Source organism: Azohydromonas lata (assembly GCF_034427735.1).
Lineage (GTDB): Bacteria > Pseudomonadota > Gammaproteobacteria > Burkholderiales > Burkholderiaceae_C > Azohydromonas > Azohydromonas lata.
In genome coordinates this window covers 1-45,944 of sequence record NZ_JAXOJX010000055.1, presented here as the reverse complement: position 1 = coordinate 45,944, position 45,944 = coordinate 1, and the positions used below count along the sequence as shown (strand labels likewise).

Sequence of the window (45,944 nt, the reverse complement as noted above, 5' to 3'; positions counted from 1 at the left end):
GGCCGCGCCCGCGGCGCCCTGAGCGGCGCCCGGCCGGGCCGCGGGCGGGAGCGCGCCCGCGCTCAGCGGCCTATGTCGGCGTCTTCGCCCTGCCCGCCCGGTGCGCGGTCGCGGCCCAGGCTGTAGAGCTCATAGCCCCGGCCCACCGTGCCCTGGAAGCGGTAGGCGAAGGGCGCGCCCCAGGGGTCCAGCACTTGGGCGTCGGGGTAGTAGGGGCCGCGCCAGCGTTCGCCGTCCGCGTCCGAGGGCCGCTGCAGCAGCGCCTGCAGGCCCTGGGCGTCGCTGGGGTAGTGGCCCACGTCCATGCGGTAGGACTGCAGCGCCTTGTTCAGCGCTTCGAGCTGCACCCGCGCCACGGAGGCTTCCGGGTGCTGCTGGCGCTGCAGCAGCCGCGGCGCGGCCACGCCCAGCAGCAGCGCCACCACGCCCAGCGTCAGCAGCAGGTCACGCCGCGCCAGGCCGCGCGGTCGCCGTCTCGTCGATGAATTCATGTCGGCCATGCAAAAGCTTTGTTCATGCGGGCGCTTGCCCACAGCAAAATAGTATGCCCGGCAATTGCAGAACCATTGCCTGTCCATAGGCCGAAAAGCTCACGCCATAATGCACCGGCGACCCACGCGTAGGCATTCTTCAACGCCTAAAATAGGAAAAACGGCGCCTGCCGCGTGCGCACCTGGAAATTGCCATGGAAAAACACCATGAATCAGCAAGCGACTGTCTATAGTTTTGCCGGCCCTGCGCCCAGCGCGGCCCAATGCGTTCAGGCCTGCATGCAATGAGAGTTTTTGCATTGTCCGATATTCACGTCGATTACGACGCGAACCTTCAATGGGTACGGCAATTGTCGCGCACCGATCATGTGGACGACGTGCTGATACTGGCCGGCGACGTCAGCCACCGGCCAGCCCTGCTGCTGGAATGCCTGGACACCCTGGCGCGGCGCTTTCGCCAGGTGTTCTTCGTCCCGGGCAACCATGATTTATGGGTGCTGGGTGACGCGCAGGGCGGCGACTCGCTGCTGAAATTCGCCCGCGTCCGCGAGGCCGTGGCCTCCTGCGGTGCCGGCATGGAGCCGCAGCAGTTGGGGCCCTGGTTTTTCATGCCGCTGCTGGGCTGGTATGACTATTCCTTCGGCGAGCCGGACCCGCAACTGCAACAGGCTTGGGCGGATTTTCGCGCCTGCCGCTGGCCGGCGCACATGCAGCCCGCGGACGTGGCGGCCCACTTCGAGGCCCTCAACCCCCAGGTGCAGCCGCCGGCGGGCAGCCGCGTGATCACGTTTTCCCATTTCATGCCGCGGCTGGATCTGATTCCCGCCATCGTGCCCAAGCAGCACCGCATGCTGGACCCGGTTTTGGGCAGCACGCGAATTGAAACCGCGCTGCGCGGCTTCAAGGCCGAGATTCACGTGTATGGGCACAGCCATATCAACCGGAATGTCGTGCTGGACGGCGTCCGGTATGTCAACAGCGCCTTTGGTTATCCGCATGAGACCCGAATCTCAGCCCGCCAATTGCTGTGCGTGGCCCAGGGCTGAGGTATTTTTTACGATCCATTTGAGACCGCAATGAATTGCAGCCCAACGATGGCCATGGACGCGGGCCAAATACACCTCTGGCTGGTGCGTGACGACCAGGTCACGGACGAGCGGCTGCTGGCGCCGATGCGTGCGCTGCTGTCGACGGCCGAGCGCGCGCAGGAGGTCCGGTTTCACTTTCCGCACGACCAGAAGCGCTACCTGCTCACGCGCGCGCTGGTGCGCACCGTGCTGTCGCGCTATGCGCCCGTGGCGCCGGCCGATTGGCAATTCGCCGCCAACGCCCAGGGCCGCCCCCGCATTGCCCAAGCCGGCGACGGCTGCCAGGGGCTGGACTTCAACGTCTCCCACACCCGCGGCCTCATCGCCCTGGCCGTGTCGCGCCACCGCAACTTGGGCGTGGACGTGGAGCAGGTCAGCGCACGGCGGGGATCGCTGGACATTGCGCAGCGCTTCTTTTCGCCGCCGGAGGCGGCCGACCTGGCCAGCATGCCGGAATGGGCGCTGCAGGAGCGCTTCTACGCGTACTGGACCCTCAAGGAGTCCTACATCAAGGCGCGTGGCCTGGGGCTGTCGCTGCCGCTGGAGCAGTTCGGCTTTGCATTCCCCGGCGAGAGCGAGGTGCGCTTGAGCGTGGACCCCACCCTGGGCGACGACGCCGCGCGCTGGAGCTTCTGGCAGATGCGGCCCACCCCCGAGCACCTGCTGGCCCTGTGCGCCGAGCGCTGCACGCCACAGCCGCCGCTGTTGACGGTGCGCGAGGCGGTGCCGCTGCAGGGCGAGCGCATCGTGCAACTGCCCGTGCTCAGGCGCAGCGAGGCGGGCACGGCGCCGGCCGCCCTGCCCTGAACGGCCCGCGCAGGCGTCATCGGCAAGACGGAAAACTCCTGTTTGGCGGCGTACTGCACGGCTGCATTAACCCCGGCCGTTGCCGGGCCAAGCAGGCTTATTCGCGAAACCACCGCCTTTTCATTGTCAAGGCGAAAAAGGCTTGCATAAAAACGAACGGTATGGATGCACCCATACTGTCGTCCTGGCGCGCAACGGCCTTATCTACTGAAAATAATCACTCCAGCCTCGAAAACCCAAGCGCAGATTTCCAATAAAAATCAAGTGGCACCAGACCTCCGTACCCTTGCAATCCTTGGCTTGTTGGACATCAACTATTTTCTGAGTGCAAATAAAATCGGACTATCGACTGATAGCGCACAAGGCGCATGGGCGCCTTATCATTGCGGCCATCCCTATCAGGACGACAAAGGAGACAGCAATGACACCACCCGAACAGGCTGCAGTGAGCCGTTTTCCGGTGCCGGCACTTGATGAGTTGCCGCAGGATATTCGGCAGCGGATTCTGGCCGTGCAGGAAAAATCCGGGTTCATTCCCAATGTCTTCCTGGCGCTGGCCCACAGGCCGGAAGAATTTCGCGCATTCTTCGCTTACCACGACGCGTTGATGGAAAAGCCCGGCAACCTGTCCAAGGCGGAGCGGGAAATGATTGTCGTGGCCACCAGCAGCGTCAACCAGTGCCAATATTGCGTGATTGCCCATGGCGCCATATTGCGCATTCGGGCTAAAAACCCGCTGATTGCGGACCAGGTCGCCGCCAACTACCGCAAAGCCGACATTACCGAGCGGCAACAGACCATGCTGGATTTTGCCCTCAAGGTTTCCCAAGCTGCCCATTTGGTTGGCGAGGCGGACTTTGAAGCGCTGAAAATACATGGCTTCGTGGAAGAGGACATTTGGGATATGACTGCCATTGCCGGATTTTTCGGCATGTCCAATCGCTTGGCCAATGTGGCCAATATTCGGCCCAATGCGGAGTTTTATTCCTTGGGCCGGTAAGGCCAGGCGCTGCTGAAGGGCAGCGGCCCCAGGGCAGCGGCCTCAGGAGGGCCGGCGCGCGTCGGGATACCAGTCGAGAAGCAGGGCCGACGCAGTTGTGAACCGCAGTGCGTCCAGGGCCTGGGCGAGCAGGCCCACCTTGTCGCGGCCGTGCCTGTCCTGCAGTTGCGCGCGCAACCCGTTGAAAAGCTCCAGCGCCGCCATGTCGTTGCTCTGCAGCGCGTCCAGCAGCGCCAGGATGCGCTCCATCGGCAGGCTGCCGACCTGATCCGCCTGATCGCCACGCGCCCCGGATGCCGGCGCGTCGTCCTCGCTGTCCGTCGGCATGGCCGCCAGGACTTCGCCCAAGGCCTGCTCCAGGTTGTCGAGCAGCTCCACCAGGGAGCCGACGCGTAGCTCCCGCAGCGCCAGCTCCAGCCGCTTGGCCTGGTGGACGACGCGGGCCGCCGAGAGATTGCCGGCCAGGCCCACCAGCCTGTGGACCCGCCCGGCGGCGGCCTCGAAGTCGCCTTGATGGATGTCGGCCCGCCATTGCCGCGGCGCATCGGCGTATTCGTCACGCAAGGTGCACAGCATGCGCAGGAACAGCCGCCGGTCGCCCATGAACCGGCCCTGGACCTGCGCACGGTCAATGCCGGCGATGACGGGGAAATCGCCGCCGTCACTCGCGACCGTGGGTGCCACCTCCAGCTTGGGCCGCAGCAGCTGCGCCGTGCAGCGCAGGATGCACGCCACCAGGTCCTCCAGCTCCAAGGGCTTGGCCAGGAAGTCGTTCATGCCGGCCTGCAGCGCGCGTTCACGCTGGGGCGGCAGCGCGCCCGCGGTGAGCGCGATCACCGGCACGTCGATCGCCAGCGGTTCGGCGCGAAGCCTTCTCGTGGCTTCTATCCCGTCGAGCCCAGGCATCTGCACATCCATGAGCACCACGTCGAACGCGGCCGGCGCGGCGCTCAGCCGCTGCAGCGCCTCCTGCCCATGGCTGGCGGTGGCGCAAGAGGCGCCTTCGAACGCCAACAGGTGCCGTGCAATGTCGAGGTTGGCCGGCATGTCGTCCACCAGCAGCACGTGCAGGCCTGCCAGGCGAGCCCCCTTCGGCGCCAGGGCCGCGGTGGCGGGCAGGGGCTCGGCGCTGAGCTGGAACGGCAGATGCAGCCAGAACTCGCTGCCCTCGCCCTGCCGGCTGTGCACACCGATCTCGCCGCCCATGAGCAGGATGATTTGCCGGCTGATCGCCAAGCCCAGGCCCGTGCCGCCATGGCGGCGGTCGGCAGCGCCGTCGGCCTGCTCGAAAGCGTCGAAGATCCTGTCCGTCTCGTCTGCCGCGATGCCGATGCCGGTATCGCGCACCCACAGGCGCAACTCCACGCGCCGTTCGTTTTCGCGAAGGCTCTGGACACCCAGGCAGACCTGGCCCTGGTCGGTGAACTTGAGGGCGTTGCCCACCAGGTTGTAGATGACCTGTCCCAGGCGCCGCGCATCGCCCCGCAACGGCCGCAGCAAGCCCGCGGGCAGCGGCTCCAGGGTGAGCTGCAGCCCCTTTTCCTGCGCCGTGGGCATGAGGGCATCGACGGCGTCGCCCAGCACCTTGGACAGCAGGAAGCTGCCGAGCTCCAGCTCCACCTTGCCGGACTCGATGCGCGCCAGGTCCAGCACGTCGTTGATCTGCGCCAGAAGCGACTGCCCCGCCACGCGCAGCGAGCCGACCAATTGCAACTGGCTGCCGTCCTGGACCGTGCGCTCCAGGATCTGCGCCGTGCCCAGGATGGCATGCAGCGGCGTGCGCATCTCGTGGCTCATGGTGGCCAGGAACTGCGACTTTCTCGTGCTGGCGTGTTCGGACTGCTGGGCATGGAGCTCCAGGCGGTGCTGGCGCGCCGCCGCTTGGGCGAGTTCCATGGCGTGGCGCTCGCCCTCCTGCGCACGCGAGCGCGCCACGGCGGCGGCGGCCATGTCCTCGCTGGCTTGGGCCAGCGTCCGGTACAGATGGTTGATCTCCTGCACCGCCGTGTCCGGCAGCGCAGGCAGGCGCTCGAACCGGCCCAACGCCGAGGACGAGCGCATCAGCTCCGTGATGGGCCGAACGATGCGCCGGGCGTACAGCAGTGCCAGGACGCCGGCCACCGTCACGAAGCCCAGCCCGCACAGCAGCGTGAGCCGCAGCGACTGGCGCAGGGGCTGCTCAAACACCTCGGTAGGCGCCGCGAACGCGACGGTCCAACCGCTGACCGCCGAGCGGTGGAACACGAGCGACAGGGGCTGGCCTTCGAAGGACGGGCCCGCAAGCTGGCCGAAATCGGCAGTGCGCGCGCCGTCCCGCACCCACGCCGGGGCCGGCTTGCCGACGTACCGCTCCGCGGCACGCGAGCGGGCGATCACGATGCCCTCGCCATCGATGATGCCGGCCACCCAGCCCGCCGGAATCAGGCGCTCCTGGAGGAAGCGCACCCAATGCGCACCGGGGATCACGGCGGCCAGCGAGGCGCCCGGATGGCGTGCACCCACGGGCACGTGGATCGCCGTCGCATCGGTGCCCGGCAGCTTGCTGGCGTAGGGCTCGGACACGGCGGGCCGGCCACCGTCCAGCGCGTGGGCGGCGCTGCGCCATGCGTCATCCGCTATGGCTGGCCCGGACGAACGCGACAACGGGATGACGGTGCTTCCGTCGTCCTTGGCCAGCACCACGGACGCCCAGCCGGGATGCCGGCTGCAAACGGCCTCCACGCGGGCTTGCAAGGCCTGCGCGGTGAGGCCGGCCTCCTCGGCGTCCACCGTCAAGGCCTGCAGCGCCGCGATCGTGACCTGGAGCTCTTCGTCCAGGGCATAGGCCATGGCCGCGACGGTCTGCTGCATGCCGCGCTCCACGGACTGGCGCTGGATGCGGGCGTTCCAATAGATCAGTCCCGTCGTGAGCGCAAGCATGGGCAGCATCGTCAGCAGTACCAGCACGATGACGTGCGAGCGCAACTTCATGGCGTTCAACTACTTCGCTGTTCTCGCAGCCGTCGCTGCAATCTCTTTGGCCTGAACGATACATGCGCGCTCCTTGCGCTTTGCTGACCACCGCGTCCTGGATGCAGACGCGGACGGGCCGCCGCGAAACCGGCGCAGCGGCTGCGAAGACCGGCGCGCCTGCAAGGCTCAGACTGGATATATGCAACAGGTAATCGTAATAATCTGATATTCAAAAATTTTTATAGAAATTGGCATTCAAGCGTTTGGCGCTCGTTTTCGTTTTCGCATCAACGGCTTACGAGAACAAGCCAGCGCGCTGCTCCAAGAGTTCGCCCGCTGCAGGCTTGCGGCGGCAGCATGGATGGCGTTTGCAGTCGCCCGCCTTGTCGCTTGCGACTGCGTGGCGACGTGTGTCGAGCGGTCAGTACAGCGTGCGGCAGCGGATGGTGCCTTCCACGCTGCACATCTGCTCCAGGGCCACCTGGCTGGCGTCGGCTTCCACGTCGATGACGACGTAGCCCACCTCGTCGTTGGTGCGCAGGTACTGGGCGGCGATGTTGATGCCCGCCAGCGAGAAGCGCTCGTTGACGGCAGCCATCACGCCGGGGACGTTGCGGTGGATGTGCAGCAGCCGGCAGCGGCCGGTGTGCTCGGGCAGCGTCACCTCGGGGAAGTTCACCGCCGTCGCCGTGGAGCCGTTGTTGCTGTAGCGCAGCAGCTTGGAGGCGACTTCCAGGCCTATGCTGGCCTGCGCCTCGGCCGTGGAGCCGCCGATGTGCGGCGTGAGCAGCACGTTGTCGAAATGCGTGAGCGGCGAGCGGAAAGAGGTGTCGTTGCCCTTGGGCTCCTGCGGAAAGACGTCCACCGCGGCGCCGTGCAGGTGGCCGGACTCCAGCGCGGCGGCCAGCGCCTCGATGTCCACCACCGTGCCGCGCGAGGCATTGATGAGGTGGGCTCCCGGCCTCATCGCCGCGATCTGCGCCTGCCCCACCATCCACTGTGTGGCCGGCGTTTCCGGCACGTGCAGCGTGACGACGTCGCTTTCCGCCAGCACGGCGGAGAGGGAGGCCAACTGCCGCGCGTTGCCCAGCGACAGTTTGGCCTCGATGTCGTGGAACACCACGCGCATGCCCAAGTGCTCGGCCAGCACGCCGACCTGCGTGCCGATATGGCCGTAGCCCACGATGCCCAGCGTCTTGCCCCGCACCTCGAAGGACCGCTCCGCGCTCTTGAGCCATTCGTTGCGGTGCAGCGCCGCGTTCTTGTGCGGTATGCCCCGCAGGAGCATGACCACTTCGGCAATGACCAGCTCGGCCACGCTGCGCGTGTTGGAAAACGGCGCATTGAACACCGGGATGCCGCGACGCATCGCCGCGCGCAGGTCGATCTGGTTGGTGCCTATGCAGAAGGCGCCGATGGCCGCGAGCTTGGGCGCCCGGGCCAGCACCTCGTCGGTGAGCAGCGTGCGCGAACGAATGCCCAGGAAATGCGCATCGGCAATGGCGGCGACCAGCTCATCGCCCGCGAGTGCCTTGGGAGACGTGACGACCTGCGTGTAGCCGTCATCCTTCAGCAGCTCGACGGCACCGCGATGTATGCCCTCCAGCAAAACGAATTTCAACTTGTCCCTGGGCATGGAGTGGCGCGGGGAGGCGGATGAGGTGGCGGACATGGCTGGCTGCTCGGAGTGGGTGGCCCAGGGAAGCGGCAAAACGTGTTCCAAGGCACATTGGGATTCCGCGTGGGCATGCCGCACGCCCGGCATGATCCAGCGTCGCGAGCACCCCATCCGTCTCTCATGTCCTGCCCGTTTCTGGCCCCGCGTCGTCTTGCCGCCTGCATGCGGACCGCGAAGCGCGCTCTGCACAATGCCCTCGCCAAGCTGCATCGCCTGCTTTTTCGGGGCTGGGCACCGTGGGCCGGTGCACTGGCGGCGACGGGGGCAGCCGCGGCGTTTTCTCCGGCTTGGGCGCTGCCCGCTTACGCCCTGGGCGCACTGGGCAGCCGGGTGTGGGTTCGCCATCGCGACCTGGAGCCGCAGGAAATGGCCCTGGCACAGGCCGTCTTCGGCAAGGCTTTTCCGTTTGGGCGGCGCATCGTCGTCACAGACCTGTGCGGGCTGGGCGGCACTTGCTTCGTTTGCCCGGGACTGGGCAGGCAAATCCTGGTGAACCTGGGGGGACGCGCATTTGCGCAGCCCACACGCTGCTGCAACAGCACTTACCACGCGCCGGGCAAATTGCTGGTGCATGAGTTGGCCCACGCCTGGCAGATCGCCCATGGCCATTACTACCCTCGCGTGTGGCGCAGGCTGCTGGCCGGCCCAAACGCCGGCGATGCCTTCTACCGGCCACCGCCGTCACTGTCGCCGCCATGGGCCGCGCTCAACCTGGAGCAGCAGGCCACCGTGGTGGACGAATGGTTTGCGCCGGGGCGGCTTGGACCTGACGGCTGGGCAGGATCGCCGGGCATGTCGCCACACCATCCGTACTGGGACTACGTGTGCGCCGTTATCCAGGACGAGCACGGTGGAGTCAGCGATGACCTGGGATGAACAGCCTTGGTCGCGCACTCGATGGCATCTGAGCGTTGAACAGCGGCTTGGACGCCGTCCCTACTAGGGACGACGAGCAGGCAGCGCCCACCACGAGTGCGGCGCAGAAGCGCGTGCCACCGCCGACACCATTCGTCCCTAGTAGGGACGAGAGGCGGGTTCGGCATATTTGGCGTTGGAGACGAATCGTCCCTAGTAGGGACGGTGTGCCGAACAGACCGGAACCTATAGGGGAAATAAAAAAGCCCCGGTCCAAGGAACCGGGGCTCTTCGTGGCGAAGTGGCTGCCGCTTATTGCGACTCGGTACGCAAGCGCAGGTAATTCATGATGGCGTTGACGGCGCCTTCGGCCTCGCTCTCGTCGCTGAGCTTGATGGCCACGCGCGAACCTTTCACGGAGACCATGGCAAACACGCGGTCCTGGTGCATGACGCGCAGTTTTTGCGTGCCCACCACGGCGGCACGCGATGCGGCGGACGGCTTGTCCTGCGTCGCAACCTCGGCACTGGCGGCCAGCGCGCCAAGCTGCCTGATGGCCTCGTCCTGTGTGGTGCGCTCTTCCACCAGTGCCTTGACCACCTCAGTGACTTGCCCGGGATGCTGCTTTGCAAAACCAACCAGCTTTTCCGCTGCGTTGGCGCCCAGCGCGGCAGGGCGCGTCTTGAGCAGGTCGACGGCTTCAGCCGGCAGCTTGGCGAAGGAGAAGAAGCGCGCGACCTGCGACTTGCTCCAACCGGACTCCTTGGCGAGGTCGGCATAGGAGCTGTCGCGGGACTTCTGGCGCTGGGCAAAACCAAGGTACTTCTCGTAGTCGCTCAGCGCGGGAGCAAGCAGGTTGTCGAAAAAGACCAGGCGCTCGGCCTCGTCATCGGTGAGGGCGATGACGGTGGCGGCGATCTCCTGGCGCTGCAGTTGCGCGAAGGCGGCCTTGCGGTGGCGGCCGGCGATGAGCTCGTAGCGCCCATCGGCCTTCTTGCGCACCACCACCGGCGAACTTTGCGGGTTGTGGCGCAGGTTCTCGGTGAGCGCGTCCACGCGCAGCGCGTCCAGCGCACCGACGTGGTAGGGGCCCTCGTCGATCTGGTCCAGGCGCAATTGCAGCGGGGTGCCGCGCTCGGCGCGCTCCTCCACTTCGCGCAGCAGCGCGATGGGTGCGGAGACAGAACGGTTGCGGCGTGGGCCCGGCTCGGCCGGGGTGGAAAGGATTTGCGAGGTCAGCTCGCTCAGCAGTGACTTGCCGGATGCCATGTGCGGTCTCCTGCCTTCAGGCCGGGTTGGCGTTGCGCCACAGGGTGCTGCGCGTCATGTGCTCCACCAGGTCCACCGCCTTGTCGTAGGCGTCGCGCGCGCGCAGCAGCGTCTTTCGGCTGCCCACGTACTTGGAGATGTCGTAGACCGTGTTGAGGCTCATGCCGCCCACGCGCACCGCGGCGGTTTCGGGGATTTCGAGGTTGAGCAGGTGGCGGCCGAAGCCGTCCTGCATCCACTTGAGGATCTCCTTGGTGTGCAGCTTGGTGTTGTCCACCTTGCTGGGCACCACGCCAATCCACGAATACACCTTGCTGGCCAGGCCGCGGTCGGTGCCGGCGAGCTCGGCCATCATGGAAAAGAACTGGCCGGAGCTGGTGAAGTCCAGCCCTTCCGGCGGCAGCGGCACCAGCAAGGCGTCAGCGGCCCAGTAGGTGGTCATGGTCAGGTAGGACAGGGCCGGCGGCGTGTCGATGATGATGAAGTCGTACTCGTCACGCGGGCCCAGGCGCAGGGCGTTCTCCAGCACCTCCAGGAACAGGAAGTTGGGCTCGGCCGAGTTCTTCATCAGTGCCGCCTGCTGGCGTATGGGCAGGAAGAACTCACCGGCAAACAGCGAGGAGTTGCCCGGCACCAGGTCGATGCCGTCCCAGTAGCTGGCCTTGATGGACTCCTGCAGCGTGGAGCGTGCGCCTTCGCGGTCGCGAGGCAGCATCAGCGGCATCACGGTTTCCTCGGCGTCGAAGTCCGTGGGCGTGAGGCCGAACAGCGACGTGAGCGAGCCCTGCGGGTCGTAGTCGATGCATAGCACCTTGTAGCCGCGCAGCGACAGGCCCTGCGCCAGCGACATGCTCAGCACCGTCTTGCCCACGCCACCCTTGAAGTTGCCCACGGTGATGACGGCACCCTGCTGCCCCTCGGCGCGGTGGTGCATGGAGCCTTCGGCCCGCACCCAGGCGCGCGCGTCTTCCAGCGTGAACATGCGGTTGCGCGAGGCGGAGGCGCCTTCTTCGGACACGGCCTTCTTGCCAGCGCCTGTGGGCAAGCCGCGTTCGCCGGCGCGCTGCAGCAGGCGCTTGAACTTCTCGTAGGACTGGCCGCACAACTCGGCCACCTGCGCCGCGTTGAACACCGGCGGCGCCTTCATGCCTTCCGGGCGGAAGATCACCTGTTTGATGCGCTCATTCAGGTTCGTGACGCGCTCGCCCAACTGCTGCAGGTCCTCCATGGACACCGAGCTGGCCGTTGTCACGGCGTCCTTGGTCCGGCCCTGCGCCGCCCGTTCGTTGGCCACTTCCATGCGTATCCCCTACTCGTTCATTCGACGGGCTGCACTGTAAACCAGGCTCATGCCTGCGGATCGCACTTTGCATCGCCAAGCAACACACTGACCGTCAAATTCGTGTTTTCACCAAATCCACGGTTGAAGAGTTATTGACCATCGAATACCGGACCAACAATCGCCCGTGGAAGGCCACCAAGCCCCAAAAGGGCTCACCCCAAGCCCGGCTCCCTGGGGCAGAACGGGCGGGCCATCCCGTGCGACAAGGGTCGAACCGAAATACCGCTTTTCAAAACGCTGCCCAAAACAGCTCACCTTGCTGACCCAGGCAGCCCCAAAACCGCTCACCTGAAGCCGTTCGTGAGGGTTTCGCCGCAGTCCCCAAAACGGCTCACCTCTGGACACCGGCCGGCCCGACAGGATCGGCCCAAAAAAGCTCACTCCAACGCTCGCCGTATTGCCCCGGAGTTGCCACCTGCTTTCCCCAAGAAAGCTCACCTTCAACCGGCGCTCGCTGCCATGCGCTTGCCCAAAACGGCTCACCTCAACCGAACCTTGTAGTGACCCCTTGACACTGCGGCGTGGTCAACAAACCGATCAGGACGACGTGCCCTGTTCGAAGCAAGCGGGCTGGCACATCGACTCCGGCGAACATATCCACTCACCCCACGGCCCAAGACAGCTCACCTCAAACGTGAGCGGCCCCCATATCCACTCACCCCAAGCCCCAAAGCAGCTCACCCCAAGTCCCATAAACGCTCACCTGGCACAGGAAATAGTCAAATAAAAACAAGCACTTGGCGAGTCAGCAAATATCAAAACCTCAATTCCGATATTTCAATGTCTTCAAGCGCGCGCTCCGAGCTCATAAAATTTTCCTGATGCCATCGGACTCTGTGGCCTCTTCGCTGCGCTCAGGTGAGCGCTGTTGACCACAGCGCACTTCTCGCGCACAGTCCGGCTCCCGTTCGTGGAGCCCTCTTGAAAAAGCCCGTCCTTTCCCAATCCGAATTGCCTCTCAAGCGCTCGGGGCAGGGACGCCAGGCTGCGGTCAAGGAACCAGTGGCTACCGGTCCCGCCCCCGTCATGCCGTCGGCATCGGTGCCAGTGCCGGTGAACCGCGGCGCCATGGTGGTCAAGCCTGTTGAATCCATCGCGCTGCGGGTAACTAAGGGCAAGGCCACGCTGTTGGGCCGGCGCTTCTGGAACTGCCTGGTCAAGCATGCGCAGTCGCAAAGCCCAAACGCCGACAACATGTACGAGATGCCGGTGGCCCTGCTGAAAAAGCTCAGCGGCTTCGACAGCAAGAACATGGAAGTGCTGGCCACCACGCTTACCGAGCTGCAGACCATCGCCGTGAACTGGGGCGACAGCCCGCGCAATTTCAACCGCGAGTCCTACCGCTGGGAAAGCGCCACGCTGCTGAGCTACGCCTCCATACGCAAGAAGCCCGGCGAGGGACCCACGCTGGTGTTCGACTTCCATCCGGCGGTGCGGCCCTACATCTTGAAGCCCGAGGTCTATTCGCTGATCTCACTGGAAATCCAGCGGCGCTTTCGCACGGTGGGTGGGCTGGTGCTGTACGAGATCGGCGAGCGCTACCTCTCCAGCCCAAACGGCCTGTCGGCGCGGCTGCACTGGACGGAGTGGCACCACATCCTCACCAGCCGCGGCCGCGACGCTGGGGGCAAGGGCAAGGCGCCGGAGTGGAAATACTTCAAGCGCGACGTGCTCGACCCGGCCGTGCGCGAGGTCAACAAGGAACAGGACAAGTTCAGCATCGACTACCACGTCGCCAAGGCGGGGCGCTTCACCACGGACTTGCAGTTCGTCGTCAAGGCCAAGCGCAAGGCGCTGGGCGAGGCCGAGGGCGTCGAGCCGTCGGCCCTGGAGCGGCTGGCGCAATGGGGCGTGCCGGACGCCGAAGCCACGCGGCTGCTGCAGCGCCTGGAGCCACAGGACCGCGCCAAGGCCGTGGAGACCGTGGAGCGCCGCCTGCAAAAGAGCGCCCAGCTCGGCGAGGTCAAGAGCATCGCGGCCTACTTGCAGACGGTGGTGACGCAGGGGCTGGAGAGCGGCGCCTTCAGCGGGGCCTTTCCCGACGTGCCCGATGCCGAGTCCAAGCCTGTCGCAGCCCCGGCGGAGCAGGGCGGCAAGGCGAGCGCGCGCAAGGCACCGACAGCGGCTGCAGCGCCCGCCACACCTGCCGCTCCCGAAGCGCTTGGGGGTTTTCCAGCGCCAGCCGTGCAAGAGCCTCCCCCCGCCGTGGCCGAACCCCCCGCGCCGCCTGCATACAGCGCCGTCCCGCGCGCAGCTGTGGTGCCGCAGGTGGCCGAGCTGTGGATGGCGGCACGGGATCTTTTCCTGGTTTTGCCGGAGCCCGACAAGCAGCACTGGTATGCCCGCTACGAGGCCGAGCGGGTCGGCCCGCAAGCGGCGCTGGCCGTCAGCCCCGACTACGGCCGGCTGCCGGAGGTGCGCATCTGGCGCGATTTCCAGAAGGCGCGCCAGCTCAACCCGGCGGCACGGTTGGGCACTTCGGCCCTGGTCTATTTCTCCAAGTGGTTGGCGCCGGTGTGGACGCAGGAGGGGCGTTTGTAGCCGCCGCCTGCCGACGTGGTCCTGGCGCGGGTACAACGCGGCCTCCTTGTCGTTTTACGGGAAGCCATCCATGTCCGATGACCAGAACGGGCGCCGCCGGCCGACGGCAGCCGACTTCCACCCCGAGGTGCTGCGCCTTTTCGACCAGTACGTGCATGGCGGCATGGACCGCCGCATGTTCCTGGACCGCGCTGCGCGCCATGCCCTGGCTGCCGGCACCACCGCGGCGGGCCTGCTGGCCGCGCTGAGCCCGGATTTCGCCGGGGCGCAAAAGGTCGCGCCAGCTGACGCGCGGCTGCGCACCGAGTGGGCCGAATTCGCCTCGCCCGCCGGCTACGGCAAGGCAAAAGCCTATGTGGCACGCCCGGCGCAGGCCGCTGCGGCGCTGCCGGTGGTGCTGGTGGTGCACGAGAACCGCGGCTTGAATCCGCACATCGAGGACGTCGCGCGGCGCCTTGCGCTGGAAAACTTCATCGCCGTGGCGCCGGACGCGCTCTTTCCCTTGGGCGGCTACCCCGGCGACGAGGACAAGGCGCGCGAGCGCTTTGCCCAACTCGACGCGGCCAAGACGCGCGAGGACTTCGTTGCCGCGGCGCAATGGGCACGCGGACTTGCCGGCGGCAACGGCCGGCTGGGCGCGGTGGGTTTTTGCTGGGGCGGCGGCACGGTGAACATGCTGGCCACGCGCATGCCGGAGCTGGCCGCGGGTGCGCCCTTCTACGGGCCGGCGCCGGCGCTGGACCAGGTGAAGAACGTCAAGGCGCAACTGCTGCTGGTCTTTGCCGACCAGGACGAGCGCATCAATGCCACCTGGCCGCCCTACGAGTCCGCGCTGCAGGCCGCGGGCGTGCGCTTCGAGGCTTTCAAATTCGCCGGCACGCAACACGGCTTTCACAACAACACCACGCCGCGCTTCGACGAGGCCGCGGTACGCCAAGCCTGGAGCCGCACGTTGGCGCTGTTCAACCGCATGCTGCGCGCCTGAGCCGCGGGCGGCAGGGCTTTCACGGAGGGACGAAGCGCCCTGTGCGCTGCCCGCGGATGCGGCTACGGTGAAGCCTGCAGTTCCAGGCCACGGGGGCGGGCTTTGCAACAGCTCCCGTGAACTCAGCGTCCACCCCCGTCAGCCGCCATGGACCTTGAACTTTTCCTGCAGCCCCTATCCGCCGAGCAGCCCTGCGGCGACGATCTTTCGTTTTCGCCGGAAGTGGACGCCCTGCGCGAGATGCGCCGCGAGGACGACCCGTCCCTGGCGCAGGGCGAGTGGGTCGCGCCGCTGAAATCCGCCGATTGGGCCGGCGTTGCGCGCGGCTGCGAGACGCTGCTGCGCACCCGCTCCAAGGATTTGACGTTTGCCGGCTGGCTCACCGACGCCTGGGCACGCCTGCGCGGCTTCGAGGGCCTGGCCGAAGGCTTACGGCTGACCGCCGCGCTGGTGGAGCGGCACTGGCGCACGCTGCACCCATTGGCCGAGGACGGCGACCAGGAACAGCGCGCCGGTTGCTTGGCCTGGCTGACCGTGCGCGTGGTGGAGCTCAGCCGCAGCCTGCCGCTGGTGGCCGTGGACGCGCAGCCCATGGGCCTGGTCGACGTGCAGGCCGCGCGCCGGCGCAAGGCGGCCGCGGACGACGCGTCCTGCCCCGACGGCGAGGCAAGGGCCGTGGACGCGCAGGAGCCGCCCCCTACGCTGGACGCCACGCTGCGCGCCGTGGCCGCCGGGGGCCACACCGCTTTCGGCGCCCAACAACAAGCCATCGCGTCCGCCCAAGCCGCCTTGCTGCAATTGCAGGCCGCGGTGGATGTGCAGTTGCCGCAGGACGGGCCGTCCTTCGCCGCGGCACGCAACGCGCTGGAGCAGGTGGCCGAGGGCTGGACGCGCATTGGGCGCGAGGCCGGCGTGGCCGAGGCGCGGCCGGACGGGGCGGCCGTCATGGCGCCGGCCGCCGTGGCCGAGGCATCGGCGCCGCCGGCGCCGCGCCTGGCCGGCGGGCCTATCCAGTCGCGGGCGCAGGCGCTGCAGCAGTTGCGGCTGGTGGCCGACTACTTCCGCCACGCCGAGCCGCACAGCCCCGTGGCTTACCTGGCCGACAAGGCGGCGCGCTGGGGCGAGATGCCGCTGCACGAATGGCTGCGCGCCGTGGTGAAGGACGGCATGGCACTGGCGTCCTTCGAAGAGTTGCTGGGCGTCGGGCCGCGTGAGCTGCGCGGCTGAGGCGCGGCGCGGGCCGCCGCATCCGGCCCGCTTCAAGCCTTCTTCAGAGCGGCTTCAGGCCAATACCCGGAATTCGATGCGCCGGTTGCGGGCCCGCCCTTCGGGGCTGAGGTTGTCGGCCACCGGCTGGTCCGGCCCGGCGCCGGCGGTCTGGATGTCCGCGGGCGCGATGCCCTTGTTCACCAGGTAGGCCTTGACGGCCTCGGCGCGCGCGGCCGAGAGCTGCAGGTTGGCCATGCGGGGGCCGCGGTCGTCGGTATGGCCCACCACCTCGAAGCGCCGGCCGGCGAGCTGGCGCAGCAGCGGCAGCAACTCGTCGAGCACCTGCGTGCCCGCGGGCGTGAGCGTGGCGTTGCCGGGTTCGAAGGCGATGGTACGCCGCGCCACCGCCGCATCCAGCATCTGCTGCGTGGGCGCGGCCACGTTCAGGCCGTCGCGCACGGTGTAGGTGGGGTTGTTCAGGCGTGCGGCGAGCTGCTCCAGCACTTGCTGGCGCACCGTTTCGCCGGGGACGCGGCCGCTGATTTCGACCACGTTGCCGCTGATGCGCAACTGCCCCTGCGTAACTTGCCGCAGGTCCGACGCCAGCGCGCGCTGCACCTGCGCGGCCCAATTGGGTGGAGCCGTCAGCTGGTCTATGCCGAGCTGGTCCACGACGCGGGCGGCGCCGTAGATCTCCCGTACCCGCGTGAGGATGGCCGCGCGCGTGGCCTCGTCCGGCACCGCGCCGGACACCACCACCGGCCCCTGCGCGCCGGCTGCCGCCTGGACCTGCGTCTGGGTCTGGGTCTGGGTCTGAACTTGCGGCTGCGGCGGGTTCTGCGCCCGCGCCTGCGGCAGCGGCTGGGCCGCCAGGACGAGCAGCAGCGCGGCCCGGGCCCCCGCGGGCAGGGCAGGGCAGTGCAACCGAGCAGTCAACGAGCGCATGGCGTCACTCCTTCAGAAAGGCGGTGCTGAAAAGGTCCGCCGCCTCGCGCAGCGGCAGCGTGGGCTGGCGCAGATGGGCGTCGAGCCGGCGCAGCGCGGCGTCCTGCACCACGTGGCCGTCCACCCAGCACGGTGCGTGCAGCGTGATGAAGGCGTCCTTTGCGGACGCGGGCGTGAACAGGGCCTGCAGCATGGCCGGCGACGCGCCGGCGAAGCCCACCAGCAGCGTGGGTTCAGCCGGTGCCCCCGCACAGGGCAGCAGCAGCATCAGCTCGAAGTCGCCGCGCGCCAGGAAGCGGGCGATCAGCCGCAGCCACAGCGCGGCCATGGCCGCGGCCTGGTGCGGCCGGCCCGGCAGCGGCAGCCGCAGCCCCGTGTCCAGCCGCGACAGCCCGCTGTCCGGCACGGGCTGCAGCAGCAGCCCAAGGGCCAGCAGCACGCGGCGCAGGTCCACGCCGGGGTGGCTGTGCTCCAGCAGCGCCTGCAGCTCACCCAAGGTCTGCCGCGACACGAAGTCGCCGTCCTCGCGAGCCCAGGCGTCGGCTTGCGGGGCGATGTCCAGGCGCACTTGGCGGGCGCCGGCCAGCACGCTGGCCGCGTCGTCGTCGGCGCAGGCGCGCGCGGCGAGGTCCTGCAATTGCAGCCAGGCCGGTCCAAGCACCAGCGGCGCTTGGGCGATGAAGGCCATGGGCGCTCCGATTTCGAACGACGCCGTGGCCACGAAGGGAAAGCGCCGGCCTGCCGCATCGGCACTTGGGCGCAGGTGGCCGGCCAGCGCAACGCGGCTGCGCACGCCCAGCACGGCGAAATGGGCACAAAGCGCGTTGTCGTAGAGCTGCTTCCAGCGCGGGTCCTGCGCCAGATCGGCCAGGGCGCGGCTGAGCCACTGGTCCAGCAGCCGGGTGAGCGCTCCTTGCCGCGTGCTGCACACGAAATCGCCTCTGGAGCGCAGCTTGCCGAACCAGGACAGGGCCGCCGTGCCGCTCACCGCGCCGCTCCCGTGGCGGTGGCAGTGGTGGCGGGTGCAGTGGTGGCCAGCGCCACTTGGGCCGCGTCCTCGCCGGCTACCAGCCCGGGCAGCGACAGTCCGCGCAAGCCAGCACCGCCTGCCGGCGCCGCGCCGCCGGCCATCGGGCCGGGGGTGGAGATGGCCCGATAGTGGAGCGTGACGGCGAGAGGGCCCTGGCCGAGCGTGAGCTCGCGCAGGCCGTCGGCCAGCTTGGTGACTTGCGCGGCGTCTATCAGGCGCTCGAAACCGTAGGCTCCGGGTGCGTTGAACACCTCCACGGCCTGCCCGTCCAGCGCAATGCCGCTGATGCGCACGCCCGGCGTGGCGCCGGGCCGGGGCCAGACGAAGCTGCTCCAGCTCGCTTCGCCATTGCGGTAGTGCAGCACCTGGCCGTCAATGTCCACCGTGTACTCCACGAAGCCCGGTGCGCCCGTGGGCCGCAGTTGAAAGCTCACCTGCGCCGTGCCGGCTGAAGGCGATGCCGCGCCGTCCAGCGGCGCCACCCAGCCGGGCAGGCCCTGGGCGAAGGCCGGCCGCAGCCGCAGGCCCAGTTGCGCCCACTGGCGCGCGGCCACCTCGTCGCCGCGGCGCGTCACCAGCGGGCCCAGCGCCTCGGTGGCAAAGCGCGCCACCGCGCCGCTTGGACCGAACACGCGCGCGATCTCCACGGGCGCGGCCTCCACGCGCGAGGCCGGATCGAACGGGTACTTGCCCGCCAGCGTGAGCTGGAAGGGCTGCAGCACCTGCGCCGTCCATTGCCGGTTGAGCTCGGCCTCGGCTGCCGGCACCAGCGCGGCAAAGGAGCTCATGAGCGGACGCACCAGCAGCGGCCGCAGCGCGGCCTTGACGCCGTCGCTGGCGCCGGCGAGCAACTGTTCGTCCACGATGCGCAGTGCCTCGGCCAGCTCGGAGGCGCCGCCCTCGAAGGTCGCGGCCATGAGCTGCCGCGCGGCCGGGCCGGCGTCGCCCTGGTTCTTCATCGTGTTCAGCCGCGAGCGCACGCGGCCCAGGCTTTGCAGGTAGCCCTCCAGCAGCGGCGCGGCGCCCTCGCGCGCGGCCAGCAGCCGCTCCAGCGCGGCGAACTCGCGGCCCACGGCACCCATGGGCAGCGGCTCGGACGGCGCGGTGTCCGCCTTGACCTCCACTTGGGCCGGCGAGAGCTGTTGCAGCGACTGCCGCAGCCATTGCGCCATACCCTCGCGCGCACGCGCCGCATGAGCGTCCGCCAGCGACGGGTTGTCCCATGCCGTCTGCTCGTGCAGCGTGAGCAGCAGCTTGCGCAGCGGCGAGTCGGTGGGGTCGCCCAAGCGGTTCATGTACGCCACGGCGGCCTCGAAGCCGGCGAAGTCCGCCACCGCCACACCCTGCATGAAGCGCTGCCACTCGCGCACGTACTCGGCCTTGTAGAGATCCACCAGCGTCTTGCGGATGTGCTGCGGGCTGCCTTGCAGCGAGAGGTCGTCGTGCGTGCTGGTCTTGAGCACCCAGTCGCTGCTTTGCAGCTCGTTGTGGGCCGCGTCGCGTATGGCGGCCTCGACGTGGCCCTGCCAGGCCTCGCGGGTGAAGGCGCCACCCACCACGTGGCTGCCGGCGATCAGGGCCTTGTCCTGCTCGCCCACGATGCGCGCCACCGTGATGGGCGCGTAGCGCGTGGCGGCGCGGGCCTTCATGTCGGCATAGACGCGCTCGATGGCGGGCATGCCGCGCACCACGCGGCGCAGATTCTCGCGCGTGCGGTCCACCAGGCCGAAGTTGTTGGCGATGACGGGAAACAGCGGGTCCTGCAGGTGCGCCATGGCAAACGAGATCAGGCTCTCGGCGCTGCGCATGAGCTGCTCGCGCGGCAGCGTGCCGCGGTTGTCCTCCAGCCAGCTGCGCCAGAAGCGGGTGACCTGGTCGGCCAGGTGGCCGGACTCCATGCGCTGCCGCTCGGCCAGCATGAGGTAGGTCTTGAGCGCGTTGTAGGCCTCCTCCACGTCGGTGGGCGAGGCCTGGGCGTAGCGCGAAGCGGCTGCGGCCGGCACCGGCGTGGCGGCCGCAGCCGTTGCCTGCGCATCGGTGCCGCGGGCGCTTGGACGTAGCTCGGCGGCGTGCAGGTTGACCTCGCCCAAGTAGCCCTCCAGCGCTTGCGCCACCGGCTCCAGCATCACGCGGCGCAGGCCCTGGAACACCTCGCGGCGCAGCCGCCGCTCCAGCGCCTCGCCCTGGTACAGGCCCAGGCCGACGGTCCAGGGCCGCTGCGCGCGCCAGGCCGCCAGCTCGTCGACGCGGGCTTGCAGCAGCTCCAGCGCCTGCAGCCGCGAGGCCAGGTCGGCACGGCCCTCCTGCAGCCGCTGCGCCTTCTCCAGGTCGGCCTGCACGCCGGCCACGAGCTGCCGGTTGCCCAGGTAAGACCAGGTCCAGCCTCCGAGCGCCACGGACAGCGTGAGCACCCCCAGCGCATAGCCCACCGCGCGCAGCCGCCGCTGCGTGGGGTGGGCGCGCTGGCGCACCAGGTCGCGGTCGGCAAAGATCACATCAGAGAACAGCCGCTTGAGGAAGTAACCCTGCTGCATGGCCTGCGCGGGCGTGGCCTCGCCCGCGGCCGGCGACAGGCCGAACTGCTGCGCCACCCCGTCGGCGGGCGCCGCGGCCGCGTCGCCAGGCTGCACTGCGCTGCAGAAGTAAAAGCCGCGGAACACCGGGCGCACCTGATAGACGTTCTCGTCGAACAGCGTGGCGACGAAGCTGCGCAGCGCCGGCTGCAGCGCGGCAAACTCCAGCGGGAAGGCCAGCACCGAGGGCGGCAGCGGCTGGCCACGGTGCAGCGTCATGTGCGCCAGCGCGGTTTCCTTGAGCCCTTCGCGCAACTCGGCAAAGTGCTGGTCGAACAGCGTCACGGCGTCGGCGGCGGGCTTGCGCTCGTAGGGCAGCGTGGCGCCCCACACCTGTTCGCGATCCTGCGCGTCGTGGCCGGCGAAGAAGCCGGTGAAGCCGCTGATGAGGTCGGCCTTGGTGAAGAGCACGTACACCGGCGCGCTGACCTCCAGCGCATCGGTGAGCTCCTGCACGCGGGCGCGCAGGTCGCGGGCGAGGGTGATGACGTCCTGTGCCGGCGCGTCGCGCAACTGCGCCACGCTGGCCGTCACGAGGATGCCGTTGATGGGCGCCTTGGGCCTGTGCCGCTTGAGCAGGCGCAGAAAGCTCATCCAGGCCTCGCGGTGCTCGGCCTCGACCGCGTAGCGGCCGGCCGTGTCGAGCAGGATGCCTTCGCTGGTGAAGAACCAGTCGCAGTGGCGCGTGCCGCCTATGCCATGGAGGACGTTGTCCTTGCCGTGCGGGAAGGGGAAGGTCAGGCCGGACTGGACGACGGCGGTGCTCTTGCCCGTGGAGGAGGCGCCTATGAGCATGAGCCAGGGCAGCTCGTACAGCGCGGCCTGGCCGCTGCGGCGGCCCAGGCGGGAGCTTTTCAGGGTGCGAATGGCTTCTCGGAGTTGCGATCGCAACTCGCCTTCCTCCACCTCGCGCTGATCGGCGCCGGTGCCCGCGGCGCTGGCCATGCTGCCTTCCAGGGCCTGCTCCAGGCCGGCGGCCGCCCGCCGGCCATGCCAGCGCCGCCAGGTGTGCCGCACCAGCCAGTAAAGCAGGGCCAGGGACAGCAGGCCCGCGGCCACGGCCAGCCGCAGCAGCATGGGCCAGGCGCTGAACCATACGAACGCGCCCAACAGCAGCAGGCCCAGCAGGGCCAGGGTGCGGGCGCTCAGGAGCAACTGCAGGAGGCGCTTCATGGCTAGAGCTCCGAAGTGGGTGAAAGGATGGAGTCCATGGCTGGCAGTCAGCGCGTGGCGTCGCGCCGCCACTCGACGTGGCCGTAGTCCCGGAGCGAGCGCCAGTCGCCGCCCCAGGTCAGGCCCAGCGAGCGCGCGACCTCGCCATAGGCCCGGTAGCCCTGCATGGCCCAAGGGTCGCGCTCGGAGATGACGACCTTGCCGTCGCGCAGGAAGGCGCAGTCGGCGGCCAGGCCGAACTGGTGCAGGCTCTGGTTTGGGCCGGCGCGCGTCACCGAGGGGCCCAGCGCCGCCAGCGCGGCCTGACGCTGCGGGCTGCGCCAGCCCTCCAGCAGCACCATGTCGTAGCCGTGGCGCTCGCGAACGAGCCGGAAGGCCAGCAGCAGCCGTTGTCTGAAGGCGGCGTCCAGCAGCTCCCATTGGCGGCTGGCCAGTTGCGCCATGGGCAGCCATTGCTGCACTTCCGCAGTCATGAACAGCGCAGGCGGCAGCGGCGGTGGAGCCACCAGTTCCTCGCCTTGCAGCAGCGCGGCCACGCGCTGGTCCACAGCGCGCTCGGCGCCGTCCAGGCCGTCCAGGCGCTGCAGCCCGCGCAGGCTCCATGCGAGCAGGGGCAGGAGCATCAGCAGGGCCAAGGCTGCGGCCAGCGGCAGCGCCCGGCGGCGCAGCATGCCGGTTGAGCCGGCAACCAGATGCCGCGCCCCGCGGCAGGTGTGGCGGGCCAGGGCCTGGGTGCTCAGCGTCCAGGCCGCCGCGGCGCGGCGGCCGCTTTGCCACCAGCGCCGCGTGCTGGCCTGAGCCCAATCGCGCACGGGTGCGAGCAGCAGTGCCGTCAGCGAGGCAGCCAGCAGCAGGTAGAACAAGACTCCCAGCAGCATGAGCGCGTCCAAGGTTGTTGGCCCGCTTAAGCTGCTATCGGGCCATCTGTAAAGTAAATTTGTGTAAATAGTTCATAAATGGGCTGTCAAACGCCAGAGGAGTGCCCCGCGGTTCCCGCGAATGAGGGGGTATTGGGAGAAGCGCGAAGCGGCGCTGCGGAGTCCCTGACCAGACTGGGTCCCATCAACCAGGACCGCCAGGGGAGGGCATGGGCACATGGACTCACGACACACCAGCGCAGCGCCGCAGGCCGCGTGGCGGCCCAGCCTGATGCCGCAAGCCGGCGCCGCGCCGCGGCCCGGCCTGTGGGAGCCCGTGCCGCTGCTGGCCGCGCTGCACCAGGATCTGCCCATGCATGCGGACGCAACCGCCGTGGGCAGCCTGCAATCCTGCCTGGCCAGCCTTGCGGCACTGGCCTTCGCAGGCCTGGGCGTGGCGCTGATGCTGCACTGGTCGTCCTCCGAAGTCGCACGGGCCGCCCATGCCGCAGCGCCCGTGTCCGTCTCCCCGGCCGTGCAGGCAAGGGCGTTGGACACGCCAGCCACGGCGGCACCCGCGGCCTTCATGCCGGCACCGGCGGCCGCACGCATCGAGCGCATGGTTCCGGCGCCGGCTGGGCCCGTCTCCTCGCCGGCCTCACCACAGGCCGCGCCGCCAGTGTCCGTGCCCCTTGCACTTGCGCCGCCTTCACGCATGGCCCGCACCAAAATGGCGGCTGCCCCACATGCGGCTCCGCACGCGGCGCCCGCTTCAAAGCGCGACCCCCAGACCGCCACCGCCGCGGCGCGCGCCATGCCAGCCACCGCATCCACGCCCATGCCGCACAACCGGGCCGTGCAGGCCGAAGCCGAGTCCGCCACCGCTGCGCAGGCCGAGGCCGACGCGGACCTGCTCCAGGCCGTGATGGACTGGCACGAGCAGCATGCGCCGCAGGCCGCATCCCGGCGCTGAGCCAAGCTCATGACCTGAGCCAGGCGAGGTTGCGTTGGAAACGAAAGCGGCGCGGCAGCAGAAAAATTTTTGCCAGCCTCTTGCGGCCACCAAAAAACCCCTGCTACAATCTCGCTTCTTCGACACCTGCCCAGGTGGCGGAATTGGTAGACGCACTAGTTTCAGGTACTAGCGGGTAACTCCGTGGAGGTTCGAGTCCTCTCCTGGGCACCAAGGTGGACGCAGCTTTCCGGATTTGGAACACTCCAGATTCCGGGCAGTTAGCTCAGCGGTAGAGCACTGCCTTCACACGGCAGGGGTCGCAGGTTCGAACCCTGCACTGCCCACCAAAAAGAAAGCCCCGCAGACTTCGGTCTGCGGGGCTTTTCTCATTGGCCGGCCCAGATCATCTGTCCTTGAAGCCCCGGCATATGGTCGCGGGCGCGACAAATTCACGCTTTGGGCCTGTGCGGGGCTGCCGGTTGTGCTGGCAACCGGGCACAGGGTGCCGGCTTGATCAGCTGCCGCTGCCGCGCAGCGCGCGTTCGATCATCTGCAGCGCGTGCCCGGCCACCTGCGGGCAGTCCACGCCCGGGGCCAGTTGCAGGTGCTCCATGGCGCAGGCCTCGCGTATGGACGCCAGGCCGTGCACCGTGGCCCAAATGAACATGGCATGCCTATCCACCTCGGCGCGCTGTGCTTCGCCCGCGCCGTAGATGCGGCGCAGCACGTCGCGCAGCACGTCGAAGGCATGCAGCGCGTCGCGCGCCAGCTCGGTGTGATCCACGCCCTCCGGCCAGGGGCCGCCGAACATCAGCCGGTACTCCAGCGGATGCGCTGCGGCGTAGGTCAGGTACTGGTAACCCAGCGACTGCAGGTCCGCTGCCGGGTCCGCATGGCGCTCGCGTGCGTCCAGCGCTTGCGTGAAATCCTGAAAGCAGCGGCGCATCACCTCCGCCAGCAAGTGGTCGCGGCTGGGGTAGTGCTTGTACGGCGCCTGGTGCGACACGCCCAACTTGCGCGAGACCTCGCGCAGGCTCAGCTGCTCGATGCCGTGCTCGGCAATCACCTCGCGCGCAGCGCGCACACAGGCCTCCTTCAGGTCGACGGATTCCTCAACTTCAGAGCGGGTGCTGGGCATGTGCGGATTCTCGCAGCGTGGGTCCGCCCGTCGGCCGCGCCAGGTCACGGCTGCCGATACGCGGGCAGAAACACCATTGTCCCTTCCAGGTTGACAGTGTCAACGCGTTTCAAGCATCATGGTTGACACCGTCAACCCGCTTTGGGGCCGCCATGGATTTCCGACCCTCGTCTGCCGCCGCGCCGCCTGGTGCTTCCGGTCCAAGCCCGTCGCGCTCCTGTTTGCATGCGTGGCCGCCGGCAGCGCTGCGCGCTGGCCGTGCGGCACTGCATTGGCGCCGTGCCGCCGTGGGCTTGGGCGCTGCGCTGCTGCTGTCCGCCTGCGCGGGCGGGCCGCCAGGGCCGGTGAAATCCGGGCCGGCCGCGCTGCTGACGCCCGCCTTTGGCCAGGCCGGCGAGATCTCCGGCGCTTTCGAGGCGCACTGGTGGCAGCGCTTCAACGACGCGACGCTCGCCGCGCTGGTGGCCGAGGCGCAGCGCGCCAACCTGGATCTGCGCATCGCCGCCGAGCGCGTACAGCAGGCGCGCGCAGGCAGCACGGCGGCGGCGTCGCGCCTGGCGCCCACCGTGGGCCTGACCGCCAGCGCGTCCGACCAGCGCAGCGGGTTGCCGGACGAGGTGAAGCGCGGCCAGCCCGACGTGCGCGCGTTGAGGGCTGGGCTGGACCTGGGTTGGGAAGTGGATCTTTTCGGCGCCGCCCGCGCCGCGGCGGACGCCGCCGAGCTCGACGCCCAAGCCGCCGCCGAAGGCGCCGAAGGCGCGCGGCTGCTGGCCGCGGGCGAGGCGGCGCGGCTGTACCTCGTCTGGCAGGGTGCCCGCGCGCGGCTGCAGCGGCTGCAGTCGCTGCTGCAGGCCCAGGCCGAGACCGAGCGCCTCACCCGCAGCCGCGCCGCCGAGGGTTTATCCAGCCGTTTTGACGTGGCCCGTGCCGCTGCCGAAACGCAGTCCCTGGCCGCGCAGCTGCCGCCGCTGCGCACGCTGGTGGCCGTGACCGAGCAGCAGATCGCCGTGCTGTTGGGCCGCAACCCGGGCGAGCCGCTGCCGCTGCTGCAGGCCGCCGCTTCCGCCACGCTGCCGGACGCGCCGGCCCTGGCGCCGGGCCAGCCCGTGGAGCTGCTGGCGCGCCGCCCGGATTTGCGCGCGGCCGAGCGGCAGCTCGCCGCCGAAGGCGCCCGGCTGCGCGAGGCGCGCGCCGACCTGCTGCCCAAGTTCTTCTTCAGCGCCTTGTTGGGCCGGCAGGACTTGCGCATCAACGGCCTGGACCTCGCGCCCGTGCGCCTGAGCAGCGTGGCGCTGGCCTTTACAACCCCGATCTTCAACGCCGGGCGGCTGCGCGCGGCGCAGGAGCGTGCCTCCTCGCGCGAGCGCGCGGCCGAGCTGTCCTACGAGCGCGCCACGCTGGCGGCGCTGCAGGAAGTCGAAAGCTCGCTGGTGGCGCTGGCCCAGGAGCGTGAACGCGGCACCGCGCTGGACGCGCTGCTGGCCGAGCGCCGCGCCGCGCTCGCACATGCCCAGTCGCTGCGCCGCGAAGGCCAGATCGACCTGCTGCAACTGCTGGACGTGCAGCGCGGCCTCATCGCCGCGGAGTTGTCGCACGTCGAGCACCGCACCCAGCTCGCGCTGGACGCGGTGCAGCTCTACCGCGCGTTGGGCGGCGGCTGGCGCACGGGTGAACCTGCCGCGGCCGCGCCGTCCTCCAACCCCTCCAGCCTGTGACCACCATGACCTCCACACCCCTTCCTCGCCGGCTGGCGGCCGCCCTGGCGCTGCCCCTGCTGCTGGCCGCCTGCTCCAAGCCGACCGAGCCTGCGCCTGTGGTGCCGGCCGTCTACGTCACGCCCGTGCAATACACGGCCGCGGGCGCTGAGCGCCGTTTCAGCGCCACGCTGGCCGCGCGCACCGAGAGCGACCTGGCTTTCCGCACCGGCGGCAAGCTCGTCGCGCGGCTGGTGGACGTGGGCCAGGCCGTTCGCGCGGGCCAGCCCTTGGCGCGGCTGGATGCGGCCGACTACCAGCTTGGCGCCGAAGCCGCCGCCGAGCAGTTGCGCGCCGCCGAGGTGGACGCCGCGCAATCCGCCAGCGACGCCGCGCGCTTTGCCCGGCTGCTGGCCGACGGCAGCGTGGGCGCCGCCGACCAGGAGCGGCTGCAGGCCAAGGCCGACGCCGCCGCCGCGCGCGTGCAGCAGGCCCACCGCCAACTGGAGCTGGCGCGCAACCGCAACGCCTATACCGTGCTCACGGCGCCCTTCGACGGCGTGGTCAGCGCCGCGCGCGCCGAGGTCGGCCAGGTGGTGGCCGAAGGCCAGCCCGTGTTCCAACTGGCCCGCGACCGCGAGCTGGAAGTGGTGGTGGACGTGCCCGAAGCCCTGGCCGCCGACCTGCGCGAACGCCGCGCCACCGTGCGCGTGGCCGGCGGCGCGGCGCAGGCGCTGCGCTTGCGCGAGCTCTCGCCCACCGCCGCCGCCGGCACGCGCAGCTTCCGCGCCCGCTACGCCCTGGTCTCGGCCGCGCCCGCGCTCTGGCGCATGGGCATGACGGCCGAGGTTGCGCTGGCCGCGCCGCGCGCGGGCAGCGAGCCCGTGGCCGAGCTGCCCGTGGGCGCGCTGCTGAGCACGCAGGGGCAGGCCACGGTGTGGGTGGTGGACGACCCGGCCGCCACGCCGGCCAAGCTCACGCGCCGCAGCGTCACGGTGGTTGCGCAGGGCAACGACAGCGTCACGCTGCGCGGCCTGGAAGAGGGCGCCTGGGTGGTCAGTGCCGGCGCGCACCGGCTGGACGCCGGCATGGCCGTGCGCCCCGTCAAGCGCCCGCTGGACGGGCCGCTGCCCAGGCCGCAGGCCCAGGCCGAACCCCAGCCGCAAGCCGCGGCTTCAGCCGCTGCCCTGCAGGTGGCGCGATGAAAGACTTCAACCTCTCCGCTTGGGCCGTGCAACACCGGCCGCTGGTGCTGTTCCTGCTGCTGGCCACGCTGGTCGCAGGCGTGTTTTCCTTCACGCGGTTGGGCCGGCTGGAAGACCCGGTGTTCGAGGTGCCCAGCATGACCGTCACCGTCGCCTGGCCCGGCGCCAGCGCGCAGCAGGTGCAGGACCAGGTGCTCAACCGCCTGGAGCGCGCGCTGCAGGAGCTCGACGGGCTGGACAACGTGCGCAGCTTCGCCCGCCAGGGCTTTGGCGGCATCACGTTGTGGATGCGGGGCGGCACCGACAAGGCCGGCCTGGAGGCCGCCTGGTACCAGGCGCGCAAGAAGGTGGGCGACATACGCCACGAGCTGCCCGAGGGCGTGCGCGGCCCCTTCTTCAACGACGAGTTCACCGACGTGTACGGGGTGCTCTACGCCCTGGCCGCGCCGGACCTGGGCTTTCCCGAGATGCACGCCCTGGCCGAGGACGTCAAGCGCGCGCTGCAGGCCGCGCCCGGCGTGGTCAAGGTGGACGTGATGGGCCGCCAGGCCGAGCAGGTGCACGTGGAGTTTTCCAGCCAGCGCCTGGCCGCCATGGGGTTGACGCCGCAACTGCTGATTGAAACCCTCTCGCGCCAGAGCGCATTGCTGCCCGCCGGCGCGGTGGACGGCCGCGTGGACCGCGGCGTGGTGCGCGTGGCCGGCGTGCCCGGCGGCGCGGCGCAGGTGGCAGCGCTGCCCATTGCGGTGGGCGATCGGCTGCTCAAGCTCAGCGACGTGGCCGACGTGCGCGCCGCGCTGGAAGACCCGCCTTCCTTCACCGTGCGCCGCAACGGCGAGCCCGTGCTGGCGCTGGGCGTGGTGCTCTCGCGCCAGGCCAACGTGCTGCACGTGGGCCAGGCGCTGGACGCCGCCACCGCCGCGCTGGCGCCGCGCCTGCCCCTGGGCGTGTCGCTGGAGAAGTACGCCGACCAGCCGCAGGTGGTGGAGGACGCGGTGTGGGAGTTCGAGCGTGCGTTCCTGGAGGCGCTGGCCATCGTCCTGGCCGTGTGCTTCGTGGCCCTGGGCTGGCGCAGCGGCGTGGTGGTGGCCGCCTCGGTGCCGCTGGTGCTTGGGCTGGTGGCCATCGTCATGGTCTGGCGCGGCTGGGCGCTGGACCGCATCTCGCTGGGTGCCCTCATCATCGCCCTGGGCCTGCTGGTGGACGACGCCATCATCGCCGTGGAGATGATGGTGGTGAAGATCGAGGAGGGCTACGACCGCGTCAAGGCCGCCGGCTTCGCCTGGACCTCCACCGCCTTCCCCATGCTCACCGGCACGCTGGTGACGGTGGCGGGCTTCATGCCCGTGGGCTTCGCGCACTCCATCTCCGGCCAGTACGCGGGCGGGATCTTCTGGGTGGTGGGCGTGGCGCTGCTGGCCTCGTGGGTGGTGGCGGTGGTGTTCACGCCCTACCTGGGCGTCAAGCTGCTGCCCAAGGTGATGAAGCCCAGGCACCACGGCGTGCACGAGGGGCCGCTGTACGCGCGCATGCGCCGCGTCGTGGGTTGGGCCGTGGCGCGCCGCGGCTGGGTGCTCGCCGGCACGCTGGCGCTGTTCGTGGTGGCCGGCGCGGGCATGGGCCTGGTGCAGCAGCAGTTCTTTCCCACGGCCTCGCGCACCGAGCTGCTGGTGGACCTGCAGTTGCGCGAAGGCGCCTCCTTCGCCGCGACGCAGGCGCAAGTCAAGCGCGTGGAAGACATCCTCAAGGCCGACGCCGGGGTGCAGGGCTTCACGGCCTATACCGGCGCGGGCACGCCGCGCTTTTTCCTGAGCCTGTCGCCGGAGCTGCCCAACCCGGGCTACGCGCAGTTCGTGGTGCAGACGCCCAACATGGCCGCGCGCGAAGCGGTACGCACGCGGCTGCGCGCCGTGTTCGATGCGGGCGAAACATTCCCCGACCTGCGCGGGCGCGTGCAGCGCCTGGAATTCGGCCCGCCGGTGGGTTACCCGGTGCAGTTCCGCGTCATCGGCCCCGAGGTGGACGAGGTGCGCCGCATCGCCGCGCGCGTGCGCGACCTGGTGCGCCAAAGCCCGCTGGTGCGCGACACGCACCTGGAGTGGAACGAGCAGGTGCGCACCGTGCGCGTGGTGGTGGACCAGGACCGCGCCCAACAACTGGGCCTGGCCACGCAGGACATTGCCGCCACCGTGCAGACGGCCCTCTCCGGCGCCCCCGTGGCGCAACTGCGCCGCGGCGAGGAGCTCATCGACGTGGTGCTGCGCGCCCAGCCCGGCGAGCGCCGCTCGCTGCAGCAGTTGGAGGACTTGCCGCTCTTCACCCGCGCGGGTGTGAGCGTGCCGCTGTCGCAGGTGGCGCAGTTGATGCCGGACTGGGAGGAGCCCGTGCTGTGGCGCCGCAACCGCGACATGACGCTCAACGTGCGCAGCGACCTGGCCGAAGGCGTGCAGGGGCCGTATGCCACGCAGCAGATCTGGCCCTCGCTGCAGCCCGTGCTGCAGAGCCTGCCGCCGGGCTACCGCATCGAGTTGGGCGGCGCCATCGAGGAGAGCGACAAGAGCAACGTGGCGCTGGCGGCGGTGTTTCCGGCCATGTTCGCGGTGACGCTGCTCATCCTCATGCTGCAGTTGCAGAGTTTCAGCCGCATGGCGCTGGTGTTCCTGACGGCCCCGCTGGGCTTGATCGGCGTGGTGCCGGCGCTGCTGCTGTTCAACGCGCCGTTTGGCTTCGTGGCGCTGCTGGGGGTGATCGCGCTGGGCGGGATGATCATGCGCAACGCCGTGATCCTGGTGGACCAGATAGACCGTGACATCGCTGCCGGCAGCACGCCGTGGACGGCCATCGTCGAGGCCACCGTGCGCCGCGCGCGCCCGGTGGTGCTCACGGCCGCGGCGGCCATCCTGGCCATGATTCCGCTGACGCGCAGCATCTTCTGGGGGCCCATGGCCATGTCCATCATGGGCGGGCTGGTGGTGGCCACGGCGCTGACGCTGGTGGTCGTCCCGGCGCTGTACGCGGCCTGGTTCCGCGTGCGGCGCGAGGCGGCCGGGGCGGTGCCCACGCTGCCACCCACGATGCCCGCGGCGGCGGGTGGATAGCCTGGGCGCCGCGCACGTCACGCGCGCAGCGCCGGCCTGTCCGGGGGCGTGCGTGGTGTGCCAGCCGCCAAAACCACGCGGTTTCCAAGGGAAAACGCGGGGACAGGTGTTTGACAGGGCGACTGTGGATCATCGCCACAGCAGTAACCGCCCTGTCCCATGCCGCCCCGTTTCACGCCACCCATCAATGCCTTTGCTGCCGCTGCCTCCGGCGGCACGCTCAGGCGTTTCTGGGGGCGGCTTGGGCTGCGCATGGGCTTTTATGCCGGCATGGCCACGCCGTTCACACGGCCGGATTGGTCCACGGCGCAGCGGCTGGTTTTCGTGTGCCTGGCCAACCTGAACCGCAGTGCGCTGGCACAGGCGCTGTGCGAGCAGTCCGGCATTCCCACGGCTTCCTGCGGGCTGTACACGGTGACGGGCCGCCGTTGCTTTTCCTCCACCGTGCGCGTTGCCGCGGACATGGGCGTGGCGCTGCAGCGGCACCATGCCTCGCACTGGCTGGATTTCGCCCATCGCGATGGCGACCTCTACCTGGTCATGGAGCCGCGCCACGCCGAGCATCTGCTGCGCCGCGGTGTGCCGGCGCAGCGCATTGCGCTGCTGGGCCATTGGGCGCGGCCGCGCCGGCTGCGCATACGCGACCCCTATGGGCGCAGCGAGCTTGAGCTGCGCCGCTGTTTCGAGCTGATTCGCAGCGCGGTCTCGCAGCTCGCGGCCGAGTTGCAGGCCCAAGGCGCCGTGCTGTGCCGACCGGGGCAGGCCGGCATGCGCAAGCCTGTGGCCGGCGGCGTGCAAGGCGCCGAGCCCGGCCCCGCCGTCGCCTGAGCGTGAACACGGCTTGAGGCCGTGCGCACAAGAGGCCGCAATTCACGCGCGCCGCGCCGGTGCTTTTGCGGACGATGGGGCGAGTTGCCCCCGGGCCGTCAAACTTGCTCGTTTGGCCGTTTGACGTACCCGGAGACTTCCATGCAGCGCCTTGCAGTTCCGCTGTTCCGACTGTTTCTTGTCGTGCTGGCCGCGCTGGCCTTGCTGCGGGCGGCCCCCGCAACGGCCGCCGACTGGATGAGCGCCAGCCGCGAGCCCGTGGGCCTGGCGCCGGACCCGGCGCAGGTGCGCGAGGCCATGGTGCAGGTCTACGGCGCGCGCGTCGTGGGCGCCAAGGGCCTCTTCGGCGTGCACACCTGGGTGGCGGTGAAGCCCACGGCCGCACCGGCCTGGACGGTGTACGAGGTCATAGGCTGGCGGCTGGGCTGGACGGACAACGTGGTGGTCGTCCGCCAGGGCGCGCCGGATGCGCGCTGGTTCGGCGCCGAGCCGGAGCTGTACGCGCAAAAGCGCGGTGCCGGCGTGGATGCGCTCATCGAGCGCATCGGCCAGGCCGTCAAGCGCTACCCCTATGCCGGCGAGTACCGGCTGTGGCCGGGGCCCAACTCCAACACCTTCACGGCCTGGATCAGCCGCAACGTGCCGGAGCTGGAGCTGGACCTGCCCGCCACCGCCATAGGCAAGGACTTCACCGGCACCACGCTGCTTGGGCCCGCGCCCAGCGGCCATGGTTTTCAACTCTCGTTGGGCGGGCTGCTTGGTTTGGCGGTGAGCGCCGTGGACGGCGTGGAGCTCAACCTGCTGGGCCTGAACTTCGGCGTGAGCCCGCTGGGCGTGAAGCTGCCCTTCGTTGGGCGCATCGGCGGGTTTCATCCGCCGGCACAGGGCGTGGCCGAGGTGCCGGCCGCGCGCGAGGAGCCCGCGGGCAAGGCGCTGTGATCTGCCCGTGTATCGACTGCTGATCGATGGCCTATTGGCCTGGTAGGAGGCCCGCTTGCGGGCCGAATCGCCAGCACATCGTGATGCCCGCCGGGTTCGGCGCCGCAAGCGGGCTTCCTACAGGCGATGGCCGTGGCGCCTGAGCGTCACAGCTTCGAGACGTTGCGGGCCCAATCGATGATTTCGTCCAGGGCGCGCCAGGCGGCGGCGCTGTCCTGGCGCGCCTGCTCGGCGGCCTCGACGCCGCGGCGCTGCAGGTCGGCCACGCGGGCATGGGCCCAGGCCTCGTAGCCGCGCGGGGCGAAATCCATTGCGCTTTCCAGCACTGCGCGGCGCTGCGCTTCGAAAGCGGTGGGATCGGTTTGGGCCAGGTGGGCCATCTGGTCGAAGTTGAAGGGCAGGATGGATCGCATGGTCAGGGCCTCAGGCTGGAACTTGGAAATGCGGAGTCCAAAAAAATCCTGCCTAACCCGCAACAGCGGCGCCCGCCTGAACTGCATGGAGGCTCCAACTTCTTGTCCTGTCGCGGCCTGGGGAATTCAGGCTTCGCTGGGGCAGGAATCTACGCAGGCGGCCCAAAAAAGCTTGACGACATTGATACATGCGCAACCCGCCGCCGGCCACGGCGGCTGCACGCCACGAGCTGATCCGGCACCGCTCCACCGCCAGCCGCGAGGTCCAAAGCGCAGCTTCTCCCCAGACGGAAAAGCGCAAAAGTTCCCCGCCTGTTGCTCACCGACGCACGTGCAACCGGGCGCAAATCCAGCGGAATGATTCGCAATTGAGGGTTTACGCTAGGTGCCGTGTTGCAGTGCAGCAATCGAAGACCGACAAGGAGTTTTGATGGACCTTCCGACCCGCCTTTTGCTGGAGAACCAGGCCTGGGCCGACGAGATGGATGCGCGCTCACCCGCCTTCTTCGAGCGCATGAGCAGCGGGCAGCAGCCCGGCGTGTTCTGGATTGGTTGCGCGGACAGCCGCGTGCCGGCCGAGCGCATCGTCAATGCCGCGCCGGGCGAGCTGTTCGTTCACCGCAGCATCGCCAACCTGGCGCTGCTGGAAGACAACAGCGTGATGAGCGCGCTGCAGTACGCGCTGGACGTGCTGGGGGTGGAGTCCGTGATCGTGTGCGGGCATGACGCCTGCGGCGGCGTGCGCGCGGCCCTCCTGCCGCCCTCCGAGTCGGAGTCCGACGCCGGCGCCGCTCCCGGCCACGCCCGCGCCGACTACCTGGCCGAGCGCATACGCCCGCTGCGCCGCCTCTACCAGCAGCACCGCCACCAGGTGGACGACGGCGGCAGCGGGCTGCCCGCCGACGCGGCGCTGGCCGCGCAGGTGGACCGGCTGGTGACGCTCAACGTCATCGAGCAGGTGCGCACGCTGGCCTCCACGGCGCTGGTGCAGCGCGCTTGGCAGCGCGGCCAGCGCCTGCGCCTGCTGGGCTGGGTGTACGGCCTGCGCAACGGCCGCCTGCGCCAGGTGCACGCGGTGGACGCGCCGGGCGTGGCGCTCAGGCGCGCGGCCTGAACAACGCCGCAGCGACACCGAAGCAGGTGCGCAGCGCCTCCCCGGCGCTCCCTCGCTCCTGCCGCTTTCCCTCCTTCTGAAGAACCCGCCCCGGCCACGCCTTGACGGCGGCGGTGCAGGGCGCCCGCTCAGGGCCCGCGTCCTGTCTGTCTGACTCTTTCTTCGCACGTCTCCCCATGCAGTCCCCCGTTTCGTCCTCCCTTGGCGCCGCCCCGCGCGGCCTTTCCTTGCGCCACCTGCGCCACGACCTGCCGGCCGGCGTGGTGGTGTTTCTCGTCGCCTTGCCGCTGTGCCTGGGCATTGCGCTGGCCAGCGGCGTGCCTTTGCTGGCCGGCCTGGTCTCCGGCGTGGTGGGCGGCCTGATCGTCGCGGCGCTCTCGGGCTCGCAGCTCAGCGTCAGCGGCCCGGCGGCGGGGCTGGTGGTCATCGTCGTCAACGCCATCGCCACGCTGGGCAGCTTCGAGGCCTTTCTCGTGGCCGTGATCCTGGCCGGCGTGCTGCAGGGGCTGTTCGGCCTGCTGCGCGCGGGCGACATAGGCGCCTGTTTCCCTTCGCCGGTGATCAAGGGGATGCTGGCCGCCATCGGCCTGCTGCTGATCATCAAGCAGTTGCCCGTGGCCTTCGGCTTTGCCTCCACGCCGCACATGCTCGAAGGCGTGCCGCGCGACGCGCAGGCGCTGGACGCCATGGCGCTGGTGCTGGACTCCGTGAGCGAGGCGGCGGTGGCCGTGGCGGCCGGGGCGCTGCTGATCCTGTTCCTGTGGGAGCTGCCCGCGGTGAAGCGGCTGCCGCTGCTGGGCAAGCTGCCCGGCGCGCTGCTGGCCGTGCTGTGGGGCGTGGGCTGCCAGGCCTTCTTCCGCGCGGCGATGCCGTCCGAGGCGCTGGTGGAGCACCAGCTCGTGTCGCTGCCCAAGGTGGACGGCGTGGGCTCGCTGCTTGGGCAACTGGCCTCGCCGGACTGGTCCGCATTGGCCAACCCGCAGCTCTACACGGTGGCGGTGACGCTGGCCGTGGTGGCCAGCCTGGAAACCCTGCTCAGCCTGGAAGCCGCCGACCGGCTGGACCCGCTCAAGCGCGTGGCGCCGCCCAACCGCGAGCTGCAGGCGCAGGGCGTGGGCAACGTCGTGGCGGGCTTCCTGGGCGGGCTGCCCATCACGGCGGTGATCGTGCGCAGCTCGGCCAACATCCAGGCCGGCGCGCGCACGCGGCTGTCGGCCATGCTGCACGGCGTGCTGCTGCTCGCGAGCGTGCTGCTGCTGGTGGAGCTGCTGCGCTGGATTCCGCTGGCGGCGCTGGCCGCCGTGCTGCTGCACACGGGCTACAAGCTGGCGAAGCCGGCGATCGCGCTGGCGGCGTGGCGGCAGGGCGCGGCGATGTTCGTGCCCTTCGCGGTGACGGTGGCGGCCATCCTGGCCACGGACCTGCTCATGGGCATCCTCATCGGCCTGGTGGCGAGCATGCTGTTCGTGATCCACGCCAACACGCGCGGCGCGCTGTCCATCACCTCGCGCGAGCGCGCCCACCTGCTGCAGTTGAGCAAGGACGTGTCCTTCTTCAGCAAGGCGACGTTGCGCCGCTACCTGGAGCGGGTGCAGCCGGGCGACTCGCTGATCATCGACGGCGCGCGCTGCCGCTTCGTGGACCGCGACATCCGCGAGGCGCTGGACGATTTCATCGCCCACGCCCGCGAGCGCCACATCGAGGTGGAGCTGCGCTCCATGCCGCCGGTGGGGGCACCCGCGACGGCTGAAGTTCCGCCGGCCCGCCTGCCCGCGGCCGCCACGCGGGCGCTGTAGCGCCAAGGGTGCGCGCGAGCGCGCCAGGGCCGGCCGGCACAATGCCGCCCGGCCTTTTTTGCCTCCCGCGTCCCCGCCATGACCCCACTCCGCATTCCCGCCGTCTACATGCGCGGCGGCACCAGCAAGGGCGTGTTCTTCCTCGCCCACGACCTGCCGGCCGACCCCGCCGCGCGCGACCGCCTGCTGCTGCGCGTCATCGGCAGCCCCGACCGCTACGGCAAGCACATCGACGGCATGGGCGGCGCCAGCTCCAGCACCAGCACGGTGGTGAGCCGCTTGGCGCGGCGGCTGATGGAGGGTTTCGTGAGGGTGCCGGCGGGCTGACGCACCCGCGCCTCAAGCCGCCTGCGCCAAGCGCTCCAGCAGCAGCGGTTTCACCTGCGCCACCCAGGCATCGAGCCGTTCCTCGGTGAACATGCCCTGGGTGCGCTGGTCTATGACGAGGCCGACGAAATGATCGCCCATGACGGAGGCCGAATATTCGAACGTGTAGCCCGTGGTGGGCCAGGCGCCGATGATTTCCGCGCCCAGGGCTTGCAGCGTGTCGTGCAATTTGCGCAGCGAGCTGGCGAAGCGCTCCGAATACCGCTCCTGGGCGCCCAAGCCAAACAAGGCGATGCGCTTGCCGTCCAGCCGGATATGGGGCGGGAGCTTGGCCAGGAACTCCTCCCAATTCGCTTCCAGGCAACCGGCCGAGCGGCCGGGAATTTCGCCCACGCCATAGCTGGGCGTGCCGAGGATGAGGGCGTCGTATTTGAGGAAATCCTCGGGCTGGATGCGATTGACATTCACCGGCTTGTCCGCAACGGCCTCGCCCAGGCGGGCGTGGATTTTCTTGGCAATCAGGCGGGTGGTGCCGGTCTCGGTGCCGAAGAAGATGGCAATTTTGGTCATGGAAGCCCTCTTGGTGTTTGTCGCGCCGCAGGCAATGTCTGGAATGTGAGGTTCCGGACGGCTGGGCGGGACGGATGGGGCTTGGCTTGCAAGAAGTGTGCGGGTGGAGTTTCGAGGAATGGTGAAGGGCGGTTTTCGACTGACTGTGGTCGGACCAAAGCTATTTTCGACCGGCCGATTTGGGCTGAGGTCAGACATACCGTCCTGGAACGAGGATTGGAGCGCGATCCCGACAAGCTGGGAGCCTGTCACAGCTTCATCGTTCCAAACGTCTTGTTGGTTGGGGAGGTCGTGTCGACCCCTCGCAACCCCTTCCATCTAAGGAAACTTGACACATGGATCGCGCTGTTTGGTACCAAGCATCTTCCGAGGGCGGCAAAGCCATGACCAGCCTGCACCATTTCGTCACGAAAGGCACCGGATTGCCCAGCTTGCTGACGCACCTTGTTTTCCTTCGGGTCTCGCAGATCAACGGCTGCGCCCATTGCATCGACATCCACGCCCGCGACCTCATCGCCGAGGGAATGTCCGTCGACAAGCTCATGCTCGTTCCGGTATGGCGCGAAGCGGAATACTTGTTTTCCGAGCAAGAACGCGCCGCGCTGGCTTGGTCCGAGGAAGTGACGCGCGTCAGCGAAACACACGCCTCCGATGCGGCCTATGCAGCCGCGTTGGCCATGTTCGGCGAGAAGGATTTGGTGGATCTGACGCTCACCGTCGCTGCCATGAATGCGATTAATCGCATGGGCATCAGCTTCCGGATGAAGCCGCGGGCTAAAGCCTGAGCTTGCGGGTCTCTGCAGGCCTACGGCTAAAAATCTGCCACCAGAATTTTTTGAAATCGAGAGGGAAGCAAAATATTATTTGATATTGAGTGCAAAGCAGATTGCAATTGCTTTTGATTGATTTCTGCTCGCTATATCTGGTCTCGATTAAGCTTCCGCTTTCCCTCTCTTAAATTGGCTGACTTCCGTGGACAAGCCCATAGATTCCGGCCGGCCCCCAGCGTCTGAAAACCCTGGCAAGCAACGCCAAGCCTCCTAAACCCCCTAAACCGCCTCCATCACCGCCCGCCCACCTTCCCAGGCCTGGACGAAGGGCAGCACGTCCTGCGCCGCCAGCGGGCGGCTGAACAGGAAGCCTTGCAGCCCCTCGCAGCCGCGCTCGCGCAGCATGCGCGCCTGGCCCGCCGTTTCCACGCCCTCGGCAATGGCCACCAGGCCCAGCGCCCGCGTCATGGCCAGGATGGTCTCCACGATCACCCGCGCCTCGCCGTCGGCCTCCAGGTCGTTCACGAAGCTGCGGTCGATCTTCAAGGTGTCGAAGCGGAAGCGCCGCAGGTAGCCCAGCGCCGAATAGCCGGTGCCGAAGTCGTCCAGCGCCAGCTGCACGCCCAGCTCGCGCAGCCGGTTGAGCGTCTGCACGGCCGCATCGGCGTCGTCCACCAAGGCAGATTCCGTCACCTCCAGCTCGATGCGCCGCTCCTGCAGCCCGTCCACCGCCGCCTGCACGCAGTCCAGGAACTGCGCATCCGCCAACTGCCGCGCCGACACGTTCACCGACACCTTCAGCGCCGCCGGCCACTGCCGCGCCTGCGCGCAGGCCTGCTCCAGCACCCAGCGGCCCAGCCGCGGCATCAGCCCAACGGCCTCGGCGATCGGGATGAACTCCGCCGGCGACACCGCGCCGTGCTCCGGGTGCGTCCAGCGCAACAGCGCCTCCACGCCGCTGATGCGCCCGCTCACCGCGCACACCTGCGGCTGGTACGCCAGCCGCAGCTCCGAGCGCTCCAGCGCGTTGCGCAAGTCCTGCGCGAGCTGCGCGTGGCGGCGCCGGCTCTCGTGCATGCCCGACTCGAAAAAGCACCAGCGGTGGCCGCCCGTGCGCTTGGCCGCGTACAGCGCCATGTCCGCGTGGCCCAGCAGCGTGTCCACGTCCGTGCCGTCGCGCGGCGCCAGCGCCACGCCTGCGCAGGCGCGCAGCGCCACCGTCTTGCCGCCCAGGTCGGCCGGCGGCGCCAGCGCCGCAAATACCCGCTCCAGCAGCGACTGCACCTGCTCCATGCCCACGCCGGGCAGCAGCAGCGCGAACTCGTCACCGCCCAGCCGCGCCAGCGTGTCGCCCTCGCGCACCACGGCGCGCAGCCGCTCGCCAAAGACGCGCAGCAGCGCATCGCCCGCGGCGTGGCCCAGCGTGTCGTTGACCTGCTTGAAGCCGTCCATGTCGAACAGCACCGCCGCCACGGCGCGCCCCGGCGTGCCCGCCCAGCCCACGGCCAGCGCGGCCTGCAGCCGCTCGCGGTAGTGGCGCCGGTTGGCCAGGCCCGTGAGCGCGTCGTTGTGCGCCATCCAGCTCAGCCGCTGGTGCGCGAGCTGCCGCTCGGTGACGTCGGCGGCCACGCCGCGCCAGCCGACGACGTGGCCCGCCGCGTCGCGCAGCGGCCGCGCGCTCAGCGACCACCACAGCGGCTGCTCCCCACGCTGCAGCGCGATCACGTGCTCGCGAAACGGCGTACCGCTCTCCAGCCGGACGAGCAGGGCCTGCCAAGCGGCGCGCGCCTCGGCGCCCATGCCGGCCTGTGTAGGCAATGCGCGGCGCAGCAGCCGCAGCGCGGGCAGGTTTTGCAGCCAGGGCGCGGGCGCGCCCAGCTCGGCCGCCAGCCGCGGCGAGACGTGCTGCAGCCGGCCCGCGGCGTCCAGCTCCCACAGCACGTCGCTGGCGTGGTCCTCGAAGTCGCGCAACAGCAGGCCGATGACCTCGTGCTGCCGGTCCGCGCGCGCCTCGGCCACCAGCCGCGCGCCAAAGGTCTTGGCCGTGGTCCAGGCGCTGTAGACCACGATGAGGCTGTAGAGGAACAGCAGCAGCCCCAGGGCGTGGGCAATGGCCGAGTCCATGCGCCACACCGCCACGGACGTGCCCGCGCCCAGCACCAGCACCCAGCCCGTGGCCGCCGCCGGCAGGCTCGCCAGCGCGAAGCCGCCCGCGCAAATCATCCCCGTGAGCACCACGCCCACGAAAAACTGCTGCTGCACGTCCAGCGCGCCGTACACGCTCAGCGGCAGCGCCGCCCACACGGCGCCCAGCAGCGCGGCATGCCCGATGGCGTGGCGAATGGCGCGCCGCGATGCGCTGCGCCGCGGCGGCCGTGCCTGCTCGCGTGCCCAGCCGCGCAGGCCCAGCCCCGCCAGCAGCACCACCGCCGCCACCCAGGCCAGCATGAAGCCGCCGGCCACGTGGCCCCACAGCACCACGCCCACGACAAGTGCATTGGCGATGTTGACCACCATGGCCGCCGGCGTGAGCCGCAACATGGCCTGCATCTGCCGCGCGCGAAAGCTTGCGGCCAGCGGCTCGTCCACGTCGTAGGCGCTGAACCACGCGCGCATGCGCTTGGGACGCCGCCGCGTGGCGGCGTCCGCTGGAGAGTCGGGGGGCGTGGAAATGAAAAGCACCGGAGCTGCAAACGGTGGTCAAGGGTGGATACACGGCCGGGACACCGCCCCGGCCGGCCCGCGCAACGTCCGGAATCGAACCGCGCGAGCCGAAACTTTCTTGGAAAGCCGGCTACTCGCTGTTACGGCTTTGTCAAAGCGGCGGGCGTGCGCAGGCGGGCACTTCAGCCGGCGCCGGGCGGCTGCAAGGCCGCAATCTGTTGCGCGGGCACCAGGGCGCGGAAGGCCGGCCGGGCGAAAAAGTAGCCCTGCATCAGCGTGATGCCCAGGTCGGCCAGGAAGCCGTACTCGCCCGCCGTTTCCACGCCCTCGGCCACCACGCTCACGCCCAGCTCGCGGCACAGCGCCGTGGTGTGGCGGACGATGGCCTGCCGCTTGGCGTCGGCCTCCACCCCGCGCAGCAGCGCCATGTCCAGCTTCACGATATCGGGCACGAAGTCCGCCAGCAGCGACAGCCCGGCATAGCCGGCGCCGAAGTCGTCGATGGCGGTCAGGAAGCCGATGCGCTTGTACTCGCGCATCACCTCGGCATACCAGGCCTTGTCGTGCACCTGCTCGCCTTCGGTGGTCTCGAAGACGATGTGGCCTATGGGAAAGCCCGTGGCCCGCGCCACTTCCAGCGTGGTGCGTATGCAGATGTCCGGCTTGTAGACGGCGTTGGGCAGGAAGTTGAGCGACAGACGCGCCTGCAGCCCAAGCGCGACGGCTTCGCGCAAGGCCTTGATGCGGCAGAGCTGGTCGAAGCGGTATCGGTTGTCCTCGTTGACCTGCCCAAGCACGCTCATGGCGCCTTCGCCGTGCAGGCCGCGCACCAGCGCCTCGTGGCCCCACACGCCGCGTGCGTCCAAGTCCACGATGGGCTGGAAGGCGAAGCTGAAGTCAAAGCCCAGTTTTTCCGCGGAGGCGCAATCGCCCGGGCACGCCGCACCCGCGGCCAGGTCGGGCGGCGTGCTCAAGACGCCCAAAGCGGCCGGAAGAACGGGGTAGGTGATTGCGGTGGGTGACATGGCTGTCCATCGGATCGCGCCCCTGCCCGCTTGAGCCCGCACAAGGCGTTTCCTTGTCCGGACTGTGAAAATATCGGTCTGTCCGGCCATGCCGCTTGTTTGAATTTCCGCGGGTTGGGAAAGCTTGAGTTCCAGGCCTGAACCGCTGAGAAAGACTTTTCCATTTTGGAAATTCGGTAGAAATTCACGATTTCCAGACGCCCTGCATGGCAGGCCGCCGCCAGTCCCCGCCCGCGGCCTGCAGGCTTTTCAGCGAATTCCCCACGATTCACTTCCTCGATATTGCGGCCTCGCCGAATATGCCCGCTCGGGAAATGGCCGCGGCCGATTGCTGATTCAAATCAAGCCGCATACCTGTTCGAATACCCGTTCACCTGTTTTTCGCCGTCCTTCGGGTCCGGCGTAACAGTTACGTAACGAATGGGCTGCACATCCGCGAAACACTGCCTTCCATTAGGGAAAACGCGGTGTGGACGGCATGGCGCAGGCGCATGAGGGGCGGCAAGGCCCCGGCGCCTTGGCGGGCCCGATATTGGCCAATATCGGTGCGCCCAAATTCCGGACCACGCGCGCAATGAATTTCACTTCAGCGCGGAAGGCAGCCGGGTACCATGAAAAACAGCGAGTTCGTCACGGGACAGGAATTTGTTCTGCGTCAAGGCATGACGCTGATGTCCACCACGGACGCCACCAGCCGCATCACCTACGCCAATTCGGCTTTCGTCGAGGCCAGCGGCTTTGACGCGGACGAACTGGTTGGGCAGCCGCACAACCTCGTGCGCCACCCCGACATGCCACCCGCGGCCTTTGCCGACATGTGGGCCACGCTCAAGGCCGGCCTGTCATGGACGGGCATGGTCAAGAACCGCCGCAAGAACGGCGACCACTACTGGGTGGTCGCCAACGCCACGCCCATGCGGCGCAACGGGCAGCTTGCGGGCTACATGTCGGTGCGCACGCCGGCCACGCCTGCGCAGGCGCAGGCGGCGCAGCGCCTGTACGACGACATGCGCGCCGGCCGGCTCAAGGGCCGTGCGCTGCACCGCGGGCTGCTGGTGCGCTCGGGGCTCACGCGGGCGCTGTCTTTCTTCCAGCTCGCCTCGCTGCGCACGCGGCTGGCCCTGGGCGCAGGCGTGGCCAGCGCGGCCGTGGCGCTGCCGGCGCTGGCCATGGCGTCCACGCTGGCGCAGCAGCTCACCGTGGCGGGCTCCTGGGCCGCGGGGCTGCTGTTGGGCGGCGGCCTTCTCTGGCGCCAGGTCGCCACGCCGGTGGACGCGGTGCTCGCGCATGCCAACGAGGTGGCCAGCGGCGAGACCTCGCCCGGCCCGGCCATGAACCGGGTGGACGAGATCGGCCTGCTCATGCGCGCCGTGAACCAGGCCGGGCTCAACCTGGGCGCGCTGGTGGACGACGTGTCCGTGCAGGTGCACGCCATGGCCTCGGCCACCGGGCAGATCGCCAGCGGCAGCCAGGACTTGAGCGGCCGCACCGAGCAGGCCGCCTCCAGCCTGCAGCAGACCGCCGCGGCCATGGAGCAGATCGCCCAAACCGTGCAGAACAACGCCACCAACTCGCTGGAGGTGCGCAAGCACGCCGAGAGCGCCACCGAGGCCGCCACCGAGGGCGGGCAGGCCATGCAGCGGCTGGTGGCGCAGATGGACGGCATACAGCGCCACGGCACGCGCATCGCCGACATCGCCGGGCTCATAGACAGCATCGCCTTCCAGACCAACATCCTGGCCCTCAACGCCGCGGTGGAAGCCGCCCGCGCGGGCGAGCAGGGCCGCGGCTTCGCCGTGGTGGCCTCCGAGGTGCGGGCGCTGGCGCAGCGCTCGGCCGGCGCGGCGCGCGAGGTCAAGGCGCTGATCGAGGAATCCACCCGCGACATGGACCTGGGCGGCCGCAGCGCGCGCCAGGCCGGCCAGACGATAGAGCGCATCGTCCAGCAGGTGCGCCAAGTTTCGGCGCTGGTGTCGGACATCACCGACGCCTCCGAGCAGCAGGGCTGCGGCGTGCAGCAGGTGCACGTGGCCATCTCGCAGCTCGACGGCGCCACGCAGCAAAACGCCGCCCTGGTGGAGCAGAGCACGGCCGCCGCGGGCGCGCTCAACGTGCAGGCCGCGCGCCTGGCCGAGGCCGTGGGCATCTTCAAGGACTCGCGCTGAGCGAAGGCGCGGCGCAGCGGGCGCCGCTGCCGCTGCAATGACCGCAGTCGCTGAGCTTGCGGCGCGCAAACGAAGCGGGGGCGTGCATGGCACGCCCCCTTGTCCTTTCCATCGGCTTTGCGCTGCCGCCGCGGCGGCGGCGCGGACCGGGCGTCAGCCCAGCGCCTTGTAGATGTTGAACAGGCTCACCGAGATGACCAGGCAGCCCACGATGGTCATGAGCGTGCGCGCCTTGAGCGAGCGGCACAGCAGGGCCGCGAACGGCGCGGCGAAGAGGCCGCCGAACACCAGCCCCGCCACGGTCAGCCAGGTGCCGGGCTCGCCGGCCAGCAGGATGAAGGCGGTGGCGCCGGAGAGGGTGAGGAAGAACTCGGCGAAGTTCACCGAACCGATGGTGGTGCGCGGGTCGCCGCCGGCGCCGATGAGGTTGCTGGTGACCACCGGGCCCCAGCCGCCGCCGCCGGCCGCGTCCACGAAGCCGCCGAACAGCGCCAGCTTGGCCACGTGCTTGGGCTGCTCGCGCTTGACGCCCCTGTGCCGCCAAGCCTTGCGCAGGATGTACAGGCCCATGAGCACCAGATAGGCGGAGATGATGGGCTTGAGCACCTTGCCGTCGAACTGCGTCACGAGGATGGCGCCCAGGATGGCGCCGACGATCCCCGGCACCAGCAGCCGCAGGAACAGCGACTTGTTGACGTTGCCCAGCTTGGCGTGCGAGAGGCCGGACATGCCGGTGGTGAACACCTCGGCGATGTGCACGCTGGCGCTGGCCATGGCGGGCGAGGCGCCGGTGCTCATCAGGAAGGTGGTGGCCGTCACGCCGTAGGCCATGCCCAGCGCGCCGTCCACGATCTGCGCCAGCAAGCCCACGCCCACGGCGCTCCAGAACACGGGGCTGTGCAGCGCGTCGCTGACGATCTGCACCCCCGCCGCCGGCCCGTGCTCGCCGAAGAACAGCCGCCAGGCCAGGTACACCAGCAGCCCACACAGGATGGAGGCCGCCGCCCACATGGCGATGCGCAGCTCCGGGTGGTCGTCCGGGTGGTGCGAGTGCGAGAAGTCGTCGACGGGGGCCTGCGCGGCGGCCAGGGGCAGCGGAGCGGCTTTCAAGGGCGTGGCGTCCATGGCGTTTCTTCTGGGCTCGGCACTGGGTTTATGCCGGGCGCGTTGATGCAATGGCGCGAAGTTAATAAGCCGCCAAGCGCGCGGCTACGAAGCTTTGGGCGCTTCGATATGCGCTTTCCGTGCTTGTAAGCCTTGATGAACGTCAGGCCGCCCCGGTTGCACCTGCTTGCAGCGCGCTGGCCTGGAATGCGGCAGGCGACGCCGCGCCGGAGCGGGCCGTGACGCTGTGCACGCGCGCCGCGGCCGGGCAACGCGGCGGAAACGTGGCGGCAAAACGGGCGCGGACACAATCCGCGCCTCTTTTTTGCGCCACTGCGACGCTGGAGCAAGCCGCCGTGATCCGTTGCCTGCTGGTCGATGACGACCTGGACATCCGCCTGGCCGTGCAGGCCTACCTAGAGCGCTACGGCCTGCGGCTGCGCACGGCCGAGGACGGCGCGGCCATGCGCCGCGCGTTGGGCGAGGAGCGCTTCGACCTGCTGCTGCTGGACGTGATGCTGCCCGGCGAGGACGGGCTGGAGCTGTGCCGCGAGGTGGTGCAGTCCACGGCGCTGCCCGTGATCATGCTCACCGCGCAGGGCGACCCGGTGAGCCGCGTGCTGGGCCTGGAGCTGGGCGCGGACGACTACATCAGCAAGCCCTTCGAGCCGCGCGAGCTGATTGCGCGCATCCACGCCGTGCTGCGCCGCAGCCGCCGCGCGCAAGGCGCCGGAGCCGGTGCGGGCGTGCCGGCCGCGGCGGACGCCGCGGGGCCGTTGCGCTTCGAGGGCTGGTGCTTCGACCGCTTGCGGCGCGAGCTGGTCTCGGCCGGCGGGGTGACGGTGTCGCTGTCGGCGGCGGAGTTCCGGCTGCTGTCGGCCTTCGTGGCGCACGCGGGGCGGGTGCTGGCGCGCGAGCAGCTGGTGGAGCTGGCGGGCGCGCCGGGCGTGGAGGTCAACGAGCGCAGCATCGACTTGGGCGTCTCGCGGCTGCGCCAGAAGCTGGGCGACTCGCCGCGTGAGCCCGCGCTCATACGCACGGTGCGCGGCGAGGGCTACCTGTTCGATGCGCAGGTGAGCGCTTGAGCGCCCCCGCACCACCGTCCACGCGGCCTGGCGCCGCGTGCCTGGGTGCCCTGGGTGCGGTGCGCCGCGCGTGGTGGTGGTGCACCGGCTCGCTGTTCAAGCGGCTGTTCCTGCTGATGTGGGCGGCGCTGGTGCTCAGCCACGTCGTGGCCTTCGCGGCGGTGATGCTGCGCCACGGCGGCTGGAGCATGGGGGTGCCGCTGCCCACCTTCCCGTCGCTGCCGCCCACGCCCGGCGTGCCGGACGCGGGCCTGGCGCT

At 69.5% G+C, this 45,944-nt stretch carries 34 protein-coding genes, 2 tRNA genes and 1 pseudogene; 22 read left to right on the top strand and 15 right to left on the bottom strand.

Annotated features, from left to right (window positions below; genetic code table 11):
* Nucleotides 1-62: 62 nt before the first annotated feature.
* Nucleotides 63-491, bottom strand: a complete 429-nt coding sequence (gspG, locus tag SM757_RS25810) for a type II secretion system major pseudopilin GspG (RefSeq protein WP_322467598.1) — start codon at nucleotides 489-491, stop codon at nucleotides 63-65.
* Between the two features lie 263 nt (nucleotides 492-754).
* Between gspG and SM757_RS25805 the strand changes: the two genes are divergently transcribed.
* The 3 genes from SM757_RS25805 (at nucleotide 755) to SM757_RS25795 (ending at nucleotide 3,386) form a co-directional block, all read left to right on the top strand.
* On the top strand, nucleotides 755-1,537 hold the full coding sequence (locus SM757_RS25805) for a metallophosphoesterase (RefSeq protein ID WP_322467597.1): 783 nt from the start codon (nucleotides 755-757) through the stop codon (nucleotides 1,535-1,537).
* Between the two features lie 30 nt (nucleotides 1,538-1,567).
* On the top strand, nucleotides 1,568-2,386 hold the full coding sequence (locus tag SM757_RS25800; protein ID WP_322467596.1) for a 4'-phosphopantetheinyl transferase family protein: 819 nt from the start codon (nucleotides 1,568-1,570) through the stop codon (nucleotides 2,384-2,386).
* A gap of 421 nt (nucleotides 2,387-2,807) precedes the next feature.
* Nucleotides 2,808-3,386 carry a peroxidase-related enzyme gene (locus tag SM757_RS25795; protein WP_322467595.1) on the top strand — a complete coding sequence of 193 codons (579 nt, stop codon included), beginning with the start codon at nucleotides 2,808-2,810 and terminating at the stop codon, nucleotides 3,384-3,386.
* Nucleotides 3,387-3,428: 42 nt separating this feature from the next.
* Here the strand turns inward: SM757_RS25795 and SM757_RS25790 are convergent, their stop codons facing one another.
* Together SM757_RS25790 and serA are read right to left on the bottom strand one after the other, a co-directional pair.
* Nucleotides 3,429-6,356 (bottom strand): ATP-binding protein, encoded by a 2,928-nt coding sequence (locus SM757_RS25790; protein ID WP_322467594.1) that lies wholly within the window; start codon nucleotides 6,354-6,356, stop codon nucleotides 3,429-3,431.
* Between the two features lie 403 nt (nucleotides 6,357-6,759).
* A complete protein-coding gene (gene serA, locus SM757_RS25785; RefSeq protein WP_322467593.1) occupies nucleotides 6,760-8,010 on the bottom strand; it encodes a phosphoglycerate dehydrogenase in 1,251 nt (416 codons plus the stop codon).
* 372 nt (nucleotides 8,011-8,382) lie between these two features.
* On the opposite strand from serA, the gene SM757_RS25780 reads away from it, so the two are divergent.
* Nucleotides 8,383-8,892, top strand: a complete 510-nt coding sequence (locus tag SM757_RS25780) for a hypothetical protein (protein ID WP_322467592.1) — start codon at nucleotides 8,383-8,385, stop codon at nucleotides 8,890-8,892.
* Between the two features lie 291 nt (nucleotides 8,893-9,183).
* Here the strand turns inward: SM757_RS25780 and SM757_RS25775 are convergent, their stop codons facing one another.
* Nucleotides 9,184-10,140: a ParB/RepB/Spo0J family partition protein gene (locus tag SM757_RS25775; protein ID WP_322467591.1), complete on the bottom strand. Its 957-nt coding sequence runs from the start codon at nucleotides 10,138-10,140 to the stop codon at nucleotides 9,184-9,186.
* A gap of 16 nt (nucleotides 10,141-10,156) precedes the next feature.
* Nucleotides 10,157-11,440 (bottom strand): AAA family ATPase, encoded by a 1,284-nt coding sequence (locus SM757_RS25770; RefSeq protein WP_322467590.1) that lies wholly within the window; start codon nucleotides 11,438-11,440, stop codon nucleotides 10,157-10,159.
* A 1,110-nt stretch (nucleotides 11,441-12,550) separates the two neighbouring features.
* Between SM757_RS25770 and SM757_RS25765 the strand changes: the two genes are divergently transcribed.
* The 3 genes from SM757_RS25765 (at nucleotide 12,551) to tssA (ending at nucleotide 16,235) form a co-directional block, all read left to right on the top strand.
* Nucleotides 12,551-14,023, top strand: a complete 1,473-nt coding sequence (locus SM757_RS25765) for a replication initiation protein (RefSeq protein ID WP_322467589.1) — start codon at nucleotides 12,551-12,553, stop codon at nucleotides 14,021-14,023.
* Nucleotides 14,024-14,093: 70 nt separating this feature from the next.
* The gene (locus SM757_RS25760; RefSeq protein ID WP_322467588.1) at nucleotides 14,094-15,008 is read left to right on the top strand and encodes a dienelactone hydrolase family protein; all 915 of its coding nucleotides are present in this window, start codon (nucleotides 14,094-14,096) and stop codon (nucleotides 15,006-15,008) included.
* Between the two features lie 147 nt (nucleotides 15,009-15,155).
* Nucleotides 15,156-16,235, top strand: a complete 1,080-nt coding sequence (tssA, locus tag SM757_RS25755; RefSeq protein WP_322467587.1) for a type VI secretion system protein TssA — start codon at nucleotides 15,156-15,158, stop codon at nucleotides 16,233-16,235.
* 54 nt (nucleotides 16,236-16,289) lie between these two features.
* On the opposite strand, the gene SM757_RS25750 is transcribed toward tssA, so the two are convergent.
* From SM757_RS25750 to SM757_RS25735, 4 genes are read right to left on the bottom strand one after another with little or no spacing between them, the layout of a single operon-like run.
* Nucleotides 16,290-17,162: an OmpA family protein gene (locus SM757_RS25750; RefSeq protein WP_322467586.1), complete on the bottom strand. Its 873-nt coding sequence runs from the start codon at nucleotides 17,160-17,162 to the stop codon at nucleotides 16,290-16,292.
* Nucleotides 17,163-17,166: 4 nt separating this feature from the next.
* Nucleotides 17,167-18,150, bottom strand: a complete 984-nt coding sequence (gene tagF, locus SM757_RS25745) for a type VI secretion system-associated protein TagF (RefSeq protein WP_322467585.1) — start codon at nucleotides 18,148-18,150, stop codon at nucleotides 17,167-17,169.
* Nucleotides 18,147-21,938 carry a type VI secretion system membrane subunit TssM gene (gene tssM, locus SM757_RS25740; protein WP_322467584.1) on the bottom strand — a complete coding sequence of 1,264 codons (3,792 nt, stop codon included), beginning with the start codon at nucleotides 21,936-21,938 and terminating at the stop codon, nucleotides 18,147-18,149. Before tssM ends, tagF begins: the two co-directional genes overlap by 4 nt.
* A 47-nt stretch (nucleotides 21,939-21,985) precedes the next feature.
* Nucleotides 21,986-22,816 (bottom strand): M15 family metallopeptidase, encoded by an 831-nt coding sequence (locus tag SM757_RS25735; protein ID WP_322467583.1) that lies wholly within the window; start codon nucleotides 22,814-22,816, stop codon nucleotides 21,986-21,988.
* A 217-nt stretch (nucleotides 22,817-23,033) separates the two neighbouring features.
* Between SM757_RS25735 and SM757_RS25730 the strand changes: the two genes are divergently transcribed.
* The 3 genes from SM757_RS25730 to SM757_RS25720 all read left to right on the top strand — a co-directional run bounded on the left by SM757_RS25730 (nucleotide 23,034) and on the right by SM757_RS25720 (nucleotide 24,097).
* Nucleotides 23,034-23,768 carry a hypothetical protein gene (locus SM757_RS25730; protein ID WP_322467582.1) on the top strand — a complete coding sequence of 245 codons (735 nt, stop codon included), beginning with the start codon at nucleotides 23,034-23,036 and terminating at the stop codon, nucleotides 23,766-23,768.
* Between the two features lie 128 nt (nucleotides 23,769-23,896).
* Nucleotides 23,897-23,981, top strand: a tRNA-Leu gene (locus SM757_RS25725).
* A 41-nt stretch (nucleotides 23,982-24,022) separates the two neighbouring features.
* Nucleotides 24,023-24,097 (top strand) — tRNA-Val (locus SM757_RS25720).
* Between the two features lie 167 nt (nucleotides 24,098-24,264).
* On the opposite strand, the gene SM757_RS25715 is transcribed toward SM757_RS25720, so the two are convergent.
* Entirely contained in the window at nucleotides 24,265-24,888 is a 624-nt protein-coding gene (locus SM757_RS25715; RefSeq protein ID WP_066342567.1) for a TetR/AcrR family transcriptional regulator, read from the bottom strand.
* A gap of 287 nt (nucleotides 24,889-25,175) precedes the next feature.
* On the opposite strand from SM757_RS25715, the gene SM757_RS25710 reads away from it, so the two are divergent.
* The 5 genes from SM757_RS25710 (at nucleotide 25,176) to SM757_RS25690 (ending at nucleotide 32,652) form a co-directional block, all read left to right on the top strand.
* Entirely contained in the window at nucleotides 25,176-26,603 is a 1,428-nt protein-coding gene (locus tag SM757_RS25710; RefSeq protein ID WP_322467581.1) for an efflux transporter outer membrane subunit, read from the top strand.
* 5 nt (nucleotides 26,604-26,608) lie between these two features.
* A complete protein-coding gene (locus SM757_RS25705; protein ID WP_322467580.1) occupies nucleotides 26,609-27,787 on the top strand; it encodes an efflux RND transporter periplasmic adaptor subunit in 1,179 nt (392 codons plus the stop codon).
* On the top strand, nucleotides 27,784-30,885 hold the full coding sequence (locus SM757_RS25700; RefSeq protein WP_322467579.1) for an efflux RND transporter permease subunit: 3,102 nt from the start codon (nucleotides 27,784-27,786) through the stop codon (nucleotides 30,883-30,885). Before SM757_RS25705 ends, SM757_RS25700 begins: the two co-directional genes overlap by 4 nt.
* 159 nt (nucleotides 30,886-31,044) lie before the next feature.
* Complete coding sequence (locus tag SM757_RS25695; RefSeq protein WP_084268033.1) at nucleotides 31,045-31,713, top strand: arsenate-mycothiol transferase ArsC; 669 nt, start codon at nucleotides 31,045-31,047, stop codon at nucleotides 31,711-31,713.
* A gap of 141 nt (nucleotides 31,714-31,854) precedes the next feature.
* The gene (locus SM757_RS25690; protein WP_084268034.1) at nucleotides 31,855-32,652 is read left to right on the top strand and encodes a DUF3750 domain-containing protein; all 798 of its coding nucleotides are present in this window, start codon (nucleotides 31,855-31,857) and stop codon (nucleotides 32,650-32,652) included.
* Nucleotides 32,653-32,798: 146 nt separating this feature from the next.
* On the opposite strand, the gene SM757_RS25685 is transcribed toward SM757_RS25690, so the two are convergent.
* Nucleotides 32,799-33,065 (bottom strand): DUF3135 domain-containing protein, encoded by a 267-nt coding sequence (locus SM757_RS25685; RefSeq protein WP_066342572.1) that lies wholly within the window; start codon nucleotides 33,063-33,065, stop codon nucleotides 32,799-32,801.
* A gap of 430 nt (nucleotides 33,066-33,495) precedes the next feature.
* Here SM757_RS25685 and SM757_RS25680 point away from each other — a divergent pair, with 430 nt between their 5' ends.
* The 3 genes and pseudogenes from SM757_RS25680 to SM757_RS25670 all read left to right on the top strand — a co-directional run.
* Nucleotides 33,496-34,179 carry a carbonic anhydrase gene (locus tag SM757_RS25680; protein WP_322467578.1) on the top strand — a complete coding sequence of 228 codons (684 nt, stop codon included), beginning with the start codon at nucleotides 33,496-33,498 and terminating at the stop codon, nucleotides 34,177-34,179.
* A gap of 176 nt (nucleotides 34,180-34,355) precedes the next feature.
* On the top strand, nucleotides 34,356-35,975 hold the full coding sequence (locus SM757_RS25675; protein WP_322467577.1) for a SulP family inorganic anion transporter: 1,620 nt from the start codon (nucleotides 34,356-34,358) through the stop codon (nucleotides 35,973-35,975).
* Nucleotides 35,976-36,053: 78 nt separating this feature from the next.
* A pseudogene (locus tag SM757_RS25670) lies at nucleotides 36,054-36,248 on the top strand (PrpF domain-containing protein); the annotation flags it as partial.
* A 66-nt stretch (nucleotides 36,249-36,314) separates the two neighbouring features.
* Here SM757_RS25670 and SM757_RS25665 read toward each other — a convergent pair.
* Nucleotides 36,315-36,872, bottom strand: coding sequence for a flavodoxin (locus SM757_RS25665; RefSeq protein WP_322467576.1), 558 nt, complete (start codon nucleotides 36,870-36,872; stop codon nucleotides 36,315-36,317).
* 335 nt (nucleotides 36,873-37,207) lie between these two features.
* Between SM757_RS25665 and SM757_RS25660 the strand changes: the two genes are divergently transcribed.
* On the top strand, nucleotides 37,208-37,657 hold the full coding sequence (locus SM757_RS25660) for a carboxymuconolactone decarboxylase family protein (protein ID WP_322467575.1): 450 nt from the start codon (nucleotides 37,208-37,210) through the stop codon (nucleotides 37,655-37,657).
* Between the two features lie 264 nt (nucleotides 37,658-37,921).
* Here SM757_RS25660 and SM757_RS25655 read toward each other — a convergent pair whose 3' ends face one another.
* The gene (locus SM757_RS25655; protein WP_322467574.1) at nucleotides 37,922-40,324 is read right to left on the bottom strand and encodes a putative bifunctional diguanylate cyclase/phosphodiesterase; all 2,403 of its coding nucleotides are present in this window, start codon (nucleotides 40,322-40,324) and stop codon (nucleotides 37,922-37,924) included.
* Between the two features lie 164 nt (nucleotides 40,325-40,488).
* On the bottom strand, nucleotides 40,489-41,331 hold the full coding sequence (locus SM757_RS25650; protein ID WP_322467573.1) for an EAL domain-containing protein: 843 nt from the start codon (nucleotides 41,329-41,331) through the stop codon (nucleotides 40,489-40,491).
* A gap of 611 nt (nucleotides 41,332-41,942) precedes the next feature.
* On the opposite strand from SM757_RS25650, the gene SM757_RS25645 reads away from it, so the two are divergent.
* Entirely contained in the window at nucleotides 41,943-43,496 is a 1,554-nt protein-coding gene (locus SM757_RS25645) for a methyl-accepting chemotaxis protein (protein ID WP_322467572.1), read from the top strand.
* A gap of 153 nt (nucleotides 43,497-43,649) precedes the next feature.
* Here SM757_RS25645 and SM757_RS25640 read toward each other — a convergent pair whose 3' ends face one another.
* Complete coding sequence (locus SM757_RS25640) at nucleotides 43,650-44,621, bottom strand: sulfite exporter TauE/SafE family protein (RefSeq protein WP_322467571.1); 972 nt, start codon at nucleotides 44,619-44,621, stop codon at nucleotides 43,650-43,652.
* 335 nt (nucleotides 44,622-44,956) lie between these two features.
* On the opposite strand from SM757_RS25640, the gene SM757_RS25635 reads away from it, so the two are divergent.
* On the top strand, nucleotides 44,957-45,685 hold the full coding sequence (locus SM757_RS25635; protein ID WP_322467570.1) for a response regulator transcription factor: 729 nt from the start codon (nucleotides 44,957-44,959) through the stop codon (nucleotides 45,683-45,685).
* On the top strand, nucleotides 45,682-45,944 hold a 263-nt coding region (locus SM757_RS25630; RefSeq protein WP_322467569.1), incomplete at its 3' end, for a hypothetical protein. The genes SM757_RS25635 and SM757_RS25630, both read left to right, overlap by 4 nt.

Excerpts from the sequence above, each read along its gene's own strand:
- SM757_RS25750 (WP_322467586.1), bottom strand. The coding sequence starts at position 17,162 with ATGCGCTCGTTGACTGCTCGGTTGCACTGCCCTGCCCTGCCCGCGGGG.
- SM757_RS25665 (WP_322467576.1), bottom strand. The coding sequence starts at position 36,872 with ATGACCAAAATTGCCATCTTCTTCGGCACCGAGACCGGCACCACCCGC.
- SM757_RS25770 (WP_322467590.1), bottom strand. The coding sequence starts at position 11,440 with ATGGAAGTGGCCAACGAACGGGCGGCGCAGGGCCGGACCAAGGACGCC.
- SM757_RS25735 (WP_322467583.1), bottom strand. The coding sequence starts at position 22,816 with ATGCTGCTGGGAGTCTTGTTCTACCTGCTGCTGGCTGCCTCGCTGACG.
- tssA (WP_322467587.1), top strand. The coding sequence starts at position 15,156 with ATGGACCTTGAACTTTTCCTGCAGCCCCTATCCGCCGAGCAGCCCTGC.
- SM757_RS25730 (WP_322467582.1), top strand. The coding sequence starts at position 23,034 with ATGGACTCACGACACACCAGCGCAGCGCCGCAGGCCGCGTGGCGGCCC.
- SM757_RS25640 (WP_322467571.1), bottom strand. The coding sequence starts at position 44,621 with ATGGACGCCACGCCCTTGAAAGCCGCTCCGCTGCCCCTGGCCGCCGCG.
- SM757_RS25790 (WP_322467594.1), bottom strand. The coding sequence starts at position 6,356 with ATGAAGTTGCGCTCGCACGTCATCGTGCTGGTACTGCTGACGATGCTG.
- SM757_RS25800 (WP_322467596.1), top strand. The coding sequence starts at position 1,568 with ATGAATTGCAGCCCAACGATGGCCATGGACGCGGGCCAAATACACCTC.
- SM757_RS25765 (WP_322467589.1), top strand. The coding sequence starts at position 12,551 with ATGGTGGTCAAGCCTGTTGAATCCATCGCGCTGCGGGTAACTAAGGGC.
- SM757_RS25780 (WP_322467592.1), top strand. The coding sequence starts at position 8,383 with ATGGCCCTGGCACAGGCCGTCTTCGGCAAGGCTTTTCCGTTTGGGCGG.
- SM757_RS25795 (WP_322467595.1), top strand. The coding sequence starts at position 2,808 with ATGACACCACCCGAACAGGCTGCAGTGAGCCGTTTTCCGGTGCCGGCA.
- SM757_RS25675 (WP_322467577.1), top strand. The coding sequence starts at position 34,356 with ATGCAGTCCCCCGTTTCGTCCTCCCTTGGCGCCGCCCCGCGCGGCCTT.
- SM757_RS25715 (WP_066342567.1), bottom strand. The coding sequence starts at position 24,888 with ATGCCCAGCACCCGCTCTGAAGTTGAGGAATCCGTCGACCTGAAGGAG.
- SM757_RS25650 (WP_322467573.1), bottom strand. The coding sequence starts at position 41,331 with ATGTCACCCACCGCAATCACCTACCCCGTTCTTCCGGCCGCTTTGGGC.
- SM757_RS25775 (WP_322467591.1), bottom strand. The coding sequence starts at position 10,140 with ATGGCATCCGGCAAGTCACTGCTGAGCGAGCTGACCTCGCAAATCCTT.
- SM757_RS25680 (WP_322467578.1), top strand. The coding sequence starts at position 33,496 with ATGGACCTTCCGACCCGCCTTTTGCTGGAGAACCAGGCCTGGGCCGAC.
- serA (WP_322467593.1), bottom strand. The coding sequence starts at position 8,010 with ATGTCCGCCACCTCATCCGCCTCCCCGCGCCACTCCATGCCCAGGGAC.
- SM757_RS25760 (WP_322467588.1), top strand. The coding sequence starts at position 14,094 with ATGTCCGATGACCAGAACGGGCGCCGCCGGCCGACGGCAGCCGACTTC.
- SM757_RS25690 (WP_084268034.1), top strand. The coding sequence starts at position 31,855 with ATGCAGCGCCTTGCAGTTCCGCTGTTCCGACTGTTTCTTGTCGTGCTG.
- SM757_RS25660 (WP_322467575.1), top strand. The coding sequence starts at position 37,208 with ATGGATCGCGCTGTTTGGTACCAAGCATCTTCCGAGGGCGGCAAAGCC.
- gspG (WP_322467598.1), bottom strand. The coding sequence starts at position 491 with ATGAATTCATCGACGAGACGGCGACCGCGCGGCCTGGCGCGGCGTGAC.
- SM757_RS25695 (WP_084268033.1), top strand. The coding sequence starts at position 31,045 with ATGCCGCCCCGTTTCACGCCACCCATCAATGCCTTTGCTGCCGCTGCC.
- SM757_RS25685 (WP_066342572.1), bottom strand. The coding sequence starts at position 33,065 with ATGCGATCCATCCTGCCCTTCAACTTCGACCAGATGGCCCACCTGGCC.
- SM757_RS25645 (WP_322467572.1), top strand. The coding sequence starts at position 41,943 with ATGAAAAACAGCGAGTTCGTCACGGGACAGGAATTTGTTCTGCGTCAA.
- SM757_RS25705 (WP_322467580.1), top strand. The coding sequence starts at position 26,609 with ATGACCTCCACACCCCTTCCTCGCCGGCTGGCGGCCGCCCTGGCGCTG.
- SM757_RS25805 (WP_322467597.1), top strand. The coding sequence starts at position 755 with ATGCGTTCAGGCCTGCATGCAATGAGAGTTTTTGCATTGTCCGATATT.
- tssM (WP_322467584.1), bottom strand. The coding sequence starts at position 21,938 with ATGAAGCGCCTCCTGCAGTTGCTCCTGAGCGCCCGCACCCTGGCCCTG.
- SM757_RS25700 (WP_322467579.1), top strand. The coding sequence starts at position 27,784 with ATGAAAGACTTCAACCTCTCCGCTTGGGCCGTGCAACACCGGCCGCTG.